Annotated in this window: 51 protein-coding genes, 2 pseudogenes and 1 other annotated feature (1 of these 54 running past the window's edge); of the genes and pseudogenes, 44 read left to right on the plus strand and 9 right to left on the minus strand. The window is 31.4% G+C overall.

From position 1 onward, the window contains the following. Positions 1-407, plus strand: a 407-nt coding sequence (locus tag B8965_RS06710) for an IS3 family transposase (RefSeq protein ID WP_143334241.1), incomplete at its 5' end; no start/stop codon positions are given. Between the two features lie 80 nt (positions 408-487). Here the strand turns inward: B8965_RS06710 and B8965_RS06715 are convergent. Beyond that, a complete protein-coding gene (locus B8965_RS06715) occupies positions 488-1,591 on the minus strand; it encodes an RtcB family protein (protein ID WP_084053078.1) in 1,104 nt (367 codons plus the stop codon). A 224-nt stretch (positions 1,592-1,815) separates the two neighbouring features. On the opposite strand from B8965_RS06715, the gene B8965_RS06720 reads away from it, so the two are divergent. Together B8965_RS06720 and B8965_RS06725 are read left to right on the plus strand one after the other, a co-directional pair. Next, positions 1,816-3,627, plus strand: a complete 1,812-nt coding sequence (locus B8965_RS06720; RefSeq protein WP_084053079.1) for a MutS family DNA mismatch repair protein — start codon at positions 1,816-1,818, stop codon at positions 3,625-3,627. 39 nt (positions 3,628-3,666) lie between these two features. Beyond that, complete coding sequence (locus tag B8965_RS06725) at positions 3,667-4,869, plus strand: YbfB/YjiJ family MFS transporter (RefSeq protein ID WP_143334242.1); 1,203 nt, start codon at positions 3,667-3,669, stop codon at positions 4,867-4,869. Positions 4,870-4,922: 53 nt separating this feature from the next. On the opposite strand, the gene B8965_RS06730 is transcribed toward B8965_RS06725, so the two are convergent. Beyond that, positions 4,923-5,927 carry a linear amide C-N hydrolase gene (locus tag B8965_RS06730; protein ID WP_084053080.1) on the minus strand — a complete coding sequence of 335 codons (1,005 nt, stop codon included), beginning with the start codon at positions 5,925-5,927 and terminating at the stop codon, positions 4,923-4,925. 147 nt (positions 5,928-6,074) lie between these two features. Here B8965_RS06730 and B8965_RS06735 point away from each other — a divergent pair, with 147 nt between their 5' ends. From B8965_RS06735 to B8965_RS06780, 10 genes are all read left to right on the plus strand, one after another. Beyond that, positions 6,075-7,553 (plus strand): DUF445 family protein, encoded by a 1,479-nt coding sequence (locus B8965_RS06735; protein ID WP_084053081.1) that lies wholly within the window; start codon positions 6,075-6,077, stop codon positions 7,551-7,553. 8 nt (positions 7,554-7,561) lie between these two features. After that, the gene (locus tag B8965_RS06740; RefSeq protein WP_242941951.1) at positions 7,562-10,201 is read left to right on the plus strand and encodes a DUF445 family protein; all 2,640 of its coding nucleotides are present in this window, start codon (positions 7,562-7,564) and stop codon (positions 10,199-10,201) included. Between the two features lie 374 nt (positions 10,202-10,575). Beyond that, positions 10,576-11,757 (plus strand): CynX/NimT family MFS transporter, encoded by a 1,182-nt coding sequence (locus tag B8965_RS06745; RefSeq protein WP_084053083.1) that lies wholly within the window; start codon positions 10,576-10,578, stop codon positions 11,755-11,757. Between the two features lie 127 nt (positions 11,758-11,884). Continuing rightward, positions 11,885-14,479: a PEP/pyruvate-binding domain-containing protein gene (locus B8965_RS06750; RefSeq protein WP_084053084.1), complete on the plus strand. Its 2,595-nt coding sequence runs from the start codon at positions 11,885-11,887 to the stop codon at positions 14,477-14,479. A gap of 224 nt (positions 14,480-14,703) precedes the next feature. After that, positions 14,704-15,183: a DUF6530 family protein gene (locus tag B8965_RS06755; protein ID WP_084053085.1), complete on the plus strand. Its 480-nt coding sequence runs from the start codon at positions 14,704-14,706 to the stop codon at positions 15,181-15,183. A gap of 49 nt (positions 15,184-15,232) precedes the next feature. Further along, entirely contained in the window at positions 15,233-16,396 is a 1,164-nt protein-coding gene (gene hisS / locus B8965_RS06760; RefSeq protein ID WP_143334243.1) for a histidine--tRNA ligase, read from the plus strand. Between the two features lie 123 nt (positions 16,397-16,519). After that, on the plus strand, positions 16,520-17,647 hold the full coding sequence (locus B8965_RS06765) for a metallophosphoesterase family protein (protein WP_084053087.1): 1,128 nt from the start codon (positions 16,520-16,522) through the stop codon (positions 17,645-17,647). Beyond that, positions 17,647-20,430, plus strand: coding sequence for an AAA family ATPase (locus B8965_RS06770; protein WP_159446296.1), 2,784 nt, complete (start codon positions 17,647-17,649; stop codon positions 20,428-20,430). Before B8965_RS06765 ends, B8965_RS06770 begins: the two co-directional genes overlap by 1 nt. Positions 20,431-20,492: 62 nt before the next feature. Then, a complete protein-coding gene (locus tag B8965_RS06775) occupies positions 20,493-21,347 on the plus strand; it encodes a ComEC/Rec2 family competence protein (RefSeq protein ID WP_242941949.1) in 855 nt (284 codons plus the stop codon). Between the two features lie 16 nt (positions 21,348-21,363). Continuing rightward, positions 21,364-21,576: a DUF3006 domain-containing protein gene (locus B8965_RS06780; RefSeq protein ID WP_084053089.1), complete on the plus strand. Its 213-nt coding sequence runs from the start codon at positions 21,364-21,366 to the stop codon at positions 21,574-21,576. A gap of 233 nt (positions 21,577-21,809) precedes the next feature. Here B8965_RS06780 and B8965_RS06785 read toward each other — a convergent pair whose 3' ends face one another. The 3 genes from B8965_RS06785 to B8965_RS06795 all read right to left on the minus strand — a co-directional run bounded on the left by B8965_RS06785 (position 21,810) and on the right by B8965_RS06795 (position 25,146). After that, positions 21,810-21,992 carry a hypothetical protein gene (locus B8965_RS06785; RefSeq protein WP_084053090.1) on the minus strand — a complete coding sequence of 61 codons (183 nt, stop codon included), beginning with the start codon at positions 21,990-21,992 and terminating at the stop codon, positions 21,810-21,812. Positions 21,993-22,009: 17 nt separating this feature from the next. Next, complete coding sequence (locus tag B8965_RS06790) at positions 22,010-23,440, minus strand: sodium:solute symporter family protein (protein ID WP_084053091.1); 1,431 nt, start codon at positions 23,438-23,440, stop codon at positions 22,010-22,012. Between the two features lie 92 nt (positions 23,441-23,532). Then, positions 23,533-25,146: an amidohydrolase gene (locus B8965_RS06795; protein WP_084053092.1), complete on the minus strand. Its 1,614-nt coding sequence runs from the start codon at positions 25,144-25,146 to the stop codon at positions 23,533-23,535. A gap of 327 nt (positions 25,147-25,473) precedes the next feature. Here B8965_RS06795 and B8965_RS06800 point away from each other — a divergent pair, with 327 nt between their 5' ends. The 16 genes and pseudogenes from B8965_RS06800 to trpA all read left to right on the plus strand — a co-directional run bounded on the left by B8965_RS06800 (position 25,474) and on the right by trpA (position 41,004). Continuing rightward, a complete protein-coding gene (locus tag B8965_RS06800; RefSeq protein WP_084053093.1) occupies positions 25,474-26,019 on the plus strand; it encodes a SiaB family protein kinase in 546 nt (181 codons plus the stop codon). A gap of 11 nt (positions 26,020-26,030) precedes the next feature. Continuing rightward, complete coding sequence (locus B8965_RS06805) at positions 26,031-26,417, plus strand: DUF1987 domain-containing protein (protein ID WP_084053094.1); 387 nt, start codon at positions 26,031-26,033, stop codon at positions 26,415-26,417. Between the two features lie 38 nt (positions 26,418-26,455). Further along, positions 26,456-28,315, plus strand: coding sequence for a SpoIIE family protein phosphatase (locus B8965_RS06810; protein WP_084053095.1), 1,860 nt, complete (start codon positions 26,456-26,458; stop codon positions 28,313-28,315). Between the two features lie 4 nt (positions 28,316-28,319). After that, positions 28,320-29,939, plus strand: coding sequence for a bifunctional diguanylate cyclase/phosphohydrolase (locus B8965_RS06815; protein WP_084053096.1), 1,620 nt, complete (start codon positions 28,320-28,322; stop codon positions 29,937-29,939). Between the two features lie 22 nt (positions 29,940-29,961). After that, the gene (locus tag B8965_RS06820) at positions 29,962-30,654 is read left to right on the plus strand and encodes a Crp/Fnr family transcriptional regulator (RefSeq protein ID WP_200805888.1); all 693 of its coding nucleotides are present in this window, start codon (positions 29,962-29,964) and stop codon (positions 30,652-30,654) included. A 68-nt stretch (positions 30,655-30,722) separates the two neighbouring features. Beyond that, the gene (gene asrA, locus B8965_RS06825) at positions 30,723-31,742 is read left to right on the plus strand and encodes an anaerobic sulfite reductase subunit AsrA (RefSeq protein ID WP_084053097.1); all 1,020 of its coding nucleotides are present in this window, start codon (positions 30,723-30,725) and stop codon (positions 31,740-31,742) included. Next, positions 31,732-32,526, plus strand: a complete 795-nt coding sequence (gene asrB, locus B8965_RS06830; RefSeq protein ID WP_084053098.1) for an anaerobic sulfite reductase subunit AsrB — start codon at positions 31,732-31,734, stop codon at positions 32,524-32,526. Before asrA ends, asrB begins: the two co-directional genes overlap by 11 nt. Positions 32,527-32,538: 12 nt before the next feature. Next, the gene (asrC, locus tag B8965_RS06835) at positions 32,539-33,480 is read left to right on the plus strand and encodes a sulfite reductase subunit C (RefSeq protein ID WP_084053099.1); all 942 of its coding nucleotides are present in this window, start codon (positions 32,539-32,541) and stop codon (positions 33,478-33,480) included. A 131-nt stretch (positions 33,481-33,611) separates the two neighbouring features. Continuing rightward, a complete protein-coding gene (locus tag B8965_RS06840) occupies positions 33,612-34,121 on the plus strand; it encodes a shikimate kinase (protein ID WP_084053100.1) in 510 nt (169 codons plus the stop codon). A 43-nt stretch (positions 34,122-34,164) separates the two neighbouring features. Beyond that, positions 34,165-34,521 (plus strand) — a binding site (T-box leader). A gap of 52 nt (positions 34,522-34,573) precedes the next feature. Further along, the gene (trpE, locus tag B8965_RS06845) at positions 34,574-36,052 is read left to right on the plus strand and encodes an anthranilate synthase component I (protein ID WP_084053101.1); all 1,479 of its coding nucleotides are present in this window, start codon (positions 34,574-34,576) and stop codon (positions 36,050-36,052) included. Next, a complete protein-coding gene (locus tag B8965_RS06850; protein WP_084053102.1) occupies positions 36,049-36,612 on the plus strand; it encodes an anthranilate synthase component II in 564 nt (187 codons plus the stop codon). The genes trpE and B8965_RS06850 overlap by 4 nt, the downstream gene beginning before the upstream one ends. Positions 36,613-36,643: 31 nt before the next feature. Continuing rightward, positions 36,644-37,669 (plus strand): anthranilate phosphoribosyltransferase, encoded by a 1,026-nt coding sequence (gene trpD / locus B8965_RS06855; RefSeq protein ID WP_084053103.1) that lies wholly within the window; start codon positions 36,644-36,646, stop codon positions 37,667-37,669. Beyond that, a complete protein-coding gene (gene trpC / locus B8965_RS06860; protein ID WP_084053104.1) occupies positions 37,666-38,391 on the plus strand; it encodes an indole-3-glycerol phosphate synthase TrpC in 726 nt (241 codons plus the stop codon). Before trpD ends, trpC begins: the two co-directional genes overlap by 4 nt. Continuing rightward, positions 38,388-39,026 (plus strand): phosphoribosylanthranilate isomerase, encoded by a 639-nt coding sequence (locus tag B8965_RS06865; protein ID WP_084053105.1) that lies wholly within the window; start codon positions 38,388-38,390, stop codon positions 39,024-39,026. The genes trpC and B8965_RS06865 overlap by 4 nt, the downstream gene beginning before the upstream one ends. After that, a pseudogene (gene trpB, locus B8965_RS06870) lies at positions 39,019-40,202 on the plus strand (tryptophan synthase subunit beta). Before B8965_RS06865 ends, trpB begins: the two are co-directional and overlap by 8 nt. Beyond that, positions 40,195-41,004 carry a tryptophan synthase subunit alpha gene (gene trpA / locus B8965_RS06875; RefSeq protein WP_084053106.1) on the plus strand — a complete coding sequence of 270 codons (810 nt, stop codon included), beginning with the start codon at positions 40,195-40,197 and terminating at the stop codon, positions 41,002-41,004. The pseudogene trpB and the gene trpA overlap by 8 nt, the downstream one beginning before the upstream one ends. 114 nt (positions 41,005-41,118) lie before the next feature. Here the strand turns inward: trpA and B8965_RS06880 are convergent, their stop codons facing one another. Next, a complete protein-coding gene (locus tag B8965_RS06880; RefSeq protein WP_084053107.1) occupies positions 41,119-41,709 on the minus strand; it encodes an HD domain-containing protein in 591 nt (196 codons plus the stop codon). A gap of 179 nt (positions 41,710-41,888) precedes the next feature. Between B8965_RS06880 and B8965_RS06885 the strand changes: the two genes are divergently transcribed. The 10 genes and pseudogenes from B8965_RS06885 to B8965_RS06930 all read left to right on the plus strand — a co-directional run bounded on the left by B8965_RS06885 (position 41,889) and on the right by B8965_RS06930 (position 51,155). Continuing rightward, entirely contained in the window at positions 41,889-43,163 is a 1,275-nt protein-coding gene (locus B8965_RS06885; RefSeq protein ID WP_084053108.1) for a glycoside hydrolase family 18 protein, read from the plus strand. A 255-nt stretch (positions 43,164-43,418) separates the two neighbouring features. Continuing rightward, on the plus strand, positions 43,419-43,982 hold the full coding sequence (locus tag B8965_RS06890; RefSeq protein ID WP_084053109.1) for a YqaA family protein: 564 nt from the start codon (positions 43,419-43,421) through the stop codon (positions 43,980-43,982). 179 nt (positions 43,983-44,161) lie between these two features. Continuing rightward, positions 44,162-45,209 (plus strand): annotated as a pseudogene (gene potA / locus B8965_RS06895) (spermidine/putrescine ABC transporter ATP-binding protein). Next, on the plus strand, positions 45,206-46,030 hold the full coding sequence (locus B8965_RS06900; protein WP_084053110.1) for an ABC transporter permease: 825 nt from the start codon (positions 45,206-45,208) through the stop codon (positions 46,028-46,030). The pseudogene potA and the gene B8965_RS06900 overlap by 4 nt, the downstream one beginning before the upstream one ends. After that, entirely contained in the window at positions 46,024-46,809 is a 786-nt protein-coding gene (locus tag B8965_RS06905) for an ABC transporter permease (protein ID WP_200805889.1), read from the plus strand. Before B8965_RS06900 ends, B8965_RS06905 begins: the two co-directional genes overlap by 7 nt. Before the next feature lie 21 nt (positions 46,810-46,830). Continuing rightward, positions 46,831-47,871, plus strand: coding sequence for an ABC transporter substrate-binding protein (locus B8965_RS06910; RefSeq protein ID WP_084053111.1), 1,041 nt, complete (start codon positions 46,831-46,833; stop codon positions 47,869-47,871). Positions 47,872-48,013: 142 nt separating this feature from the next. Beyond that, on the plus strand, positions 48,014-48,442 hold the full coding sequence (locus B8965_RS06915; RefSeq protein ID WP_200805890.1) for a cytochrome b5 domain-containing protein: 429 nt from the start codon (positions 48,014-48,016) through the stop codon (positions 48,440-48,442). Further along, entirely contained in the window at positions 48,442-49,308 is an 867-nt protein-coding gene (locus B8965_RS06920) for a hydrogenase small subunit (protein ID WP_084053112.1), read from the plus strand. The genes B8965_RS06915 and B8965_RS06920 overlap by 1 nt, the downstream gene beginning before the upstream one ends. 14 nt (positions 49,309-49,322) lie before the next feature. Then, positions 49,323-50,720 carry a nickel-dependent hydrogenase large subunit gene (locus tag B8965_RS06925; RefSeq protein WP_084053113.1) on the plus strand — a complete coding sequence of 466 codons (1,398 nt, stop codon included), beginning with the start codon at positions 49,323-49,325 and terminating at the stop codon, positions 50,718-50,720. After that, complete coding sequence (locus tag B8965_RS06930; RefSeq protein ID WP_084053114.1) at positions 50,721-51,155, plus strand: hydrogenase maturation protease; 435 nt, start codon at positions 50,721-50,723, stop codon at positions 51,153-51,155. Positions 51,156-51,341: 186 nt separating this feature from the next. Here B8965_RS06930 and B8965_RS06935 read toward each other — a convergent pair whose 3' ends face one another. Then, positions 51,342-52,169: a LysR family transcriptional regulator gene (locus tag B8965_RS06935; RefSeq protein ID WP_084053115.1), complete on the minus strand. Its 828-nt coding sequence runs from the start codon at positions 52,167-52,169 to the stop codon at positions 51,342-51,344. 572 nt (positions 52,170-52,741) lie between these two features. Between B8965_RS06935 and B8965_RS06940 the strand changes: the two genes are divergently transcribed. From B8965_RS06940 to B8965_RS06950, 3 genes are read left to right on the plus strand one after another with little or no spacing between them, the layout of a single operon-like run. Next, entirely contained in the window at positions 52,742-53,473 is a 732-nt protein-coding gene (locus tag B8965_RS06940; protein WP_084053116.1) for a DUF5058 family protein, read from the plus strand. 16 nt (positions 53,474-53,489) lie between these two features. Beyond that, complete coding sequence (locus B8965_RS06945) at positions 53,490-54,161, plus strand: hypothetical protein (protein WP_084053117.1); 672 nt, start codon at positions 53,490-53,492, stop codon at positions 54,159-54,161. Between the two features lie 3 nt (positions 54,162-54,164). Next, positions 54,165-55,277 carry a M42 family metallopeptidase gene (locus tag B8965_RS06950; protein WP_084053118.1) on the plus strand — a complete coding sequence of 371 codons (1,113 nt, stop codon included), beginning with the start codon at positions 54,165-54,167 and terminating at the stop codon, positions 55,275-55,277. A 659-nt stretch (positions 55,278-55,936) separates the two neighbouring features. Here B8965_RS06950 and B8965_RS06955 read toward each other — a convergent pair. Further along, the gene (locus tag B8965_RS06955; protein WP_084053119.1) at positions 55,937-56,215 is read right to left on the minus strand and encodes a hypothetical protein; all 279 of its coding nucleotides are present in this window, start codon (positions 56,213-56,215) and stop codon (positions 55,937-55,939) included. A 317-nt stretch (positions 56,216-56,532) separates the two neighbouring features. Beyond that, complete coding sequence (locus B8965_RS06960; RefSeq protein ID WP_084053120.1) at positions 56,533-57,207, minus strand: manganese catalase family protein; 675 nt, start codon at positions 57,205-57,207, stop codon at positions 56,533-56,535. Between the two features lie 129 nt (positions 57,208-57,336). Between B8965_RS06960 and B8965_RS12455 the strand changes: the two genes are divergently transcribed. After that, entirely contained in the window at positions 57,337-57,486 is a 150-nt protein-coding gene (locus B8965_RS12455) for a hypothetical protein (protein WP_159446299.1), read from the plus strand. A 78-nt stretch (positions 57,487-57,564) separates the two neighbouring features. Then, positions 57,565-57,671, plus strand: partial view of a 3-deoxy-7-phosphoheptulonate synthase gene (gene aroF / locus B8965_RS06965; RefSeq protein ID WP_084053121.1) — the start only. 907 nt of this gene lie beyond the right edge of the window; the window shows 107 of its 1,014 coding nt (coding positions 1-107); it begins with the start codon at positions 57,565-57,567; its stop codon lies beyond the right edge, outside the window.

A 57,671-nucleotide genomic window follows, 5' to 3' on the forward strand; every position in this document is an offset into this window, starting at 1 on the left:
GTAATGGTGAAATTATTAGTTATGGTATTGCTAAGCGTCCTACGGCCAAGAGCGTAATGGATGCACTAGATAAGGCCATTAAAATAACCTCAGATTGTCCTTATCGCCGAACATTCCATTCAGATCAAGGATGGGCTTACCAGATGAGAGCATACTCTAACCGGCTTAAGGAAGAACGTATTTTTCAAAGTATGTCTAGAAAAGGTAACTGCTATGATAATTCCGTTATGGAGAACTTCTTTGGACTGCTTAAACAAGAGATTTACTATGGTGTCGTCTATTACAGCTATGAGGAATTGAAGTCGGAAATTGAACGATACATAAATTACTATAACGAAAAGAGAATTAAAGAGAAACTTGGATGGCTAAGTCCAGTGCAATACAGACTTAGTCTTCAGGCTGCATAAAAATAGCGAGGCAGCCGAAACTGTCTCGCTAATAAAGTCTAACTTTTAGGGGTCACCTCAAACTTTGTAGATGCCTTTTTTTAAGCTTTAAAATTATATATAGGCTTGATTATGTCTATTATATCTACAGTTTCAGTGATAGCATTAATTATATCTTTGATAGGCTTATAAGCAGCTGGGCTTTCATCTAAGGTTTTTTTATTAACCGAAGTAGAATATATACCCTTCATGGATTCCTTGAAATCATCAAGATTTAATCTTTGTTTTGCCTCAGTCCTACTTAAAAGTCTTCCAGCACCATGAGGAGCAGAATAGTTCCAGTCACGGTTTCCCTTACCTATTCCGAGTATAGAACCATCTTTCATATTTAAGGGTATCAAGACCTTTTCCCCTTCGTAAGCTGAGATAGCCCCTTTTCTAATGATATTATCTTTAAAGTTTATATAATTATGGATTGTTTGAAAATAGGAAAATTCATTTAAGTTTTTCTTAAATAAGTTTGACAGGATAATATTTGCCATTATTTCTCTATTAAAAACTGCATATTCTTGACATATTTTCATATCGTGAAGGTATTTTTCTCTGTATTGCCCAGTTAAATAACATAGGTTTTTGGGATAATGTGGTTTTAGACTACTACATAAATCAATAGCAAGGTTTTGATATAATCTAGCTACTTGTGTTCCTAAATTTCTACTTCCAGAATGAACTATTAAATATTTATGATTTTTGCTATCCACCCCAATCTCAATAAAATGGTTACCGCCACCAAGGCTACCTATACTTCTTTCCATTCTTCTGGTATCGTTTAATTCTCGAAATACATGTAATTCTTGTAGTTTGTCAAATTTATACTTTCTACTTTCATGAACATTTCTTCCAGACGGGATTTTATGAGATATTATCAAATCTAATTTTTGAAAGTCTATATCTACATCACCAAGTTCTACCGTAAGCATCCCGCAGCCAATATCAACTCCAACAATGTTTGGAATTACTTTATCCCCCATATCAGCAGTAAAACCAATCACACAACCCATGCCTTCGTGAACATCTGGCATTATTCTTACAGTTGAATCCTTGATAAAATCTTGATTTAAGAGGTCTAATATTTGAGATTTTGCTCCGTCTTCTAGATTATCAGAAAAAACTATAGCAGAACCGTATTCCCCTTTTAATTCCATACAAGCCACCTCAACTTATGTGTAAATTTTAATAGTTTAGATAATATTACCAAAAAGTATTAATATCTATTATAATTGATTAAGAGGAGTACTATAAAGGCTCATGAACATAAAATTACTTCATATTTTAAAGAAACATAAAAACCCTATCATAAAGCTGGTTTACCGAACTATAAACTATAAACTATGATCTATGAACTAAAAATTAAAATGGAGGGTCAAAAATGAAAAACCCAGAAGATATCTATAAAAAAAAGAAAGCCAAATATCTGGATTTATTAAAAGGGCAAAGTGCAAAAATTAATAAACTTAGTAGTTTAAGATTAATTATTGCTTTAGCTGGGATTGTAAATATCATGTTTTTATACATGACGAAAAACTACATCCCTATTAACTATATATTACCCATATATCTAGTATTATTTACATACTTGGTGGTTAGGCATAATAAGGTAAAGCGTGAGTATGAATATTCCTGTGCATTACATTCAATTAATGAGGATGCTCTCATCCGTTTAAAGGGAGATTGGAAGAGCTTTAAAGATACTGGTATAGAATTTAAGGATGATAGTCATAGTTTTTCCAGTGATCTTGATATTTTTGGGCAAGGTTCATTATTTCAATATATTAATACTACTACAACAGCTATGGGGCGGCAGACATTAAGTAAATATCTTACTCATCCCTGTGAAAGCAAGGATCAGATCATTACAAGGCAAGAAGCTATTAAGGAAGTAAGTACTAAATTAGATTGGCGCCAAAGCTTTATGACTGAAGGTATGATGATCTCAGAGAAATCTTATAAAAGAAAAAACAATTTGATTGAGGGTTTATACAAATTTGTGGAAACAAAAAATGAAAACTATACAAAACCATGGTTAATCTTTGGAGTTAGTCTACTCCCTGTAATCAGCATAATTTTCATTTTACTTTATTTAGTAAATATAGTTCCCTATCAAATTCCGTTATTAGCCTTAAGTATGCAAGCTTTTATATCTGTATTTAAGAATAAAGAAAGATCAAAAAATTTAAATTTAGTTTATACCTATAAAGAAAGAATTAAGGCATATAGTAAAATGTTATCGCAAATAGAAGGAGAAAACTTCAAGTCCGGTTACCTGTTAGAACTAAAAAATAAGTTAATAAATTCTGATAAGTCTACAGCATCCAAGCAGATAAAAAAACTGGAAAAGATTACAGATAATATTTCTAATCGAAGTAATTTAGCTTTTATAATAATCAATATCCTTATCCTTTGGGATTACCAATGTATGATTTCTTTAGAATTATGGAAGAAAAATTCAGGAGGTAAAATTAGGAATTGGCTAGAAACTATAGGAGAATTTGAGGCATTATCAAGCCTTTCTAATATTAGATATGACAACCCTAGCTGGTCCACTCCTATAATAGAAGATAAACCATACCATTTTACAGCAAAGGATCTAGGGCACCCTTTATTAGGGGAGTCCCGAGTATGCAATGACTTAAAAATTGACGATTTAACCAAGGTCTTATTAATCACAGGTTCGAATATGTCGGGCAAGAGCACATATTTAAGAACAGCAGGGATTAATCTAGTTTTGGCCTACGCTGGGGCGCCTGTCTGTGCTAAAGAATTCAACTGCAGCCTATTTAATATTTACACTTGTATGAGGGTAAGCGATAATCTTGAAAAGAATACATCCTCATTTTATGCTGAACTTCTTAGAATAAAAGAAATTGTAGATGCTTCTAAAAACCAGAACGTGTTTTTTCTATTAGATGAAGTCTTTAAAGGGACAAATTCACATGATAGACACGAAGGAGCCAAGATTTTAATCAAGAACTTACTAGAAAATAATGCAATAGGATTAGTATCAACTCATGACTTAGAATTAGAAGTACTAGAAAAAGAAAGTAATAAAAGGGTTAGAAATTACCATTTCGAAGAGTATTATAAAAATAATCAAATATATTTCGACTATAAATTAAAGCAGGGAATCTCCACAACTAGAAATGCTATGTATTTAATTAAAATGGTAGGGATTGATGGGTAATTTAAGGAAATGTAAATTGTTACTGATAAGGAGGTTTAAATGACGGTAAAGATCGAGAAGGTTTTGCATAATCATTCTTTGCGTTTTTTAATTGGGGGAGTTTTTTCATTAATGATTGCAATGGGTATAGGAAGATTTGCATATACTCCCATTCTCCCACTAATGCAAAATGATCTTTCGTTTTCGGATATAGTGGCGGGCTATCTCGCTTCTACTAATTACGCAGGATATTTCATTGGTGCAATTTTAGCAGGAAAGCTTCCTTTAAAAAAGCATAAAACATTTTATTTAAGGGCAAGTCTGTTAACCAGTATTTTAACGACGTTTGGAATGGGGATTTCTCACTCTTATCTTGTAATGCTTGTACTTCGTTTTATTTCAGGAATGGCAAGTGCGTTCATTTTTGTGTTAGCTTCTAGTATTGTATTAGATAAACTAGCTATTACAAGCAAAACTAATTGGTCAGGTTTTTTTTATGCAGGGGTTGGGCTTGGAATCTTTTGCTCGACACTTTTTATTCCAAGATTAAATCATTTATTTGGGTGGGAAGGTGTATGGATAGGACTAGCAATTTTAAGCGTAATTCTTACTATTTTTGTTTGGCTATGGCTTAAAGATTCTCCAAATACTATTATAAGTAAGAATAAGCAAATAGTTGTTGCACAAGTACCGCCCCTTAAATGGCTTCCTTGGTTAGTTGTTGCCTATGGATTAGAAGGGTTAGGTTATATCGTAACAGGTACATTTATTGTATCTATTGCTGAAAAGACCTCTACCTTTAGCAGTGACTCCACATTTGTGTGGATGGTTGTTGGATTAGGAGCAATTCCATCGTGTATTATCTGGTCAACACTTGCGAAGAAATGGGGATTTATTAAATCTTTAGTGCTTTCAATGACGTTGCAATCCATTGGAATTATCCTACCTGTCTTTTGGTTATCACAAACTAGTTTAATTATAAGTGCATTATTATTTGGTGCTACATTCATGGGAATTACAACACTCGCTACAACCTTAGCACGGCAAATGAATCCAACCAATAGCAGCCTGATCATTGGTTATCTTACAGCTATTTATGCAGTTGGTCAAATGATAGGACCCACAATTGCAGGAATCCTTTCATCTTATACTCAAAGCTTTAATTCTGCTTTGATATCTGCTGCTAGTGTAGTATTCCTGGGAGCGGTGTTACTTTTAAAAGGAATTAAATATGATCAAGTATCAAACGCCTGTAAGAACTAAATCTTACAGGCAATTTTTATTTAAATGATCCTATTTATTAAATGTTAAAAGTACTATCCTTTTATTATTTCCTCAAAAAGAATCGGTCGATTTAGTTTACCTAAGCTAGTAAGCTCTTTTGCTGGATTTTGATTATTAAAAAGACTAGCTGTTTTAATCTGCATGTTATCATAGGTTGTAAAAAAATATTCACAGGTATTAGTATTGAGAAAAGCAGTATATTTAGTATAATCATAAGTACCGCGACTGGATAATACAGCCCCCCTCGGGATAGAGACGCTTTCCATAACATGAAAACATGACATGATTGCTTCGGCTCTGTTTTTTGGTGTTGGTAAATGAGTTTTCAAATAGGCAGTTCTTACAAAACGTTCTGGAGATGTATATCCTCCTGGAAGAGCAGCACTTCCACCTCCCTGACCAAATGGTGTTAAGCGTATATTTTCCCAGATTGCTTCTTCAGTCTGCTCAGGGGATGTTTCCATGTAATTTCTGAGATTAGTCATATGCCACTTAAAATCTGGACTATTGGTCATAACACCAAGGGGATTATCAAAAAGTTCCAAACCCCTGTCTGTTAGTTCGATGACTACACATTTTCCACTTTTATCTGTGACAATCCAGTGCAGGGGTGCTACTGTATTTGTCACAGGATCAGTCATGCCTACAATAGATATATTATTTAGTACCTTTTTTAAATCATTTATTGAAGAACATCTCCCTAAAATATAATGGAGAAAATCAAATGAGGCTACAGGCACAGAGGTTGGATAAGACAAATTGACATCATATTGCACATAACCTGGAAAATATAAAGCTGCTGCTGCAAATCCTTTTTCATTGACGCCATCAAAAAAAGCAAGAATCCCATCAAGCTCTTGCCCTATTCCTATAAAACTGTAATAATCGCGAAACTGCTGTCTCATATTTAAACTGTTATTCCAGATATAATCATTGGGAATAATGTAGATTTCAGGTTGAATATCATAGGAAAAATCCATGGTTCTGCCAAAAAATGTTTCCCTTTGCTGAGTTTGTAGTGTTATTGATGTACACATGTGATATACCTCCTTTTATAAAATATATGTAAGAGTATTAGTTTTGTGTATTTATTGCCCAGTAAAAATGTATATTAATCAAAAAATATTAGTTATACTAGTTATAGAGCTATTAACAACTAGCATAGAATCATAAGGAGGAGCATTATGTCATTAACTATGTTACTAGGTAAAATTTTAACAGGGGCATGGACTGGATATATAACCAATTCCCTAGCCATTAATATGTTATTTAAAGAGTATGGCGTAGGTAAATTTAAATTAGGTGGTGTAGTTGTTAAGACGAGAAAAGAATTTACAGAGAATGTGAGTTCCTTAGTCGAAAACAACATAATTAACGAAAAAACCTTACAAGATCAATTATTAAAAGAAGATTTTACAAAAGGCTTAGAGGGCTTTGTTGTAGATTTTTTACATAAATCACTTTACCAAAATACTAATAATCTTGATTTTGGTGATATACCTGCTTTTGAAAAAAGCACTCAAAATATAATCAATTATTTAGATGAAAATTTAGCCCTAAAATTAATTCCTTTAGTAGAAATAATTATTAAAAATGTAGAAATGAAAGATTTAATCACAAGTGAGCAAATTGAATATGTAAGTAATAGTTTATATACTTCTATTTTAACTACTTTGGAGAGCGGAGATTTTCTAGAAAAGACGATAGAAGAACTTTATGTAGAAAAAAATAAAGAAAAATTAAGCGATTTGATTGATCAGAATGTTTTCCAGACTATTATAACTAACTTTAAAACAAATACTAGAGATTTACACCTGGAAATAGAGAATAATTTTGACTTGGAAATTGATAATGTTATTAACTCTCTTTTTCAGGAATTAAAACTCACGCAGATAGTAGAAAAATTAGAAAATGAGCTTAAAAATAAAGATTTAATTTATTTTTTTGGCTCAGAAAACGGACAAAAGCTATCCAAAACCTTATTAGAAGAAATTAAAAATCTTATTAACTCTACGGAAGGTAGAATAATAATAAATAGCTTTAGCGAGCAGATTTTTTCTTTTTTAAGAAATACGAATAGTCCGATCTTAAATCTTCTTTCAGCAGATTTAAAGAATAATTTAGAAGGTTTTTTAATTGATAAATTACCGATAATAGTGCAGGAAATAATGAGCTGGGTACAAAAGAACAAAACTGAATTAGAAAACTTAATTGAAGATGCCATTGATGAAACTATTGAAGAAGCAGGAGAAATTAAAGGAGCTATTCTTAAAACTATTAGAGGTTCCTTTTTGCAAAATGTCGCAGAAAAGTATGATTTGGTGGCGAATATTATTAGTCATTTAGAGTCAAATACTGACCTAATTAGCTTAAGTAATAAAGTATCGCGGGAGGTCATAAATTATTTACAAAAAACTAATGTATCTAGCATGATCAAAAATCTAGAAGCAAAAGGAATTTTAAATCCGGATAAACTATCTAGTTTGATTGAAATGAATATCAATAAGCAGCTGGATAATGTACCTGATAATATCTTTGAACAGCTACTTTATACTAATTTAGGTGACATAGTAGATCTTAATTTCAGTAAAAACCTCGAAGAAGCATTGCGAAAAAAAGTAAAAAAGAAGTTACTACAAAATTTTTCTATACTTCTAAATTAACAAATAGTATCCAGGACAAGGTTAGTGAAAAGGCAACAGATTTAATTAGTCAGTCTTTAAATGAGGTTTATGAAAAAGATCAATTAGCTGAAAACATGCCTAGAATTAAAGCAAATATTTTAAGTAAAGCAAGAAAAAACCACCAGGTAATAGAACTTAAATTAGGTGAAAGTATTAACGGGTATTTACACGAAAAAAGTTTAGGAGAACTTTTAGAATCAGCTAACAAAGATAAAATGATGCACTTAATAAATGATAAGTTATCTTTAAAAATTCAGGATAACTTTACTAGGTTAAAGGGTACACCGGTTTCTACTAGTTTAGATAAATTAAATGCTATTTCACAAATAGAAGAAAAAACAACATTTTTAGTAAGTAATGTATTACGGGACAATTTAAATCTCCTTTTACAAAATAATATTAAAACAGCAGTAGCCACCAATTTATCAACTTTAAAAGATGAAGAAATACAAAAAATTATAGAAGAATTTATGGGTAAAGAATTAAAGCCTATTACATATTTAGGTGCAGGCCTTGGGGGAATAGTAGGAGCCTCTTTATATAATTTTAACCTCGGGACAAACTTTGCAGGTTATAGTACTAGCTTTCTTATATTTGCCTTATTAGGTTATCTAACTAATGTTATCGCTATTCAAATGTTATTTAAACCCTATAAATCGCATAAAATCTTCGGTTATAATGTTCAAGGAGTTATAAGTAAACAAAAACCTAAATTTGCTAAATCCCTAGGAAAGTTCGTAGATAAGGAATTACTGGCTAAAAACAGTGTAAGTTCATTATTTACAGAAAAAAGAGAAATAATTTTAGCTAATTTACAGGAAAAGTTTTCAAGAGATAATTATCAAGTGTTAGAAGAAATAATTTTAAAATCTTCCGATAAAATTTTTAATGAGGTAGTTGAATCAACTCGAATATATTTAGACAAAAATGGAAAAGTACTTTCTAATAAATTTCTTGCAGAACTAGAAGACTTTGATCTTACTGATTTCGATCTAGCTAAAATAGAGCAGGAATTAGGTGAAAATACTTTAGAAAAAGTTAAAAATAGTACAGATTTATTAGCTAAAGAGATATATGAATTTTTACAATCAGAAACATCCATTAATGAAATACTACCTGATTTTTTAAAGCTAAAACTAGAAAACACGCTACAAAAAGAAACAGCTTTAAAGGTTACGGAGCTACTAGAATTTATAAAAGATGAACAAAGTGTAAATAAAATAGTAAAGGATTATTCTTATAAATTCACGGAAGTTCAAGAAAGATCCTTAAATGAATTAGTTTCTAGAGAGCAAAAATTAAAAATAAATAAAACACTAAATACCTATATTAAAGAACGCATCACCTCTGCTAAAGGAAACGAAAAGATTTATACGTTAATCGAAGAAAAATTATTAAAAGAAATAGATTCTCACAAAAAAATTGGGGAGCTCTTTGATGGTAGTTTAATTAAAGTACTTAATGATAATGGAAGCTATATTATTAAAGGTTTAATCGAAGAAATAGAAGGTTCATTAAAAGATAGTAAAGATGAGATAGCACAAATGGCTATTGATGTAACACTAAATAATCTAGGATTTCTCGAAAAAGCAGGTTATAAAATGCTAGGTGGAGATGATCTTATCCACCAAATTATTAGCAATTTAGCAGATAAAAAATTACCGAAGTTTTTAGAGACAAAAAATTATGAGTTAGGAACAATTTTTGAAGGTTTTATAAATAATGTTGTGGCAAAAAGTGAAATAGGGGATTTAAAACTTGATCTTAAGCAGCAAGAAGTACGAAGTATGGTTGATAATCTTTTAGATAACCCAGAAGTAGGAAAGCAAATTGAAATAATTAGCACAGGCATACTTGATTATTTGCTAGAGGTAAAATTATCTAAGTATACCCATGTATTAGGGATAGAAGATTTAAGTGATTTAGTTAAGGCCTTTGAGGTAGAAATTGCGTTACTTAGAAAAGAATTAGCTAATAGTATCTATCATAAACAAGAAAAGATCACCAATATTACAAGTAATTTAGTTTTAAAAATAATTACTGATCTAATATTGGACAAACCTTTAAATAAAATGACAGCTGGTATACTTTATGAAGATATAGCTTCTGCTACTCAAAAACTCACCTTATCCCTTTATGAGAGTGAGGCTACCAGGAAAAATGTAAATAAGTTTATTATGGCTCTACTAAAAGATGAAATTAAAGCTAAAAATCTAAATAAACTTATGGATTTTACAGAATTAAATCAAGGTTTAAACATGGTGATACAAAATCTTCTTAAAAATGAGGAAATGGCAGAGCAAATCCTAGCAGAGCAAAAGATAATACCAGATTTACTGCTAGATTTGAATTATGCGTGCGAAAGTGAAAGCAAGGATTTTGTAATAGAAGTTGTCTTAAAATCTATCCTAAAATCAGCAGAATATAATATTAATAATATTTTGCAGGCTATCGACTTTGAAAAAGTAACAGAAAAAGAAGTAAATAATATGCAAACAGAAGAAATTGAGGACTTATTTAATTCCTTTGCGGGTGGATATTTCCGTAAATTAGAGAGTTATGGATTATTTGGTGGAGTATTTGGTCTCCACTACGGTATAAGCATAGTTTCTTTTTATTTAATTTAAAAGCTCACTTTAAGAATAAAATAAATAATAAAAGAAAAGAAGAAAAAATAGTTTCGGATAATTAAATATAAGCAATTATTAGAGGGCACCTAACTAAAAAAGTTAGGTGTTTTTTTTGCGTTAATACCCCCGCTCAACCTATGTAAAATCAAAGAATTGTCCATTTTATTTCAACTCTTATCGAAAGTAATTTTGGTTGTGTTTAATGATAGAATTGTTTGGGGATGCTTATTTGGTGATACACCTACCCCTGCTGGTTGGTTTTAGCTAGATTCATAAAAAATCCTTCAATTAGGCTATTTATTGACTTCTTTAGTAAGAAGTCATAGAGTTATATTAAATGATTAACACATTTTAGGAAAGAAGGAGAAACTATGAATAAAAAAGACAAAATATTAATTATCTTAGGAATAGTATTTATTTCATTTAATTTACGTGCACCTCTTACAGGGGTAGGATCTGTTATAGAAATGATAAAATCAGAATACCTGCTCTCAAGTAGTATGGCAGGGTTTATAACCACCTTGCCTTTACTTGCATTTGCAGTAGTTTCACCATTTGTGGCGAGATTATCACAAAAGCTTAAATACGGAAGGACTATGATTATAGGGCTTGTACTTATTTTTATTGGAATATTAATACGGTCTTATACAAATGTATGGGGGCTGTTCATTGGAACATTATTTCTTGGGATAGGAATAGCAATTGGAAACGTTTTAATTCCTAGTATTATTAAACTTAGATTTTCAAAACAGGTAGGTATGCTAACGAGTATCTATACTACCAGTATGTGCCTATTTGCAGCAGTTGGAGCAGGGGTAAGCATACCACTTGCAAAAGGCTTAAATTTAGGGTGGCATAATTCCCTTGCGATATGGGGTATTTTAACAATTGCGACTATAATTATTTGGTCACCACAGCTCAGTATTAAGTCACCTGCTAATGTAAATGCAAAAATTGGGAATGAAAACAAATCTAGTTCAATTTGGAAGTCGCCACTTGCATGGTGGGTTACTTTATTTATGGGAACACAATCTTTATTATTCTATTCTTTAGTTGCTTGGCTCCCTTCGATCGTTATGTCAAAAGGTATGTCTGATTCTTTTGCAGGAACAATGGCACTCATCTATCAAATTATCGCCATACCAGCTACAATAATAATTCCAATACTGTGTGATAAAATAAGTAATCAAAGACCTCTTGTAATGCTTGTATGCTCCCTTTATCTAAGTGGAATGACGATATTTTTATTTGGTCAGACTGAAGTTTTTATGCCATTAGCTATGATTTTAATGGCTCTAGGTCAGGGAGGAAGTATTAGTCTTTCTATTGCATTTATTTCCTTAAGGAGTCCAAACTCAGTGAGAGCATCAGAATTATCCGGTATGGCCCAATCGGCTGGTTATCTATTAGCTGCAATCGGACCCATTTTCATGGGCTTTATTTATGATATGTTTAAAAACTGGTCTTTACCTATTGTAATATTTATGGGATTAATTCTATTTCAAATATTTTGCGGATGGTTTGCAGGAAATGATAAGTTAACAAGTGAATAAAGGGTATACAAAAACTATTGGCTAAGAATTTATTATTAAGATGCTAATAGTTTTTTTAAAACTATAATTTAAGATTAATTTCTACTATCATGAAAAAAGGTAATTTAAAGAAAAAGGGGAGAAAAAAATGAATAAAAAAATTTATCCTTTTACAAATAAAGATATTCCCCCATTATCAGTAGTTGGTGGCAAGGCAAAAGCACTTATCGAAACTTCAAGGGCAGGTTTTCCTGTTCCAGAAGGGTTTGTTTTATCTGTAGAATTCTTTAGTCCTTGGCTTAAGGAAATTAAAAGTTCAAGTGAATGGTCTGAATTACTTTTAAATGTTACAAGACAGCAATGTGACATAGTAAAATCAAAAGCGAGAAAGTTAATATTTGATGAATGGCAAAAATTAGAACTAGATAAGGTTTTAAGTAATTTTAAAACAGGGATACCTTTTGCTGTACGTTCCTCTTCACCTGAAGAAGATTTAGAAGGCACTAGTTTTGCAGGTATGTATGAAACCTCTCTTGGCATAAAGGCAGAGGAACTTGAAAAAAATATAGCTTCAGCATTTTCTTCTTGCTTTGACTTTAGGGTTATAGAGTATAAAAGAAAAAATAAAGTAAACCTTGAAAATACACAGATAGCCGTTATCGTGCAGAGACAAATTGCTTCAGATGTAAGTGGTGTAGGTTTTTCCCTTAATCCTACTAATAATAGCTATGATGAAGTAATGATTAATGCATCTTTTGGTCTTGGGGAAAGTATAGTATCAGGCATAGTTACCCCTGATACCTATGTAGTAGATAGTGTTAAAAATGAAATTATTGAAAAAAGAATAGGTGATAAACAATCAGCACTATGGATTAAAAGTGAAGGTGGAATTATTAAAAAAGATACTAATAATTGCAATGAGCAGGCACTTACTGATGAGCAAATTTTCGAGCTAACCGATCTTATTAAAAAATGTGAAAGGTATTATGAAAAGCCGATGGATACAGAGTGGGCTTTTGAAGAAAATAAATTATACTTATTACAATCACGACCTATTACAACATATCTTTCCTTATTTCCAGAACTTTTAACGAAACCAGGAGAAATGAAGAAAATCTATATTGATGTAATGGGACTTACCCAAGGTTTTACGGAAAGTATGTCTGTATTAGGCATGGAAATATGGACAAGAGTTGTGGATGAATTAAAAGGTGATATTATGCCAAGTTCTATAGACGGAATTATGCCAGCTCTCCATGGCAGACAGTATATAAATGTTTCTAACTGTATTGCTGCTTGGGGGTTATTTGCAACCAAACAATTTTTAAAAAAATATGATGACAATGTAAAGAAAATATTTTCTGATATAGATTTAGCTAGAGAATACAAACCCGCAAAAACACCAGAAAATTTAAAGAATTTAAAATTTGGTATGCTAAAAATGGTTTTCCCCATGATACCTTCTACTATAAAAGCAAAGTTCTCAGATTATAAAGAGGTTGTGAACGAATATAATAGCACAGCAAGTAATATATTCTCTCATATTAAAATACTGAAATCAGATAAAGGTTTTAGTGAAATAGTTGACCTTGCAATAAAAGACCTTGAAACTATAATGAATAAAATGGGAATAACTATAGCTGGTATGTCCGCATTTGCTTCTATTAAGAGAATGTTTAAAAGCAAGGATGTAGAAAAACTGGTAATTGCACTAGGCATGGATTTAGAAGGGAATCCAACTAGTCAAATGGGTCATTTATTGTTTAAACTTGCTTCTTATGATGATTTTCAGAAAACCAAATCTGTAGAGGAATTTTTGGTAAAAGTTAAAGAAAAATCATATTCAATAGAATTTATGAAGGATTATGAAGAGTATTTAAATAAGTTTGGAGCAAGGGGCTTTATGGAGATAGATGTTGCTTCTAAAAGGGTATATGAAGATCCTAGATTGCTATATGAGAAACTTATAAATATTAATATTAAGGATAGTCAAATTTTAAATGTAAAAACAAAAAGAGAAGAAGCTTATAATAAATTACTTGCGGTAGCTAAAGAAGGGGGTTTTGATAAAAAGTTTGAAAAACAAGCCGAAATTTATCAAGCAACTTTTGGTTATAGAGAGCATCCTAAATATGTCATTGTAATGATATGTGCAAAACTTCATGATATTGCCCTTGAAATCGGAGAAAAATTTGTGCAAGAGGGTATACTTGATGATAAATGGCATATATTTGATCTTCATTCTAAAGACATCACTAACGCTCAAAAGGATGAAAAGATTGACCTTAAGGCTATAAGAGATAGAAATCTTGCTCCTTATAAAAAGGTTGCCCATATCAAGGATTGGCCACTTGTAATTGATAGTAGAGGTAAAATATTTAAACCAAAAATTAATGCTGAAGATGGTGATTTGCTTGGTACTGCCATAGCCCCTGGTATTGCAAGAGGTAGGGCTAAGTTACTTAGAATGCCATATGAGAAACCTTTAAATCCAGGTGAAATATTAGTAGCTAAAGCAACGGAGCCATCCTGGACACCAATTTTCATAAATGCAGCAGGAGTTATAATGGAAGTAGGAGGACCTCTTCAACATGGAGGCATAATAGCTAGAGAATATGGTATTCCTTGTGTAAGCGGAATGCTTGGTATCATGGATATTATCAAAGATGGAGATTTGCTTGAAGTGGATGGATCAAATGGAATAGTTAGAATAATTGAAGTTGGCAAAAAAACATATAGATAGGGTCGGAAAGGTTATTTATTAGTTTAAGGACAGCAGGGATTATTAAAAATCCCTGTTTTTTTGCCTAAATTTAAAGGCATTTAAAAATCTAAATTAGGCATTGACTGAGCGGATAAAGTTTATTACAATTCAATTATTGAATTAGTAATTTAGTAAACGAGTAAATTAGTCATCTAGTGAATAGCAAGTTCGTGAAATTGGCAAAAATAGATGGAGGTTATAAAATGAAAATACCAACTACTTTAAAACATAAACCAGTCATTGTATCAGAAAACTATGAAAATGTTGATGGCAGGGATGCCTATAATTCTGATACGAAAGGGCTTTCATTAGGGTTAGCACAGTGGAATGATCGAGGAAAGGTAGATATTTCAGCTAAAGTATGGAGACATACAGGAGGAAAATGGTCAAGACAGTCAGAGGAATTGCCCCTACACCGTGTATTAGATCTTGCAATTTTAGTTTGCAGAACAAAACTTCATTTTCAAGATGCGTATCGTTATGAAAACTTATATGACCCAAAAGACCCAATAATTGATAGAGTGGGTTTACAGGGCGATGCCATGACAGTAGAAATATGTACAGATAATTCAAAGATAAATGAGGATATTAAATTATTTAGTCAAGCACTTAGTGATGATGGCGAAATGATTGGAGAACGTCTGCGTACATTATCAAGAATATTAAAGGAAATGGGTTATTAATTATTTAAGCGTAATTATTCAATATTTAATATAAAGGATGGTAGCCAAAATGATAAAAGAAACAGCACGTGGAACTAGAGATTTTCTTCCGGAAGAAGTTGAGTTAAGAGAAAACATGAAAGAAACAATACTCAAAACTTACCAAAAATTAGGCTTTAAACAAATTGAAACTCCTTTAATTGAAAACATAGAAAACTTAGAAGGCAGCGAGGGTGGAGAAAACCTTAGTTTGATTTTCAAAATTCTAAAAAGAGGAGAAAAGTTAGATTTAGAAAGTAAAAACTTAGCAGATTTAGGTTTGCGATATGATTTAACCCTGCCTTTAGCAAGATACTATGCAAATAATCAAAATAATTTAGAAGTACCATTTAAAGTAGTACAAGTAGGTAATGTATTTAGAGCTGAAAAACCACAAAAAGGACGTTTTAGACAATTTATTCAATGTGATATTGATATAATTGGGGAGGATGAAGTAACAGCTGAAATAGAACTTATCTATGCTACCAGCAGAGCCTTAAAACAATTAGGATTTGCTGATTTCACCATAGAAATCAATGATAGAAGATATTTAAAAGAAAAATATTTAAATGCTGGATTTACAGAAGATAAGTTCATGAGCTTTTGCATTATCTTGGATAAAATAGACAAGATAGGACAAGAAAAGGTTACAGAAGAATTAGTGAAAGCAGGCTATGAAGCTGAGAAAATAGATAATCTCTTTAAAAGTTTTGAATCTGAATGTGAAAATGAAGATTTGCAGTTTGTAATGAAAAGTTTTGAAGATGCAAAAGACGTTAAGATAAAATACAATCCTTTTTTAATCCGTGGTATGGGTTATTATACAGGCATAATTTTTGAGATAAAAGATAATGAATTAGGCTTAGCTATCGCTGGTGGTGGTAGGTATGATGGCATGATTGGTCAATTTCAAAAGGATAAAGTTTCAGCTGTGGGATTTTCAATTGGTTTTGAGCGTGTATATGAAATTCTTAAAAAGCTTGACCATAAAAAGGCTGAGGTAAAAGAAAAAGTCGCGCTAGTTTATGATAAAGAAAATGTAGGTAAAGCTTTAGCTTATTTAGAGGAACATGGGGATAAAGAAAATCAGACTATCGGTATTTATAGAGTTAAAAATAAGAATAAAATAGGTAAACTCTTAAAGAAAATAGAGCAAAATGGTTATGGCGAAATTGTCAAAATCTTAAATGACTAATCAACAAAGAAGTTTATATAAATACCGTCCATAATTAATAAAATATTTTTCTACATAAAGCTAGATACGAATCAAAAGATTCATGTCTAGCTTTATATTTAGGAGTAAAAGGAGGGTAAGAAGGTGGAAAAGATAAAAGTAATTCATTGCGGTGATATGCACTTTGATACAGCTTTTTATGGTTTAACTAGGGATAAATCAGAACAACGGAAGGAAGATTTGAGGGAGAATTTTGGACGGATAATTGATATAGCAAAACAAGAAAAAGTAGATTTAATTTTAATTAGCGGGGATCTCTTTGATAACTTAAGCACAATGAAAACTACGATAGATTTTATCATCAAAAAGCTTCAGGAAATTCCTCATATTAAAGTATTTATTGCACCAGGTAATCATGATCCTTACTTTAATAAGTCCTATTATACAATGTTAAAATGGCCAGAAAATGTTCATATTTTTAAAGATGAAATAAATCATGTATTATTACCTGAATTAAATACATGTGTATATGGTATAGGTTTTGGTAATCAGCATGAGCCTGAATCTTTAATAGAGGGCTTTTCAATTGACCGCCCTGAATTGATTAATATAATGGTATTACATGGTGATGTAGTGAGTTCTAGTCAATTAACGGAATATAATCCAATCACTATCAAGCAAATTGAAAATAGTGGATTAGATTATCTAGCTTTAGGTCATAAACATGCTTTTACAAAGATTAATAAAAATGCAAATACTTCCTGGGCCTATTGTGGTACACCTGAGGGAAAAGGATTTGATGAGCTAGGGCCAAAAGGGATTATTATTGGTGAAATTGGAAAAGATTATATAAATTTAAAATTCCGAGAAATTTCAAAGCGAATTTATTATGAAATAGATGTGGATATTAGGGGTTGTCTTACTTATGAGGACATAAAACAAATTATTACGAAGATGACTGCCCTTGATAAACAAAGACAGAATAATTTATATAAAATTATCTTAATAGGTGAAATAGAGCAAGGATTTAATATTTCTACCCTCATTGTCGAAGAAAAGATTAAAGACGAGTTTTATTTTGTGAAAGTAATCGATAATACTGAATTAAAAATAAATTTCGAAGTATTAGCAAAGGAATATTCCTTATTGGGTATTTTTACTAATAATATGCGTAGTTTACTAGAAAATTGTAGCGATGATAATGAGAAAAAATTATACGAAGATGCTTTAAAAATGGGACTTCAAGTATTAAAAAATGAGGAGGTGAAATAGTGTTACTTAAAAAACTAAAGATTAATAGCTTTGGGAAATTAAAGGATCTGGAAATTGAATTTAGTAAAGGTTTAAATGTGATATATGGAAAAAATGAAGCAGGTAAAAGTACGATGCAAGCTTTTATTAAAGCTATGCTATATGGGATGAATTCAAGGAAGCAAGATATCCGTGAAAATGATCGAAAAAGATATGAACCCTTAAATGGGGATAAAGCATCAGGTGAATTATATTATTTAGATCGAGATAATAATGAATATTTAATTAGAAAAACCTTTGGATCTTCAAAATCTTATGATCGAAAAGAAGTAATAAATGCAATTACTGGAAAAAAGGTTGATCAGATAAATGCTGATGCACCTGGAGTTGAACTTCTAGGAATTGGGGAAGAAGCTTTTGAAAGATCACTTTTTATTAGACAATTAGGCTCAGAAGTTTCTAGAGATAAAAAAGACGAATTAATGAATAAATTAACTAATCTGCACCAAAGCGGGGATGAAAATGTTTCTTATTGGACGGCACTAAATATGCTAGAAGAATTCAAAAGGGAATATACCACACCTAGAGGAATGGGAAAATTAGATAATATTTCCGAGGAATATTCTCATTTAAAGCAAGAACGAATTTCTATTTTAAGACTTCATGAAGAAAATATAAGCGATCAATTAGAAGTTAAAAATAAAGAGCACCAAATAGCTGAAATTACGAGACAGATTAAAGAATTGGATCATAAAAAAACAAGATTAAGACAATTTAAAACTTATCAAGAATATGAAAATATTTTAAAATATTATAATCAGTTAGAAATACTGTTACAACAAGTGAAAGATGCAAAACTTGATTTAAAGTTTGCTGATTTAGTTGTTGATGAAACATATATAGAAAAATTAAAAGAATTAGATAATGAATATAGAAATCTCCAAGAAAGATTTAAAGAAGTAGAAGAGAAAAACAAAGAACTATTTTCCCAAAAACAAGAAAAGGAAGAAAAACTTAAAGATTTTCAAGGATTTGATACCTTTGAAGAACAAATAGAGTTAAAAACTCATAATGTGGCAAATGAAATTAAAAATATTACCAAAAATATAGAAGAAATAAACAATTTAAAGGTAGAATTAGATACTCAAAAAGAAAAATTGAGCAAGGAAAGAGAGAAGTTAGGATCATTAATTAAATTGGAGCAAGTTAATGAAAAATTAGAAAGTGAAATTGAAAATAATGAACAAAGGATAAATAACTTAAAACAACAGCTTGGCTCAGATGCTAAGCTGGATAATCTTGAACTTAGGAAAGATATTATCCTAGAAAAAGCAAATACCAATAAGTTGATAACATTTAGTGGGGTAGCCCTTGTTATTGGGGGATTAATCGGAGGTTTTTTTCAAAACTATATTTTTATACTTTCAATACTTGGATTATTATTAACTGGTTTTGGATTTAGTAGAAAGGGTAATATTGCGAAAGATTTACATAAAATAGAGGAAGAAATACAGAGGTCAAAAAATGATAATGAAATCCACCAAGAAATTAATATTCTAACAAAAAGTCTGCAAGAAGTTTATATGGAATTAGCTGTAACAGGATATCAAGATTTTCGTTTAAAAATGAGGCAATATAATGAACATAAAACTGAAATTGAATTGCTTAAAAATGGGATTAAAGCTAAAGAAAATATCTTAGTAAGAGAAGACTTAGAAAAATTAACTAAAGAATTAACTGCGCATACTGAGTATATACAGTCTATTTTGTTAACAAGTAAAACGGAAGATATACAAGAATTCACTAATAAAGTACAAAATTATAAAGATTATCTCTCTGAATTAGCTAATATTCAGGATGAACTAGCAAAAAGTAATGCGTGGGTTACTGAAATAAAGGAAAAGGTAAAAGAAAAGGAAACAGCATTAAATACAGAGTTAGCTAAAGTTAATGAAGATAGTAGTGATTTACTTAAAATTAATACTATAATTCAAAAATTACTAGAAAAATTACAGAGAAAGAATGAAAGTGAACGAAAGTTTACCTCAACAAAACAAACTTATGAAGAACTACTAAAAGTTAGAGAAATATCAGCTATAAAAGACTATGTATCAAGTAATACCTTTACCAGTGAGGACGAATTAAGTTTTAAGAATAGTAATGAAGAGGAAATTGATAAGAGCAAAACTGCCAAAAATGGAGAATTACTGGCTTGTGAAAAGGAATTACGAGATTTAGAGAATAAAATAAAGAATCGTTTTAGTAATACCAATACACTTGATGAAATTGATGAACAGCTAGGAGATCTAGAAGAAAAAATTAAATCATACCAACAAAAAATTAAGGTGATAGACATCGCAATCGCTAATATTAATAAATCTTTTGAGGAAATTCAAAGAAGCTTTGGACCTAAGTTAAATAAACAGGTAGGTAATATATTAAGTAAAATAACCTTAGGTAAATATTCGGAAATTAAAATCTCGGAAGACTATGATATTAAAGTAATTGATCCTTCATCATCTAGTGACCTAGAAGTGGGTTATTTTAGTAATGGTACTTGGGATCAGATATATTTTGCTTTAAGATTGGGGATTGTTAATTTAATCTTTGATCCTGAGGATTCATTCCCAATAATTTTAGATGACGCCTTTATCCAGTACGATGACTTAAGATTAAAAGCTGTCCTGGAATACCTATATGATTATTCTAAGGAAAAACAGTGCTTTTTATTTACGTGTAGAAGCAGAGAAGTTGAGTGTGTCAAAGCCTATTCAGATGTGAATTTTATTACGTTAAAAAATTAAAGAGAAATTTAGGTCATAATTTACAAAGTTTATTATAACTATAAAGATAGGAGGGCAAGTTAATGGGAATAAATATAAATATGAAGAGACTTTTCTTAATAATCTTATTCCTGGTTTCAACCCTTTTTATAGGATGCGTGCAATTAGGTGGAAATAATGAATCTTCAAAATTTAAAGTTCATTTCATTGATGTAGGTCAAGCTGATTGTATTTTAGTGCAAGATGGAAATAGCTCAATGCTGATAGATGCAGGAAATAATGGGGATGCTGATTTAGTAGTAGATTATATTAAAAGACAAAAGATAGATAAACTTAATTATGTTATTGGAACTCATCCTCATGAAGATCATATTGGAGGATTAGATGCTGTAATTTATAATTTCCCGATAGATAACTTATATATGCCAAAGGTTTCGCACACTACTAAAACCTTTAAAGATGTAATAAAGGCTGTAAAAGATAAAGGATTAAAGGTTAAAACTCCACTCCCAGGGACAAACCTTAATTTAAATACGGCAAAGGTTACGATACTAGCACCAAATAGTAGCTCATATGAAGAACTTAATAATTATTCGATAGTGGTTAAAGTAGAATATGGAGATTCCTCTTTCTTATTTACAGGTGATGCTGAAGAAATAAGTGAAAATGAAATGGTTTTAAACGAATATAATTTATCTGCAGATGTTTTAAAGGTAGGACATCATGGAAGTCATTCTTCAACAACACCAGAATTCTTAAATAAGGTTAATCCTAAACATGCTGTAATCATGGTAGGAAAAGACAATAAATATGGTCATCCGCATCAAGAAAGTTTAGATAAATTAATGGATAAGAACATAAAAGTTTATCGTACAGATGTGAATGGAACTATCGTTGCAACCTCAGATGGCAAAGATATATCTTTTGGTTCAAATTAAGGAGGTCTGGACTTTAATGAAAGTCATAATTGATAGATTTGCAGGAAATTATGCAATTTGTGAAAACGAAAACAGAGAAATGATAGATATTGAAAAAAACAAATTGCCAGTAGAGGCAAAAGAAGGAGATGTACTAATAATAGAGCGCAATAATATCTCTATTGATTACGAAGAAACAGCAAAAAGAAAATTAGCAGCAGAGAAATTATTAGATGATCTTTGGGAATAAATTCAGATGATAAATTTATCATAGAAAGCTAATTTACAGAAATTATTTCACAGGCTCTTTCACACTCTCCTAGATGTCTTCAAAGTAAGTAAATCTAAGAGCACAGCTTTTAATAAAACTGTGCTCTTAGAAATGAACTTTAAAGATATATTTTTAGAATAGATTACACAGTTTACCTGACATACCTAACTTTAAAGTGGAATTTAGATTCCCTAATTTGCTTTAGGTATCCATCAGGCATTCATATTTTGAATTTCTTCATCAATTTGTTTCATTTTTTTCTCAAAATGAGGTTTCCACCACACTTTATTAATAATAAAACCTAGGAGCATTGGACCTAATATAATAATAGACCAAAGTATCGCAAAATAACCCCAAGCTGCACCAGTACTATGAACTTCTACAAGTGGCCACATAAATTATACCTCCTTTATTAACTTAAAATATTATTGTTGTCTTCAATATTACGCTTTTTAATATAAAACCAAATACTTTGAATTTTAGGGCTACTATTTCTAGTTAAAAGACTTCCAAGGATCATACCAACAATAACTCCACCTGCTGCCCAGTACATTCCTGCTAAAGAAGAATGGAAGACAAACTGAGAAAGAACTGGTGCGATAGCTCCAACGCTGATACCAATTAAACCGCCTGCAATAGTAATGAATCTTAATGAAGCAAACATTAAAGGAAGAACTACTCCAAATAAAACTATTAAGCGGAAAGTAAAGGCAAATACGGTAGCAGATACAATTGATTTAACTAATAAAGCTAACCCCATTCCAATAAATAAAGTAGCAGCTGAACTTAATCTTGTTACTAATAGGATTTCTTTTTCAGTAGTATTTTTACGTAATTGTTTATAGATATCGTTTACAAATACTGTTGGTGAAGAAAATAGCATCGGTGCTAAAGTTGAAAGAATTGCAGCCATAACACCTGCTAGTAAGATACCTGCAAACCATGGACTAATTTCCATAGCAATCATCGGAAGCGCCATTAAGTTTGTTGCTTCAGGAAGATATGTTTTAGCCATAATTCCTAAGATTGCAAAAGGAATAGAAAATAAAGCGATAATACTTGCAGAAATTAAGAAACTGTTTTTTGCATCTTTTGTATTTTTAGCACTAGCTGCAACATTAAAGGTAATTTGATGAATGATAGGTCCAGAAGAAATAGCTAAAAACCAACCTAATAAAGTAGTGAACCCCATACCTGATACATTGAAATAACTTTGAGGAAGTGTAGCTACAGCTCCGTCAAAGCCACCAGCATAGTTTAAAGCTAAAGGTACAGCAAGTGCCGCTGACAATAACATTATTCCAGTATGCATAATATTAGTCCAGGCAGCGGCGACCATTCCACCCATAATCATATAGCCAGCAACACTAACCAAGGTAATTAAAATACCATAGTGGACAGGAATATTAAATAAGGCAGCAAATATACCTGCAGCACCTAGAAATTGCATCGAAAGAACGATTAAATCTTGACAAAGCCATAAAATAGCAGTTGCAAAACGTCCCTTTTCCCCATATAAAGTACCAATAAACTCTGGTAGAGTTAAGATTTTTAATCTACGAAGAATTGGTACAATGAAAAAAGAAGCTAAAACTAATCCTACTGCAAAGAAACCAGTATAAAAGCCAGGATACATTCCTTTATCAAAAGCTTGTTGGGTAATACCTATAGAAGCACCAGAACCTTCCCAACAACCACAAAGAATTGCGACTAAAAATAACCAACCAAAGTTACTACCACCAACTAAGAAATCAGGCGTCGATTTTACCTTTCGTCCAACAGCAAGACCAAGGATATTGGTTAAAATCAGATATCCGACAATGCAACCAAATACAATCTTCATTTTTCTCACTCCTTAAATTTTGTAGGACTTGAGATGATTTTTATTGGTATAAGAAATAATTAAAGTTTAATGAAAAATTATAAATTTATGTCTTAAACAAGTGAAGTATAAACTGTTTCTCCTCCGACAATTGTCTCTAAGACATTAATATCCTTGATTTTTTCAGGATTACATTCTAAAGGATTTTCATCAAGAATAACTAAATCGGCAAATTTACCAACCTCAAGAGAACCTTTGGTTTTTTCTTCAAAGTTTTGGTAAGCTGAGTTTATTGTTACAGCCTTTAGGGCATCTAAAGGACTGATTCTCTGCTCTTTTCCAATAACATTTCCATTACTAGAAATGCGGTTAACTGCAGCATACATGGAAAGTAGTGGATTTTGCGGAACAACTGGAGTATCACAATGAATATTAAAAGGAATATCTCGATCAAGAGCTGATTTGCATGGATCTATTCTAAAGGCACGATCTGGTCCTAAAAAAATGTCACGATGTCTATCTCCCCAATAATACGTATGAAGGGCAAAGAATGAAGGAATTATATTTAATGATTTAATTTCATCTAATTGTTCTTCGCTAGCTGTTTGACAGTGAACTATTACGTGACGACAATCATCCCTGGGATTTTCCTCTTGGGCTGTACGATAAGCTCGGATAATATCTCCGATAGCAGCGTCGCCATTACCATGAATTACACATTGCTGATTAGCATTATGGATATTTTTGACCTTTTCTAATAACTCATCATAACTCATCCATGGATACCCATTATAATTATCAGCATTATTTCCTGGTTTATAATAAGGCTTGCTCAAATATGCAGTATAACCTTGAATAGAGCCATCAGCAAATGATTTAACCCCACCTAAAGTTAATTTGTCACTTTCAAAAGATAATTCAGGATTTGTTTCTATAAGTTCATAACTTGGATTCATTACTACTCTTATTTTTAAATCTTTATTTAAAACAGATTTTTTATAGTTTTCAATCAATTCAAACGATTCCACCAAGCCATCTGATGCAGAGGTTACACCTACTTGTGCATATAGGTCTGATGCTTTAGCTAATAATTCAAGTCTTTCTTCTTCTGGCAAGTCAATACTTAAACTACCAATTAAAAACATAGCAGTTTCTTCCAAAAATCCATTTAACTCTCCCTCAGAATCTTTACCTATAACTCCACCTTCAGGAGTAGGGGTATCTTGTGTTATCCCACAAATTTCTAAAGCTTTACTGTTGGCAACACCCATATGTGAAGAAACATGAGTTATCCAAATTGGATGCTCTGTGGATACTTGATCTAATTCAGCTCTGGTAGGATGACGCATTTCTTGAATAGAGGTATTATCATAGCCATATCCATAAATCCATTGTCCAACTGGAACTGTCCTAGCTTTTTCTTTTAAGGCATTAATATAATCGCTGATGCATGTGTTTTTTCCAACTGGTGGATTAGCAAGATTAGCCTTAATTAAAGATTCAGCTGCCATACTAAAATGTCCGTGCGCATCACAAAAGCCAGGAATCATAGTTTTACCCATCAAATCTATTACTTTAGTATTTTCATCTTGATATACTAACACTTCTTCGTTGCTTCCCACTGCTAAGATAAGGTTATTTTTAACAGCTAAAGCGCTGACAACTCTATTATCATTATCAACCGTGAGAACTTTACCATTCACATAAATTAAATTTGCAATTTCCATGTGTAAAATTACACCTCCAAGAATAATAGATATTTAGAAAATAAGTGTAGAAATAAAAGTATGAGAAGTAATTTGTGCTTCTAGTTCACTCCTTTCGTGGTGGATGAGATTTAAATTAAATTTATGCGAGGTATTTTAAATTTATAATAGTTAATTTAAAACTTATTTATAGGTTGTACATTTAAGATGAAAGAAATATTTATACATTAGGAGTAATTTTATTAGCCTTTTGGCACATTCTGTATTTGATACTACTGTTTACTGTGATAAAATAATGAAAAATGCGAAAATTTGCTAATTAGGAAATTTTGTGTAGGAGGCAAGAGGATGAAAAGAAATGTTATGGAAATTAAAAACATGCTTGAAGATAATGGGGTATTAATCATTTTTTCAGGTAGGTTTTCTCAAGGTATAATTGAAGAGTTAGGGGAAGCATTAAGAAAACATTTAGATTCTGATGAAACCCCAAAAAATGAAAAGTTTAATGTTTTTTCTGTATTTATTGAACAAACCCAAAATATAAAAAATTACTCTAGCACGCAAGAAGGTAAGAGTAATTATGATAAGATTGTAAATTCAGGTATAGTTTCTATTGGAAGATCTGATTCAGGTTATTATGTTTGGTCGGGTAATTTAGTACACAATAGTGATTTAGAAAAATTAACCGGCTATATAGATTCCTTGGCTAATTTAAGTAAAGAGGAGTTAAAAAAACGGTATAAAGAGCAAATTAAAAAGGATATTTCTCCAGATAGTATAGGGGCAGGATTAGGTATCATCGATATGGCCAGAAAATCTAAAAGTCCAATGTCCTATTCGGTAAATAAAACAGATGGTGATATGTCATTTTTTGAACTTAAGGTTAGTGTATAGGAGATGATATTATGAATAATTTACATATTGAAAAGACAAGTAGCACTCCAAAAATAGATTTTAATACTGAGACTAAGGTTATGAAAATTGACGGTCAATCTTATCCAGAAAATGCTTTTAAATTTTATGAACCAATTCTAAGTTGGATTGATGAATTTTTAGAAAACGAACAAGAAGAGATATCTATAGAAATAAATTTTCATCTACCCTACATAAATTCAAGTAGTACTAAATGTATAATGATGATGCTTGATAAATTTGAAAATCATTTTAATAAAGGTAAAAAAATCTCTGTAAAATGGTATTATGACGTGGAAAATGAAAGTAGTTTTGAATGTGCAGAGGAATTTAAAGAAGATCTTACCTTACCTTTTCAAACAGTAATAGAAAATACTTGATCTATAAGAAAACAATTTAATATCTAGGAGTGCTAAAGATGCCTAAAATTAAAGAAGGGTCAAAGGATGTTAATTATAAATTGTTTGATAATAACTCCTTAAGGATAATAATTTTAGCAAGTATAATTATAATTTCAGCTGTAATTGTAACAGGTGGAATTAGCTATGTTATTACAAAAAATGCAGTAATAGAAAAGCTACAAAATAGGGATCTTTTTTATATTGCTCAATCAATCACAGCAAAGGTTGATGCTCGTATTGAAAAGGCACAGGAAACTTCACAAGTACTTGCTAAAGATTCAATTATCAAAGAATGGATACAAGGAAAAGAAAAAGATGAAGAAAAGGGTATTTTAGCTAAAAAAAGAATTGCTGAGGTAGTCAAAGATCATGATTATGATAGCTCTTTTATTGTCAGCAATTTAACTTATAATTATTGGACAGAAGATGGAAAACTTATTGATGTTATGTCTAAGGATGATGAAGATGATTCCTGGTTTTTTGATGTGCTTGAAAATAATGAGCCAATTTCTATATCCTTAGACTATAATAATGAACGAAAAAATACCTTTGCATTTATGAATGCTCTCATGATGGATAAAGAAGAAATATTGGCTGTTGTAGGCATAGGTATTGATTTTAAAGATATTTCAGAACAATTTAAAAGTTATAAATTTGGTGAAAAAAGTAATATGTGGCTTATTGATAAGATTGGGAATATATATATATCAGAAGACACTCATCATTTAGACAAAAACATTAGTAACTTTTTACCACATAAAATAATAAATTCTGACAATTTTTCTTTTGATCAAGGAGATAACTCTGCGAAGGTTATCGACTATAAAAATGCTGACGGTATAACTTATGATTTGATTTTCCAAAAACTTGAGTCAACTGATTGGGGATTAATATTACAGATTCCAAGGGAAGAAAGTATAGCTTTTATTGATTCGATTAAAATTAATACTTTAATTGCTTGTCTAATCACAATATTTCTTTTAGTTATTATGTTTTATTTAATTTCAAATAAAATTGCCAATCCATATAAAAGAGCAATTGAGCTTAACAGAGAAATGGAGCAAATAGTAAAAGAGAGAACATTAGAGCTAAAAGAAAAAAATCAAAATATTATAGATAGTATTGAATATGCCAGAATGATCCAAGAATCAATTCTCCCTAGCCCAAAGGAAATGGACACTATATTTAAAGAAAATTTTATATTTTGGAAACCTAGAGATATAGTTGGGGGAGATTTTTACTATACGAAGATTTTTGAGAGTGGATCCATTGTTATTATAGGTGATTGCACGGGTCATGGGGTTCCAGGAGCTCTAATGACGATGACTGTAAATTCCATTTTGAATTATATTATTGATGAAGAAAGTATTAAAAACCCAGGAAATATTCTAAGTAAGTTAAATATTCACTTAAAACAAACCCTTTATGGACGAAGTACAAATTCAGATATTGATGATGGCTTAGATGCGGGAATTGTCTATATCGGGGGTGCTGGTGAATGTATTTTTGCAGGTGCTAGAATTTCTTTATTAATTAATAACAAGGATAAATTTGAAGTCTTAGAGGCAGATAAAAAAGGAATAGGGTATAAAAACACTCCAGATAATTATGATTTTAAAAACCAAAATTTTAACCCACAAAAAGGTGATATAATTTATATGACAACAGATGGATATATCCATCAAAACGGTGGGGAAAAGGACTTTTCTCTGGGTAAGACAAAATTCATGGAAATTTTACAAGAAGTATATGAATATGAGCTATCTGAGCAAAAACTTACACTTGAAGAAAAGCTCTTATCCTATATGGGTGAAAACCCTCAAAGGGATGATATTGCCGTGATTGGATTTAAACCGCCCATAGTTAAAAGGGGGTGAATTTATGAAAGATACTGATATTAATAATATATTTCAAAAAGAAATGATGATTATCGAAAATGCCTTGCTTGAAATTGAAGAAAACGAAGACTTAGGAAATATTTCGATAGATAAGTTTGCAAAATTAGCTAAGGACTATCACAACTTGTTAAAGTTATCAAAAAAGGTATTTAAAATAAGCGACTCACAAGGCAAAGAACTTAAAATTAAAACTACTGATATCTCTAATATTCTTAATAATTCTCATCAAGGTTTTTTGACCTTTACTAACAATTTAAAGGTAAATAAAGAATATAGTTCAGAATGTTTAAGGATTTTTGAAAAAAGGATTGCAGGAGAAGATATTACACAATTATTATCAAATGGCAATTCTCAAAAAGAAAAAGAATTTAAAGAAACCTTTACGAAAATATTTGAAGAATCAGTATGTGAAAATAGAAAAGCTCTATTAAAAAAATTGCCAAATATTATACATTTAAGGGAAAGCATTATTAATTTAAATTATCAACTTATTACTCAAGTAATTGAAGGTAGTAAGGATCTAATAATGCTAGTTCTCACCGATATAACTGAAAGGCAAAAAATAGAAGATCAAGTAGTATATTTAAGCTATCATGACAAACTAACCTCTTTATATAACAGAGTATATATGGAAAGTATTATCCCACAGCTCGAATCAGAAGAGGCGATGCCTTTAAGTTTAATCATGGCGGATATGAATGGATTAAAATTAACTAATGATGTTTTTGGTCATGAAAGTGGCGATAAGATTTTAGTAAACGCAGCCAAGGTACTATTAAGTTCCATTAGAAAAACTGATTATGTAGCTAGGTGGGGGGGAGATGAGTTTCTTATTATACTTCCTAACACTGATAAAGAAAAATGTGAACAAGTATGTGAGCAAATTAACCTAAAAGCTAAGCAGGTAGAAGCAGATCCAATCGAAATTAGCTTAGCTTTAGGGTCTGCCACTATTTGTAATCCGGATACTAAAATATTCGAGTTATTAAATATCGCCGAAAATAGAATGTATAGTAATAAAATCACAGAAAGTAAACATATCAGAAGAAAAATAATTTTAAATATGAAAAGCACCCTGTATACTAAATGTTTTGAAGATCCAGAACATTTTACAAGGATGCAAAAAATGGCTTTAAATTTTCTTTCATTTTTAAAGTTTAGATCTGACGTAATAGATGAACAAATCGTACTTGATTTTATCGAGCTACATGATATTGGTAAAATTGCTATTCCTAAAGAATTATTAGCTAAAAATGAAACCTTAAAAGAACAAGAATGGGAAATTATGAAAAACTATACTGAAGTAGGTTTCCGCATGGCAAAATCTATTGATGAAAACTTTCTAGCGGGTAATATTTTAGCCTTACGGGAAAGATGGGATGGCTTAGGTTATCCTTACGGTCTAGAAAAAAATGAAATACCATTTTTAGCAAGATTCTTATCAATAATCGAAGCTTATGATGTTATGACCCATTGGCGTCCTTATAAAAAGGCTATAAGTAAAGAAAAGGCTATGGAAGAACTAAAGATTAATAAAGGCAAACAATTTGATCCAGAATTAGTGGATTTATTCTTAAATAATATTGAAGATATTGTTTCTTAATAAGGGATAAAAGGATGATTGTGTGGATAAAATAACGACCATTGCACTACAAAGGTTAGTTATATTTAAAGATCTAAATATAGAAACCATTAACCTTTTAACAGAAAAGGCAAATTTAGTCGATATGGAAAAAGGGAAAACTATATTTATAGATAAAGACGAAGTAAAGCAAATATATATAGTAGTTACAGGCAAAGTATCTTTATATAAAATATCGGAATCAGGGCAAAAGAAAGTAATTTTCATTTTAGATCAAGGTAGCTTAATTAATGAAGTTATTTTAGATGATTTATCAGCCTCAATTAATTGTGAAGCCTTTGAAAAAGGTAAACTTTTAGTTTTTGCAAAGAATGATTTTTTAGATATAATGAAACAAGATTTTGAACTTACTAAAAATGTGCTCAATTCTTTTGCCATAAAAGTGCGCAGACTATATAGACAAATGAAAAATACGACTACCCTAAATATGGAGAAAAAACTTGCAGCTAAGCTTTGGAAATTATCGAAAGACTATGGGCAAGAGGTGGAAGAAGGGGTGGTTATTAATTTAAAGATTACGATTACCTATTTAGCAGATATGTTTGGATGTGCTAGAGAAACTACCTCAAGAGCCTTAAAGAAACTTGAAGATTCAGGATTAATAATAACTAAAGGCAGGAAAATAATTATCCCAGATAGAAGTGAATTAGCAAAGTATTTTAAGAGCTGTGATTAATATCACAGTTTTTTTTGTATACAAAACCTATAATGTAATCAAGCCAACAACAACAAGGAGGAATGAACATGGGATTCAAATTAAGCGTAAATACTTTTAATGAAGCGTTAAAAGAGATCACTAAAGATTATAAGATTTATGCACCTAAAACATTTGAAGGCATGGGAGCATTTTCTGATACGGATGTAATTAGATACGGAGAAATTACAGATATTAATGAAGTAGTATTTGAGCAAAAATCAAGTTTTTCCTTTAAAGAAGTTATTATGCCAATCACTCAAACTTTATTTTACTTTACAGAAGATAAATGGCAAGAGCCAAAAATTGATGCCAAAGATATTTTAGTATTATTAAGAAGTTGTGATTTACACGCTGTAAAAAGAATGGATGAAATTTATTTAAACAATGGTGCGATAGATCCGTATTATAAAGCTCTCCGTGATAAAACTAAGTTTATCTTAATGGGATGTGAGCATAGTTTTGATAATTGTTTTTGTGTAAGTATGGGAACTAATACAACTGATGAACACGATGCCTATATTAAAAAAGATGAAGATTATGTTTACTTTGATGCAAAAAATAGTGGATTAGTAAGTTACTTTACTCACAAAGAAAAAGAAGTAGTAGAACTAGAGCCTGAATTTGTAACGCAAAATGAAGTAAAAGTAAAAATTCCAGATAATTTAAATCAAGATATTATGAACTCTAAAATGTGGGAAGAGTATTCTGGAAGATGTATAGCATGTGGAAGATGTAATTTTGTCTGTCCAACCTGTACCTGTTTTTCAATGCAAGATATATTCTATAAAGATAATCCTAATGCTGGGGAAAGAAGAAGGGTTTGGGCTTCTTGTCAAGTAGATGGATATACTGATATAGCTGGCGGTATGCAGTTTAGAAAAACTAAAGGTGAAAGAATGAGATTTAAAGTACTTCATAAAGTATATGACTATAAAAAAAGATTTGGCTATCATATGTGTGTTGGTTGTGGTAGATGTGATGATATTTGTCCAGAATATATTTCTTTTTCGAATTGTATCAATAAATTAGAAAACGGAATGAAAGAGGTGGCTTCTAATGAAAGATAATGTATATATGCCTTTTCAATCAGAAATCCTTGAAATTAAACAACACACCGATATCGAATATACCTTTAAAATGTCCTATAAGGGAAATGTAAAACCAGGTCAATTCTTTGAAGTTTCTCTTCCTAAGTATGGCGAGGCTCCTATCTCAGTTTGTGGACTGGGTGATGATTATATTGAACTTACTATTAGGAGAGTAGGAACTGTTACTACCGAAATTTTTAATTATAAAGTTGGTCAAAAACTCTTTTTAAGAGGGCCTTATGGTAATGGTTTTGATATCGAAAAATATAAAGGTAAAGAAGTAGTTGTTGTAGCAGGAGGAACAGGATTATCACCAGTTAGAGGAATTGTCCAGTATTTTGCAGATCACATGGAGGAAGTAAAAAGCTTTACCTTGATTGCAGGGTTTAAAAGTAAAGATGACCTTTTATTTAAAGATGATTTAGCCAAGTGGGAAAAGAAAATTAACCTTATTGTGACTGTAGATAAAGCCGATGAAGATTATCAGGGTAATGTAGGCTTAGTTACAAAATATATAGCTGATTTACCTATAAAAGATATTAATAATACAGAAGTAATTATTGTTGGACCTCCTGTAATGATGAAATTTGTAGTGAAGGAATTTAGTGCTCTGGGATTAGCTGAAAATAAAATATGGATTTCATTTGAACGTAAAATGTGCTGTGGCTTAGGTAAATGTGGACACTGCAAGATCGATTCAACCTATGTATGTTTAGATGGACCAGTATTTAATTATACAGATGGTAAATTCCTACAAGACTAAGGAGGGTTAATTATGGATATAAATACAAAAAAACTAATGAAAAACGCATTTCGTGTTACTAAAAATAGAGGCATTACAGCTATTAGAATAAGAGTTCCGGGTGGATATTTAGAGGCAAAGTATTTAAATATATTACAAGAAGTAGCAGATAAATATGGGAATGGAAGTCTACATTTAACCACTAGACAAGGCTTTGAAATACCCGGAATAGACATGAAATATATTCCCGAAGTAAATAAACTAATTCAACCCATAATTGAAGGTTTAGAGATAAATCAAGAAGCTATAGATGGTGGGTATCCAGCTGCAGGTACAAGAAATGTGACTGCTTGTATAGGTAACAAGGTCTGTCCTTTTGGTAATTATGATACGACTGCATTTGCCAAGAAAATTGAAAAAGCCATTTTCCCTAATGACCTACATGTTAAAGTGGCCTTAACAGGTTGTCCAAACGATTGTATGAAAGTAAGAATGCACGATTTTGGTATTATCGGTATGACTGAACCCCAATATGATCCAAATCGCTGTGTGGGCTGTCAAGCTTGCGTGACTAATTGTGAAAAAAGATCAGTAGGGGCACTTAAGTTTGAAAACTTTAAAGTTGTACGTGACCATGATAAATGTATTGGTTGTGGTGAATGTATTACAAAATGTCCGAACGGTGCTTGGACAAGAAGTAAAGAGAAATATTATAAATTAGTAATCATGGGTAGAACAGGTAAAAAGGATCCAAGATTAGCAATGGATTTCATTAAATGGGTAGATGAAGATAGTATAATTAAAATAATTGTTAACACCTATGATTATGTACGTGAATATATTGATAAAGATGCTCCTGGTGGAAAGGAACATGTGGGCTACATCGTTGATCGGACAGGACTAAAAGTATTTAAAGATTATGTTTTAAAAGATGTAAAATTAGGTGAAAAAGCTGTACTAAGTGATAAGAATTAACACTACGTTTAAGGCGTAGTGTTTTTTTGTGTAATAATTTCTTGACAAGACCAGTAAAGATGTTATAATTGCAAGAAAATTACAATTTACTATTATTCAATTTAAAAGTAACTTTATGGAGGATGGTTAGGATGGAGAAAGAAAGCAAAAATATTGTGTTAATTGGTATGCCAGGATGTGGAAAAACAAGTATAGGAAAAAACTTAGCAGAACAGTTAAAGATGAATTTCATAGATGTAGATGAATATATTGAACAAAAAATGCAAATAAGTATTCCAGAAATATTTAAACAAGGTGAAGAACATTTTAGAAAAATTGAAACTAGGTGTATAGAAGAACTAAGCAAATTATCATCTACTATTATTTCTACAGGTGGCGGAGTAGTTAAATCACCTTTAAATATCGAGTTTTTAAAGGAAAATGGAATAATTATTTTTATTAATAGACCGTTAGAAAATATTGTAAATGATATTGATATTGGTGTTCGTCCTCTTTTAGCAGATGGTAAAGAAAAAATATTTAAGCTCTATCAAGATAGAATCGGGCTTTATAATAAATATAAGGATTATGAAATAATTAATGATAGTTCTCTAGAAAATGTGATGGAAAAAATGAGTGAAATTTCTCAAAAAATTTCTTGACAAAAGGATATTAAGAATAATATAATGATAAAAATTAATAATAATAAAAGCAATGCGTAGGGAGAGTAGCTATTTTCGAAACATTTCAGAGAGCCGGTGGTGGTGGGAGTCCGGTATGATTAGAGATAGTGAATGGGCCTACAAGCTGTAGACTGAAATTACTTTTAGTAAGAGTAGGAAACTACCGGAGCACTTCACCGTTAAAAGAAGTCGGGTATCGGATTGAATTAAAATAATCTCGTACTTTGTCTTATAGGCTTTTTGCTTATAAAGGTGGTATAGCGAAATTAACCTTTCGTCCTTTATGGATGGAAGGTTTTTATTTTATTCATTTCCCGTACTTAAAGAGAGGGGCTTTTGCCCAATTAAGGTGGTACCGCGAAAACTTTTCGTCCTTTTGGATGGAAAGTTTTTTTTTATTTTTAAGGAGATTAATATAAGGAGGTAAACTTATGTTTCCAGAGACTAAGGAAGATTTTTTAACGCTTACTAAGAAAGCTAATTTAATTCCTATTTATAAGGAATATTCATCTGCACTTGAAACGCCCTTAGCTGTTTTTTTAAAGCTAAAAAGTAATAAACATGCGTTTTTATTAGAAAGCGTAGAAAGAGGAGTCCAAATGGGGAGGTTTTCTTTTGTTGGATTTGAGCCTAGGGCAATATTTAAGGCTAAAGATAAAGAAATAAGTATAGAGGAACAAGGAGAAATCACCAATTACACTTGCCTTGACCCTTTAAAAGAAATAGAGGGAATTTTCCAAAAGTATATTGCTTTATCTGTACCAGAACTACCTATGTTTTCAGGGGGAGCGGTAGGTTACTTTGGTTATGACATGATTAGAAACTGGGAGGATATACCTAAGGGTAATATTAAGGATACTGATTATCCTGATTGTTTATTAATGTTTACCGATCAGCTAATTATCTTTGATCATGTAAAACAAACGATGAAAATTGTAATCAATGTCCATGTGGGGAATAATCCTGAGGAGCAATATCTAGAGGCTCTACAAAAGATAGAAATAATTAAGGCAAAATTAGATAGACCTATTCCTAAAGATAAATTACAGAAAAATAAACAAAAGGAAGAGTTAGATTTTCAGGAAAATACTACCCCAGAGGAATTTAAGGAAAAGGTAAAAAAGGCCAAGAAATATATTGAAAGCGGTGATATTTTTCAAGTTGTAATATCTCGCAAGATAGATTTTGAATTAAAGACAGATCCATTATTAATCTATCAAAGTTTAAGATCCTTAAATCCTTCTCCTTATATGTTTTACTTAGACTTTGCTGATATTAAGCTAGTTGGTTCATCCCCAGAAATAATGGTCAAAGTAGAAAATAATAGGGCTGAACTAAGACCGATTGCGGGAACTAGACCAAGAGGAAAAACTGCAGAAGAAGATAGTGTTCTTATAGAAGATTTATTAGCTGATGAAAAGGAAAAGGCAGAACATTTAATGCTTGTTGATTTAGGTCGAAATGATTTAGGAAGAGTTAGCCAGTATGGAACTGTAAAGGTAGAAGAATTTATGAAGGTAGAAAAATATTCGCATGTTTCTCATTTAGTATCTAAAGTTACAGGAAAGTTAAAAGAGGGTTCAAATTGTTTTGATGTACTAAGAGCAAGCTTTCCTGCTGGGACGGTTTCAGGTGCACCTAAAATAAGAGCTATGCAAATTATTGATGAATTAGAAGGGGAGGCAAGAGGACCATACGCAGGAGCGGTAGGTTCTCTAGGTTATAACGGTAATCTGGATACTTGTATTACTATTCGGACTTTAATGATTAATAAAAATAGAGCAACTATTCAGGCAGGAGCAGGAATTGTTGCTGATTCTAACCCAGTAAATGAATATCTAGAAACGTGTAACAAAAAGGGGGCAATTTTAAAAGCAATAGAAATTGCTACGAAGGGGGAAGAAGATTGATTTTAGTAATCGACAATTATGATTCGTTTGTATATAACTTAGTTCAATATTTAGGATCCTTAGGAGAAGAAATTAAGGTAGTGCGTAATAATAAAATTACACTTAGCGAGATAGAGAAACTTAATCCTCTGAAAATCGTGATTTCACCAGGACCTGGTAAACCAGAAAATGCAGGAATTAGTAAAGATGTAGTTAGTTATTTTTCGGGAAAGATTCCTATTTTAGGGGTATGTTTAGGTCATCAATGTATTGGCGAAGTATTTGGAGCAAATATTTCTCAAGCAAAAAGTATTGTTCATGGAAAAACATCTATTATTACACATAGTGAAGGGGGAATCTTTAGGGGTATCCCACCAGGGATATTAGTAACGCGGTATCATTCTTTAGTTATTTTAAAAGAAAGCATACCGAAAAGTTTAAGCATAACTGCTGTTAGTGAGGATGGAGAAATAATGGCAATCAAGCACAAGGATTACCCTACGTATGGAGTACAGTTTCACCCTGAATCCATTGCAAGTCAGTATGGAAAAGAAATATTAGAAAACTTTCTCAAAATATAAAGAGAAAAATTGAGAGGAGATGAGCTTAGTTATGAAAGAGGCAATTAGTAGAGTAGTTAGAGGAGAAAATTTATCTATAGAAACGGCAACGAGTGTTATGAAAACAATTATGGAGGGTAATGCTACCCCTGCACAAATTGGAAGCTTTTTAACAGCATTAAGAATAAAAGGAGAAACACCAGAAGAAATAATTGGCTTTGCAAGAGTAATGAGAGAAAAAGCAATTTCTATTAAATCAACTCATCCTTTTTTAATCGATAGTGTGGGTACTGGAGGAGATGGAAGTGGAACTTTTAATATATCCACTACGGTATCTTTTGTAGTAGCAGGAGCAGGTCTAGCTGTAGCAAAACACGGAAATAGGTCAGTCTCTAGTAGATGTGGGAGTGCAGATGTATTAGAAGCTTTAGGAGTAAAGATTGATTTAAATAAAGAAGAAGTGGAAAGGGTTTTAAATAGCACAGGCTTAGGATTTATTTATGCTCCTAATTTTCATAAAGCTATGAAACATGCAATAAATCCCCGTAAAGAAATAGGGATAAGAAGCATTTTTAACCTTTTAGGACCTTTAACTAACCCTGCCCAGATTAAATATATGCTTTTAGGTGTATATGATCCTAATTTAACGGAAATTATTGCAGAGGTTTTAAGGGAACTAGGAATAGAAGGTGCGTACGTAGTTCATGGAGATAGTGGATTAGATGAAATATCAATAACAGGTCCTAGTAAAATTACACAGTTAAGTGAAGGAAAAATTATAAACTATGAAATTACACCTGAACAATTTGGTTTTGCACGGAGAAGTCTTGAAGAAATAAAAGGAGGTAATGCCGCTCTAAATGCGAGAATTACCCAAAAGGTTCTAAGAGGAGACAAGGGAGCTTTTAGAGATATTGTAGTCTTAAATAGTGCGGCTCTTTTTTGTACATCAAAATTAACCAAGGATTTATCAGAAGGGGTTCAGTTAGCTAAGGAAATTATTGATTCTGGTCTAGCCCAAAAAAAACTTAATGAATTAATAGAGGTTAGCAACAAAGTGGGAGGCGAGAGGTTATGATCTTAGAAAAAATTGTGGATTTTAAAAAAGAAGAAATAAAGCAAAAAAAGAAAGTAAAAGGTACTTTTAAAGATGCCTTAAATAAACCTGGAATTAGTTTAATTGCAGAAGTTAAAAAGGCCTCTCCTTCTAAAGGTGTTTTAAGGGAAAACTTTAATCCGGTCCAAATCGCTAAAGATTATGAAAATGGGGGAGCAAGGGCAATTTCAGTTCTGACTGATGCTAAGTTTTTTGGGGGATGTAGTGAAGATTTAACACTAGTTAAAGCAAATGTAAATTTACCAGTCTTACGCAAGGATTTCATTATTGATCCTATACAAATTTACGAAGCCCTATCTTTAGGTGCAGATGCTATTCTTTTAATTGTGGCAATCTTAACTGAAAAGAAGTTAAAAGAGTATATGCAAATAGCAGCGGACTTAGGTTTAGATGTTTTAGTAGAAGTACACAGTAGAGAAGAATTAGCAAAAGCTCTTGCTGTAGGAGCAAAAATTATAGGCGTTAATAATCGAGACTTAAGGAGCTTTCAGACAGATATCAAAGTCACCTTAAATTTAGCCGAGTTTGTACCTAGTGATTGTATCTTAGTAAGTGAAAGTGGAATTTCTAGTAAAGATGATTTAAAAAGATTACAAGAAGTAGGTGTAGATGCAGTTTTAGTGGGAGAATCTCTAGTAAAGGAAAAGGATATACAGGCAAAGATTAAGGATCTCTTGTCATGACTTGGATAAAAATTTGCGGAATTACAAATATCCCTGATGCTAAACTAGCCTGTTCCTTAGGAGCAGATGCTTTAGGTTTTATTTTTGCCCCTAGTACAAGAAAAGTAAATCCCAAAATTGCGCAGGAAATAATAAAAGATCTTCCTTTTGATGTAGAAAAAATTGGCGTATTTATGGATGAAGATATAAAGGTTGTTCAGGAAATTGCAGAATATTGTGGTTTAACGGGTCTCCAATTTCATGGTAAGGAATCACCGAAATATTGTAAGAATTTTGCTAAGTACAAAGTAATTAAATCTTTTCGGATTAAAGAAGAGCAAGATTTAGAAAAGACTAATGATTATTTAGAAAATGTTGACCTGATTTTACTTGATACCTATGTTCCAGCAGTTCCAGGAGGTACAGGAAAAACCTTTCCTTGGGAGATTGCTAGAAAGCAGGTCGGGGGAGGAGTTCCCGTAATTATTGCTGGGGGGATCAATGCTAGCAATGTAAATAAAGCCATTCGGGTAGCAAGTCCTTTTGGAATTGATATTGGAAGCGGAGTAGAAAGTGAGCCTGGAAAAAAGGATAAAGAAAAGTTAAGTAAGTTATTTAAGACTTTAAATTCTAAGGAGGAAATGAGATATGAATAGATTGGGATATTTTGGGGAGTTTGGAGGACAGTTTGTACCCGAGACCTTAATGCCTGCTTTAGAAGAACTAGAATCAGCTTATAATAAATATAAAAATGATGATGAATTTACAAAAGAGTACAACTATTATTTAAAAGATTATGTAGGCAGAGCTAATCCTTTATATTATGCACAGCAGTTAACTAAATATTTAAAGGGAGCAAAAGTTTATTTAAAAAGAGAAGATTTAAATCATACCGGATCTCATAAAATTAATAATGCCTTAGGTCAAGCCCTTTTAGCTAAAAGAATGGGGAAAAAAGAGTTATAGCTGAAACTGGTGCAGGTCAACATGGTGTTGCTACTGCTACAGCTGCAGCATTACTAGGACTTGAATGTGAAATATTTATGGGAAGGGAAGATGTACGTCGTCAAAGTCTTAATGTATTTCGGATGGAGCTTTTAGGAGCAAAGGTTAGAAGCGTAGAATCAGGAACAAAAACACTTAAAGATGCAACTAATGAAGCTTTACGTAACTGGGTAGCAACTGTAGAAAATACTCATTATATAATTGGCTCAGTCGTAGGACCACACCCTTATCCTTTGATGGTTAGAGATTTTCAAAGTATTATTGGAAAGGAAGTAAAAGAACAAATTCTAAAGCTAGAAGGAAAATTACCAGATTTATTAATTGCCCCTGTAGGTGGGGGAAGTAACTCCATGGGTCTATTTCACCCTTTTATAGATTCAAAGGTAGAGATGATTGGGGTTGAAGCGTACGGAAAAGGTATTGATACAGATCAGCATTCTGCATCTTTAACCCTAGGAACTAAAGGAGTATTACATGGAGCTTTAAGTTATTTACTACAAAATGAAGATGGTCAAATCTTACCAGCTCATTCTATTTCAGCAGGTTTAGATTATCCAGGAGTAGGACCTGAGCATAGTTATTTAAAAGATAGTAAAAGGGTAAAGTATGTAGGAATTACAGATAAAGAGGCATTAGAAGCCTTTAAATTATTATCGAGAGTAGAAGGAATAATTCCCGCGCTTGAAAGTGCTCATGCCATTGCCCATGCGTGTAAAATAGTTCCACAGTTAAGTAAGGATAAAACTATTGTAATTTGTCTTTCTGGTCGGGGCGATAAAGATGTAGCAGAAGTTTGTGATTTATTAAGGGGTGAAGTAAATGAATAGAATTGATCAAACTTTTAAAAAGCTAGCTAGTCAGAATAAGAAAGCATTAATTCCATATGTTAGCGTAGGAGACCCTAATTTAGAATTTACAGAAAGGTTAGTTTTAAAGCTAGCAGAAGAGGGAGCAGATTTAATTGAATTAGGTATTCCTTATTCAGATCCTGTAGCAGATGGACCAACTATTCAAAAGGCATCAGCCAGGGCACTATCTGGAGGGGTAACACTTGAAAAAATATTTTCTTTAATTTTACGCTTAAGAGAAAAAACGCAAATACCATTAATAATCATGAGTTACTTTAATCCCATCTATGTAAAAGGTATGGAAAACTTTACTAAAAAAGCATCTGCTAGCGGAATAGATGGAATTATTATTCCAGATTTACCAGTTGAAGAAGCGGGTATTTTTAATGAATTGGCCAAAGAACAGGGAATATATTTAATAAATTTAATAGCTCCGACTAGCAATAAAAGAATTAAGAAAATTGTCCAAAATTCTAAAGGATTTATTTATTGTGTAAGTAGCTTAGGTGTAACAGGAGCAAGGGCAGGAAACTTTAATAATTTAGAAACGTTTTTACAAAATATCCGAGCGGAAACTGATTTACCCTTAGCAGTAGGTTTTGGAGTATCTACTAGCGAGCAGGCTAAAAATATAGCTCAGTATGCAGAGGGTGTTATTATAGGAAGTGCTTTGATTAATCAGATTGAAAAAAATATAGATCAAAACTATTTTAATCAAGAAAAAGCATTAAGTGATGCTTCTAGTTTTATTAGGGATTTAAAAGGAGCCATGAGTATTTAATATTTCTAAAAATAGAAATATATAATTTATTTTAATGGGTTAGTAGCTTAAACATTTAAACACTAACCCATTAGTTTTAACGAACCAAACTTTTACATTTTTGTAGGAATATTTTTACGTTTTTTCTTCTTCAGCTATTTTTTCGGGACTCATTTTACCTCTACCCAATCTATCGCACAAGGAAAGAAGAGCAATATCTTCTAATTTAACTTCAGAAAGCATACTTTTAATCTTAGCAAATGGCAGATTTTTAACTACATAAAGAATTTGCATATGCCACCTAACCATTTTTGAAACCTCATGAATAAGGTTTTTTTCGGCACCTAAACTAGTTAAAAAATCCTGAGCTAATTTTTCGCCTAGTTTATCGTGATTATAGGCTGTTATTTTCCCCTTTTTAATTTTAGTAGCCGGTACCTTCCCTAAATCATGTAAAAGTGCTGACCACATGAAAACTCTAGGATTGCTGCTTTGATTTTTTCTACTTGCTGCGTGATCAACTACTTGCATGGTATGGTTCCAAACATTTCCTTCCGGATGATGCTGGGGTGATTGCTCAGTCTTTTTTAAATCTCTAAGCATGGTAAAAGGATAATTATCTAGAATATTATGCTCATTTAATAGCTTAGTAAAATAATTTGAGGGTTTTTCGTCATTTAATAAATGCTTTTCAAAATCTGTAAAGATAAATTGATTAGTTTTCATCTGATTACCTTTCGTTAAAAACATAATAATAATTTTATTTTGCGTAAGGCAAGTAGCGATTATGTGAGGAAAAATTTTGCTGTGAAATATAAGATCATTGTCTTTATTTGCTTAATAGAATGTAACCACTTTTAACCTTTTACATAAATTAAAGTAGAAGGGAAAAGGGAGGTTTTTTTATGCTTATTCATGTCGTGAAAAAAGGAGATACTCTTTGGAAGATAGCAAAAAAATATCGCGTTTCTATAGAAAGAATAATTGAAATTAATGAGCTTAAAAAACCAGATCAATTGGTCGTTGGTCTTGCATTATTAATTCCAGAAGAAAAAATCATTCATACTGTTAGAAAAGGAGAAACATTATGGCTTATTGTAAACAAATATGGGATTTCATTACAGACGTTAATTGATGCAAATAAGATTGCAAATCCTGATCTTATTTATCCTGGTACTAAATTAATTATTCCAAGAAAAGAAAAACCTACTATTGAAGTAAATGCCTATACTTACAAATTGGGTCAAGAAGCTGTGCCAATAGTAAAAAATGTTGGTGAATATTTAACTTATTTAAGTCCTTTTGCTTATTTAATTAAAGAAGATGGTAACCTTCAAAGTATATGGGATATGCCTGCAATTGAAGCGGCTTATGCTGAAAATGTAGTTCCCATGATGTCGATTACAAATTTTACTGTAACTCAACTTGGAGAAAATTTAGCCCATGTGATTTTGGCAAGTCCTGAAATTATCGAAAATTTACTTACAAATATTATTAATATAATGAAAGAAAAAGGTTATAAAGGATTAAATATTGATTTTGAAAATGTGCTTCCGAGGGACCGAGAACCTTATAATAACTTTTTAAGACGTGCAGTAAAACGATTACATGCAGAAAATTATTTTGTTTCCACTGCTCTTGCTCCAAAAGTTAGTTCAGATCAACCTGGTTTGTTATACGAAGCTCATGACTATGAAGCACATGGCAAGATTGTAGATTTTATAATCTTAATGACCTATGAATGGGGATATCGTTTAGGACCACCTCAAGCTATTTCCCCTTTAAATCAAATAAAGCGAGTGTTAGATTATGCAGTTTCTGTCATACCAAGAGAAAAAATATTCTTTGGTTTTCAAATATACGCAAGGGATTGGCTCTTACCACATGTAAAAGGTCAAGAGGCAGAAACATTTAGTGTAGCTGAAGCTATTGATAGAGCAATAAGATATGGTGCTGATATCCAGTATGATCAATTAACTCAATCACCATTTTATCGATATAAAGATGAACAAGGAAGAATGCACGAAGTTTGGTTTGAAGATGCTCGTAGTGCCAAGGCAAAATTTGATACAGTAAAAGAATATAATTTACGTGGCATAAGTTATTGGGCCTTAGGTTATCCATTCCCACAAAACTGGGTTTTGTTAGAAGATACATTTAACATTAAAAAATATTTGTAATATTGTTAAAAGGCATTTAGGTAGATGCCTTTTTTTATTTGTTTAAATTGATATAATGGACATAATATATTAAGAATTTAGGTGAGAATAATACAGGAGGTAATTATTCATTTTCTAGTAAATAAGGAGAAGAATTATTCGTCTGTAATAGAATTTCAGAAATAAATATTAGCTAAAAAATATTGTAACAAGTTATTTTAAAGGATATATTTTATAATAAGGTTAAAACTAGTAAAAGGCAGGTGACATTAATAATTGATTGAACTACTTCAAGGCTATGGTTTATGGGGCATTTTTATATTATCTTTTTTGGAAGCAATTTTTTTCCCAGTCCCAGTGGAAGCAATTTTAATACCTTTTTTAGTATTACATCCAGATAATATGATTTTAGCAATCTTTTTAGCTACAATGGGTTGCTTATTAGGTGGGATAATTGGTTATAAGATCGGGCAAACAGGAGGAGTCAAGGTTGCTCATAGATTTATCAGTCCAGAAAAAATGGATTCTGGAATACTTTTTTATCATAAATATGGAGGCTGGGCGCTTGCACTTGCTATTTTGACTCCTTTACCTTATAAAGTTTTTACAATAGTTTCGGGCATTTTACAAATGAACTTTGCAAAGTTTGTCTATACTACTGTTTGGAGTAGGCTAGTAAGAATCACTATTATTAGTTTACTTACCGTGTATTATGGAGCTTATATTTTTGAAAATGCGTTAACCCTTTTTATGAATAATAAAACAATATTTTTAATTCTCGTGTTAATTATAGCTATAGCATATGGATATTATAGACATCGGATGAAAACCAAAGTGTAAAGCGATGAATATTAAAAATATTGATCGCTTTTGATTATTTAAGAACAATTTTATGTACAAATTTTGACTTTTTATAATTTTTATTGACTTTAAATTTACTATATGTTAAAAATACATTGTTTGTATTGATTATATGGTACAATGATACTTACATTTAATTTTTATAAGGGGGGTAGAAATTGTCAGAAGAAGTAATTAGATTAGTTAATATCTCTAAAAGCTATGATGGTGAAGAAGTCTTAAAAGGCATTAATCTTTATATTCTGAAAAATGAATTTCTTACTTTATTAGGACCTAGTGGTTGTGGCAAAACTACTACTTTAAGGATAATAGGTGGCTTTGAAGAGCCTAATAAGGGAGAAATTTTTTTTTAATGGATTAAATGTAGAGAAAATTCCACCTTTTAAAAGAAAGGTTAACACAGTATTTCAAAAGTATGCACTTTTTCCTCATATGAATGTTTTTGAAAATGTAGCTTTTGGATTAAAAATAAAAAAACTCGATAAAAATGTTATAGAAAAGAAAGTTAGTGAAATGCTAAAGATAGTGAATTTACCAGGTTATGAAAAACGATCTGTTGATTCATTAAGTGGGGGACAGCAGCAACGGGTTGCTATTGCAAGAGCACTAGTAAATGAACCAGAGGTTTTGTTATTAGATGAACCACTAGGTGCATTAGATTTAAAACTTAGAAAAGATATGCAAACAGAGCTTAAAAATATTCAACAAAGCTTAGGCATTACTTTTGTATATGTTACCCATGACCAAGAAGAGGCATTAACCATGTCTGATACGATTGTGGTCATGAATAATGGGGTAATTCAGCAAATAGGAACACCTATAGATATTTATAATGAACCTAAAAATGCTTTTGTTGCCGAATTTATCGGAGAAAGTAATATTATTGACGGTATTATGCTTAAAGACTTTTTAGTTAATTTTGCAGGTCGAGAATTTGAGTGTTTAGATAAAGGTTTTGGTACTAATGAAGAGGTAGATGTTGTAATAAGACCAGAAGATATTGAATTAGTTGGGGTAGAACAAGGTATGTTACAAGGCATGGTTGAGTCAGTAGTTTTTAAAGGTGTACACTATGAAATGATGATTTCTAATCAAGGTTTTAATTGGATGGTTCACAGTACGATTATGAAACCAGAAGGAACAAAGGTAGGTTTTTCCTTTAACACCGAAGATATTCATATTATGAAGAAGGTTAGAGAAGAATGAAAAAAACTTTACTAGCTTATCCTTATGTACTGTGGGCAATTATATTTATAATTTTTCCTCTTTTATTAGTTTTGTTTTATAGTGTAATTATTGCAACAGATTCTGGGTTTACCTTTACCCTGGTGCATTTTAAACGAGTTTTTGAACCTTTGTATCTGACTTTGTTTTGGCGTTCAATAAAACTTGCTGTAATATGTACATTAGTTTGTTTAGCTATTGGTTACCCGATGGCGTATCTATTATCAGGTTTAAATGTAAAGCTAAGGAATATTCTCATTCTATTATTTGTTGTTCCCATGTGGATGAATTTTTTAGCTAGAACATATGCGTGGATGACTTTACTTGAAAAAAACGGACTTATTAATGAGATTTTAATGTTTTTACATTTACCTACTATTAATATTTTATACACGGATTATGCTGTAGTTTTAGGTATGGTTTATAACTTTTTGCCTTTTATGGTGTTGCCGATTTATTCAGTTTTAATTAAAGCGGACAAGTCCCTCATTGAAGCGGCGGGAGATTTAGGGGCAACTCCGGTTACTGTTTTTCGCAGAATAACTTTTCCGTTAAGTTTACCTGGTGTGATGAGCGGAATAACAATGGTATTTATGCCAGCCGTGACCACTTTTGTTATCTCTAGACTTTTAGGTGGAGCTCATTATTATCTTATTGGTAATTTAATTGAGCAACAATTTACTACCTCTTATGACTGGGGGTTTGGTTCTGCCCTTTCAACTGTACTTATGATTATGATTCTATTAAGTATAGGATTTATGTCTAGGTACGAGAAGGAGAATGAAGGGGGTAGACTATGGTGAAAAATTTTATTAAGAAAAGCTATATATTTTTAATATTTTTCTTTTTATATGCACCGATTTTTGTACTAATAGTCTATTCGTTTAATGAATCAAGATCGAGAGCTAATTGGACAGGCTTTAGTACAAAATGGTACAAGATGTTATTTGAAGATCAATATATTATGGATTCCTTGTATAATACTCTTAGTATAGGTTTAATATCAGCACTTATTGCTACAATTATTGGAACAGCTGCAGCAATAGGAATACATAGTATGAGAAAACATCAAAAAATGATAGTAATGAATGTAACTTATTTACCCGTTTTAAATCCAGATATAGTAACAGGAATTGCAATGATGCTATTATTTATTGTTATTAGTATACCTAGAGGATTTACTTCTCTTTTAATAGCACATATAACTTTTAATATTCCTTTTGTAATTATCTCGGTATTACCAAAGCTGAAGCAATTAAGTAAGCATACATTAGAAGCAGCTCTGGACTTAGGGGCAACTCCTTTATATGCTTATAATAAAGTAATACTTCCCCAAATATCATCGGGGATATTTACAGGGTTTTTATTAGCCTTTACCATGTCAATAGATGACTTTATAGTGAGCTTTTTTACAACAGGATCAGGAGTGTCTAATTTAGCAATAACTATTTATTCAATGGCACGAAAAGGGATAAATCCTAAAATCAATGCTATCTTAACAATTATGTTTATCAGCGTCTTGATTTTATTAGTTATAATTAATAATAGAATGGAAAAGGATGCTAAAAAAAATAAAGTATAAATTATACGAGGGGGAAAACTATTGAAAAAAAATCTTAAATTATTATTACTACTTTTGCTTACGACTTGCTTTATTTTAAGTGGATGTGGAAATGATAAAAAACCAACAATTACAGTATATAACTGGGGAGACTATATTGATAAATCTGTACTTAAGGATTTTGAAAAAGAACATGATATTAGGGTTATTTATGAAGAATATGCTACAAACGAAGATATGTATGTAAAGCTAAAAGCAGGCGGTGGGGACTATGATGTTATTTTCCCATCAGATTATATGATTAAAAGATTAATTGATGAGGATATGTTACACAAAATTGATTTAAACAAAGTACCTAATTATAAAAATATTGAAGATAGATTCAAAAATTTAGGATATGATCCTAATAATGAATATTCAGTACCATATATGTGGGGTACAGTTGGTATTATGTATAATAAAACGATGGTCAATGAACCCGTAGATAGCTGGAGAATTTTATGGGATGATAAATATAAAAAGCAAATTTTAATGCAATATAGTCAGCGTGATGCAATTGGAATTACTTTAAAAATGTTAGGCTATTCATTAAATACGAAGAATACAGCTGAATTAGAAGAAGCAAAAGATATGTTAATTAAACAAAAACCTTTAGTTCTTGCTTATGTTGTAGATGAAGTAAAAGATAAAATGATCGGTAATGAAGCAGCTTTAGCAGTTATTTGGTCAGGAGAAGCTCCTAATATGATTGAACAAAACCCGGATTTAGAATATGTAATTCCTAAAGAAGGTACTAATTTATGGTTTGATGCTATGGCAATTCCAAAGTCTAGTCAACATAAAGAAGAAGCCGAACTGTTTATTAACTATTTATGTGAAGCAGAAGCAGCTTTTAAAAATTCAGATTATATAGGGTATGCAACTCCAAATTCAGAAGCTAGAAAGATGCTTCCAAAGGAAATAACTTCAAATAAACTTTTCTATCCTGAACCTGATGATTTAGATAATAGTGAGGTATTTGTTGACCTTGCAGATTCATTAGCTGAATATGATAGGATTTGGACAGAAGTACAGGCAAAATAATACAGAGAAAAGGAAATATTAATTATCAAAACTCAAATGATCGAACAATTTAAGTCCACTGGGAAATTTACCGGTGGATTTTTTTGTGCCTTTTTTTATTTTGAGCATATACATATTGTACCTGGATTATGGGGGGATATATATGGATGGCTTAAATATAATTGCTAAAGAGATTAAAGAAATGCAAGGTAGATTAAGTTTTTATGGTTATAAAGTGGGAGTTTCGCAAAATGGTTGGGAAAGGATGTATTATGAAAACCTTATTTATCAAGAGACTTTTAAATTTGAGAAGTTACTGAAAAAGGCTTATAAGACTGTGAAGGACGATTCTAATAATAATCCAGTACAAGAATTTACTTTAGAAGAATTAGCTTATTTTGATGGTTCTAATGGCAAGCCTGCTTATGTAGCCATTAAGGGTTTTGTCTATGATGTAAGTTTAAATGCTACTTGGGGAGGAGGCAGTCATTTTGGGCTAATTGCAGGAAAAGATCTAACAGCTCAATTTTTAGGATGTCATCCTAGGGAAGAAGTTTTAAGGGTATTACCTAAGGTAGGGGTGGTTAAATAATGAACAAATGCCCAATAGTTTCATCTAAGGATAAAACTTCAGAAACATTAATTAAAGAAGCTATTAAAAAGATTGAAAAAACTTCAAAAGAGAAAATAAATTTAGTTTGGATTGAGGCTACAGGTTGTTCAGGTAATATTATTTCTTTATTAAATGCTGCTGATCCTGATGTGAATTATTTTCTGAAGAAAATGGTTAATTTTAAGTACAATAATAGTTTAATGGCTCCTGAAGGTGAAAGAGCCTATGAAGTATTTTTAGAAACTTTAAAAACCGAGTTTATTCTTGTCGTTGAAGGAGCAGTATCTACAGCGGATAACGGTTTATATACTGTACTAGCAAAATATCAAGGTGAATATATTACAGCTATGGAGGCAATTAAAAAGGCAGGTGAAAAGGCAAAATATATTTTAGCCGTAGGGACTTGTGCAAGTTTTGGAGGTATTTCTGCAGCAGATCCTAATCCTTCTAAGAGTATTAGCGTTGGAGAATTTCTAAAGAAAGAGATAATAAATATCCCTGGCTGTCCAGGTCATCCAGAGTGGATAATAGGTACCATCGCTCATTTAATTAGTTTTGGATTACTAGAATTAGATCGTAAACAAAGACCTATTGTTTTTTATGGAATTACTATTCATGACCATTGTCCACGAAGGTCTTATTTTGATAAAGGTATCTTTGCCCAAAAACTTGGAGATAAAGAATGCATGTTTAAACTTGGTTGCAGAGGACCAGTTACAAGAACAGATTGTCCTTATAGAAGATGGAATGATACCGATAATTGGCCAATAGGTAATAATACCCCTTGTATTGGTTGTGCAACAGAAGGTTTTCCAGATGGAATGCAGCCTTTTATTAGATATTAAAAAGTGAGGTAATTATGGCGAAAATAACAATTAACCCATTAACGAGAATCAGTGGTTTTTTAGAAATAGAAGTAGAGGTTGAAAAGAACAAAATTATTAATGCTAAAAGTAGTGGCATGCTTTTTAGAGGTTTTGAAAAAATGTTAAAGGGTAGATCCCCTTTAGATTCAGTATATTTTACTCAGCGCATTTGTGGAATTTGTTCAACTGCTCACAGTATGGCATCTAGTCTAGCCCTGGAAAATTTACTAAATATTGAAGCGAGTAATAATGATAAGATGATTAGGGATTTTATGCATGGCTGTGAATTTATCCAAAATCATTTACGACATTTTTATCAATATTCGCTACCAGATTTTGTCTATATTCCAAGTATTTCTCCATTAGGAAAGGAAAAAATGACAAGGTTACCTGAAAATATTAATAATAAATTAGCTAATAATTATTTCACATCCTTGGAATATAGTAAAATGGCACATGAAATGTTAGCTGCCTTAGGAGGAAAGGCTCCTCATAATCATGGTATCTTTGTGGGAGGAGTAACAGTAAATTTAGATATTGATATTTATAATCAGATAAAATTTATGCTGGAAAAGATTAAAACTTTTGTAGAACAGGAAATGATTACAGATGTTTCTATCCTTGCGAAATATTATCCAGAGTACTTTGAAAATGGAATTGGTTATAAAAATCTAATGACTTTTGGTTCTTATAACAATTATCAAGAACCTGAACTTAACTTTGTTAATCCTAAGGTTTTAGTTGGTGGCAAAATTTATCCTTTTGATGCTAATAAAATAACAGAGAATATCCATTATTCTTGGTATAGAGGAGAAGACAAAGAATATATTCCTTATGATGAGATGGTAGAAGTAAATCGCGAAAAAGAAAATGCCTATTCTTTTATTAAAGCTCCACGCTATGGCGGGCTTCCCATGGAGGTGGGACCCCTTGCTAGAATGTATTTAAGTGGTGAGTATAATAGAGGAATATCAACCATGGATAGAATAATTGCAAGAGTTTTAGAAGTAAGGAAAATAGTAAATATTCTTGAAGGATTATTACAAAGGTTTAAGCTAAGGCCGGCAGAACAAAAGGTATATGTTGTAAATGATGGACAGGGAAAATGTTTAATCGATACTACAAGAGGGGGATTAGGTCACTGGATAGAGGTAAAAGACAATAAAATTGAACATTATGAAATTATCACACCTACAGTTTGGAATTTATCACCGAGGGATTCTAAAGGGCAGCTCGGTGTAATTGAAAAAGCTTTAATTGGCACAGAAATAGAAGATATAGGTAATCCAGTAGAAATTGGAAGGATAGTGCGTTCCTATGATCCTTGTGTCTCTTGTGCTACGCATATAGTGAGTGATGCTTTTTCTCCTTTTAAGATCAGGATAATTTAAATGAAAAAGGTATTTGCAATTGGAAATATAATGATGAAAGATGATGGGATAGCAATACACATTGTCCGGAATTTAACTACTTATTTAGAAGAACAAGGCTATCAAGTTTTTTTAGGAGAAACGGACTTTAATTATTGTTTGCGTAATATTGAAAATAATGATTTTTTGCTTATTATTGATGCAGTGTATCAGGGAAGTAATCCAGGGACAGTTAGCAGTTGGGAACTTAGTAAGATTATAACTACTCGTCAAAAGAGTATCTCTGCTCATCATCAGGGATTACTTAATAACCTGCATTGTAAACAAGTAAAAGGACATTTTATTGGTATCGAAATAGGCGAAGTTGATTTTGGCCTGGAATTAAGTAGTGTTATACAAGGTAGGTATGAGGATATTTTGAAAGAGGTAGTGGAAATAATTTCTTGTGTTAAATAATATTTGCGTATAAATACAGAACACCCAAACGTTAGGGATTTATCTAATGTTTAGGGTGTTTTCATTTTAGTTTAATATAAGTTTATTTTTAAAAGTTAGCTGAGTTTTCGACTTCACCTCGATTTAAATCTTTAATCATTTCAATAAACTCAGTAGTAACTTCAGAAAGGCTAGTGGAAGAGTTTTTTATGAAGCCAATTTTAAAAAAATTTCTTTAAAATTTAGAGGAATGGATTTGATGGAACAAGAGGGTACATTATCATGAAATTTTAAACCTAGATGAATTATATTAGTTGAAGAGATAATATTTAAAATATTATCCATATTATCAACTCTAATAACACTTAAAGGCTCAAATCCTATATCTTTAAAGAGAGGTAAAAACTTATCATAGTAACCATAAGAAGACACAACTAAAGGAAATTCTGCACAATCTTTAAGGTTAAAACTCTCTTTATGATATAAAGGGTTAGTAGGACCAAGATTAATGTGGATAGTTTCCGTAAAGATCTCCGTATACTCAAGGCGTTTTTTCTTAAATAATTCTAAATAGAAATTTTCTTGTTTATTACTAAAAGAGATAATACCAATATCAGATTTTCCGAGATTGAGATCATTAATTATATCTAAAGCTTTATTAGTTTTTAAATTAAAGTTAGTTGTATTATTATTATACTTCAAACAAAGTTTTACAAAAATATCTTGCACAAAAAGTAAGGATGGAGCAGATATATTTAAATTAAGTACATTGTTTTTAAATGTATTAGTAGTTAGTGTTTTAATGTAGTCTATATTTTCCATAATCGTTTCTGCATATTTTAGAAATTGCTCACCAATCTTTGTTAGTGATACGCCTTTATGGCTACGTGTAAAAATTGAAATATTTAGTTCGTTTTCTAACTCTTTAATACTTGCACTTAAATTAGGTTGGGAGATAAAGAGATTTTGGGCAGCTTTATTCATAGAGCCAGTTTTAGCAATTTCAACTACTTGAATAATATGAATTAATTTCACAAGATCACCTACCCTTTTTTACCTATTTATATTCTATTTTATCTTTTCGTAATACTAAATACAAATGATAAATTATTATTATATATATTATTGATAAGGGGTATATTGCTTAAATATTACCATTTTTTCAAATATCTCAATATAATGAACTTAAGAAAAGGGTAATCTTTAGCTGGCAAATATTATCTATTCTGTTTCCTGTACTTTCTTTAATTTAGTGTAAGAACTTAGCTAATAAATACAAAGAAAGGAGGGTAGTAATGTTATTTGATTAATAAATGGGTAATTAAGATAGTTAAAATTTATTGTTATTATTATTTAAAAGTCTAGAGGTTATTACCTTTATGAGAAACCTTTTATTTAGAGTATTTAGTAAAGAATCTTAGAGTTATCTAGACAATGGAATATGCTGATTTGAATTTACAGCTAATCGTTTAGCTGTAGTAGGCTAATTTATGTATTTAGAATTCAAGTACTAAGAAATCACCATTAAAAAATTAACCAAAAAATCTTTTGACTTATGAGCATTAAGAAAAATAGTATAGCAAAATGTATGAAAGGGAGTGGATTAGATGGAATTACAGAGCATTATCAATAGTCCTGGCTTATGGATTGCTAGTAGTTTTATGGTAATAATTATATTTGGAATTGCCTTAATATATTTCCGATTAGCTTTAAAGCAAGCCGAGAAACTGGGAATATCTAAAGAATTGAACAGGTCAGCTATAAGATCTGCAGCGATTACAAGTATAGGACCTTCATTTTCCTCAGTAATAGTACTCCTATCGTTAATAGCTGTAATTGGTGCACCAACAGCTTGGATGAGATTAAATGATGTAGGGGCAGCAAGGACGGAATTATCTATGGTTTCGATTGCATCAGGACTATTAGGTATAGATCCTTCATCAGCAGATTTTGGAGTTCAAGCATTTTCATATTCTATATGGGCAATGGCATTAAACAATTTAGGATGGTTTGTAGTAGCTTTAGTTTTAACGAGTAGAATGGGAAGAGCGGTAAACAAATTAAATCAAACGTATGATCCCAAATGGATTAGTCTGTTAATGTTAGGAGCCACTTTTGGAGTAACAGGGTTTTTACTATCTAATCAAATAATTTCAAAGTTACTTTTAGTTGATGTTCCATTTTTACAACGTATGGGAGGTTTATTACCAGCTATAGTATCAGCTTGCGTAATGCTGATAATTTCAAGGGTGTTTAAGAAACAAAAAAGGTTGCAAGAATTATCATTAGGGATAGCAATGTTAGTAGGAATCCTTGTTGCTCAAGGAGTTATTGGATAAATAGGGGGGGATTATAATGATAAAGGGTGAAAATGCAGATTTTAATAATCAAATTATTAAAATTGGTGTAATTGGGTTGAGTATGGCGATTGTAGCTAATTTTATACCAGCTCTATATTTATGGTTTGTTCATGGGGTTTGTCCTCCAATTGCAGATATATTTACTCTGTGGGGGTTAGCAGCTGCTGCCTTTGGAGTATCATGGGTAGTTCAACCAATAGCATACTATACTATTTTAGGGACAGCTGGAACTTATATGTCTTGGCTGTGTGGTAGTGTTATTGATATTCGTTTACCAGCAGTAACTATGGCACAAAAGGTTACCAATTTTGATGCAAATACAAAAGAGGGAGAAGTAATTTCAATTATAGGTGTCACGGTATCCATTTTTGTATCAGTATCAATGATAACAATATTTACACTGATTGGATATAAATTCTTGCCAATGTTACCAGAATTTATTAAAGAATCTTTTAAGTATATTCTTCCAGCATTATTTGGTGCTGTTTATGTAGAAATAATGAAAAAGAACTTTAAGGCAGGTTTGGGTACAATAGTAGTTGCCTTATTATTATATTTAGCCAGTTTCTTTAAAATAAATGCCGCTATAATGACCCTAACAATAGTAGCTTGCGGCATGATTGTTGCAAGAATAGTTTATAAATTAGAAAAAAGAGAGGATGAGTAAATTATGTTAAGTAGATTTCTAACAAGATTAAAGACTTTAACCAGTTTAGTTGGAGTAACTGGGTATGAGCAAGAGGTAATTAAATACTTGAGGGATGAGTTTAAAATGGTCTCAGATGAAGTAATCATTGATCCTCTTGGAAACCTTATTGCAGTAAAAAAAGGAACAGAAGATGGACCATCATTAATGCTTACTGCTCATGCAGATGAAATAGGATTTTGTGTTAAAAATATATTATCAAGTGGATTTATTCAATTTGAAAAGGTAGGTAATTTTTCAGACAAAATTTTAGCGGGCAGAGCAGTATGGATTATTTCTAATAACCAGAAGATTCCTGGGATAATTGGAATTAAGTCGAGTCATTTATCAACAGCAGAAGAAAAAAATAAAATACAATCTGTATCAGAACTATATATAGATTTGGGAACAAGCTCAAAAGAAGAAGTTGAAAAGCTTGGCATTAACATTGGAGATAGGATTATTCCACAAAGTGAATTATTTGAGATGAGTAGCGCTAATATGGTATGTTCTCGTGCATTGGATAATAGGATTAATTGTGCAGTAATACTGGAATTATTTCATGAGTTACAGGGAAAAGAATTTAAAGGTACTTTATATGGTGTAATAACAATTCAAGAAGAGTTAGCATATACCGGTGGCTCAGTTGTTGCCAATACTGTTGATCCTGATTATGCAATAATTCTGGATACTATTCCATCCATGGATACACCAGGAGTTAATTTAGAGTTAACGAATTGTATCCAACTTGGAAAAGGTCCAGCTTGCCCGTTGTCTTATGGTTTGGTTGGATTAGGAAATACTTATATTCACATCCATCCAGCAGTAAGAAAAATAATAGAAGAAAGTTCAAGGGAAGCAAATATAGATGTTCAGTATATTACTCTTTTACAAACTAATTATACTACAGATGCACCAATGATAGCTAAAAGTAACAAGGGGGTTCCTATTGGTACCTTAACTGTGCCTAGACGATATTCTCATAGTCCGCATGAGGTTGCAAATATAAGAGATGCGGTTGATTTAATAAAATTATTAAAGGTTATTGTTAAACGGAATGGGGAACAAAAAATATCATTTTTATTTAATGAAATATAAGTGATCATAAGTATTTTTTTGTTGGATTTTATTTAGGAAAAATTATTTATAATCCTAGATGCTAGTTATCATAGAACTGGTTAGATATAAGGGATAGAAGAATCTAGTTTTTCCTACCTTGTAGAAAATCCTTACCTAATAGTAATGTGATGGTAAGGATTTTCTGAGATTATAATAATTTGTGCTGATCTTATGTCTTTATGTTTATGATCAGTTTTTATTACCTAAATGCAATAGAAAATTGAAATACTAAAATGCTGTGATATTATGGAATATTAATTATTTATAAGTTATTTTAATTTGTCTTCAAATGCTTCGTCTGGAGTTAAATATTTTAAAATCTTTAGTGGGAGTGCATTGCATCAACTTTGCATACTAGCAATAGCTTCATTATAATATTGGTTAGTAAAAGGTGCCATTGGGGATGAAAAGTCGTATAAGAGCGTTATGGAGTACGTTTGTGCCTACCCCACTAGACCTATAAGTGTGTGCAAAATATACGTTGGTATCTGTTCCTATCTCTAATGATGAGAGTTCTGAAAACTCAAATCTATTGTCAGCTTAATAGTTTTAAAGACTTTTGAGAAACATTTTTTAGTTTCATTGATCAAGTTTATAAGAGCCCTTTAAACAGCTTCAGTTGTTGTGCCAGGGATTTTTCAGATTATTTCTTTTCGGGTATTGCGTTCAGTAATGGTGAATAGGACAGCATCAGACCTGTTTTTCTTTCCAATGAATTTATCAATCTCCAAGTGACCAAACTCAATACGATTATTAATGTGTTCGGGACGTTCGTCTATGCTAGTGCCAAGATGCCTTTTGTGTTTTCTGATTTTTCGTGGTTTAGTGGAACGTTTTACTTTTAAAGGTAAGTCAATATTTGCGATTTTAAGTAAACCAGTATCTACATAATTATAAAGTGTTTTAGTGCACACCATTTATTCTTTGTGAAATCTATTATACCTTCTGGCAGCTCCGCAAATAGCATCTAGTGAATGATTTTGTTAAAGAACAATTCTGCCACATGTATTATAAAAGTTTCACATTTAAGACGATAATGATGTATCATTTAAGTAGTCCATAGTGTGAACCACTACCTATAATTAATTGTTTGTGGTGAATTAATTATAGTACAGTTCGATCCACTATGAATTTCTTATTAGTTTAATTTGATTTTACAATGAAGCATTCTAATAATCTAAAGGTTTTTTTATATATTATTTAACAATGTAAAAGCATTTTTTTAGATAACCGATTAGTGTGAGCGTGGATTATCAAAACTTGGTGGTGTTGGTTCAGGCGCTCTAAAATGTTGTCCTGGCGTAGACAAATCAAAATAAAGTTTAGAATCTTCGGTAACTCCAAAGTCTTTGTTTGATCCTGTTTGTTGAATTTTATTTAAAGCTTCACGGAATAAAGCATTATGTGCTTCCTCACGATTAAGCAAGAAATCAATTGTTTCTCGTACATATTTATCATTTATTTGTCTATGCAAATGTTCGTAAACTACTTTTGCTCTTTGCTCTGCTGCAATATTTGATAAAATATCAGCTACTAAATCACCAGTTACATTGACATAGTTAGCTGTCCATGGAGACCCAGATGAATTCATTAGGGCTGGTGATAAACCTGTTAGAGTATGTGTTTCGATTTCTCCTGCTTGTACTTGTGTATAATCCACATCATGTCCATTTAATAGATTAATGGTTTGTGCAACCATTTCCATATGACTAAGTTCTTCAGCAGCAATATCTAAAAATAGATCTTTAATTGCAGGATCTTTAATTCTAAAACTCTGAGACATATATTGCATTGCAGCTTTTAATTCACCGTTTGGACCCCCTAGTTGCTCCTGCATTAATACGGCATATTGTGGATTAGGACGCTCAACCTTTACTTCCTGTAATAATTTTTTATCATGTTTAAACAAAATAAACACCTCCTGTGATTAGTATAATCAATTTTTATATTAATATTTATTTCTTTAAAAAAGTTTGACATTGTCTGTTGCTTTGCATATAATTAATAAAAATTAGTAACCTTTTGGGGGCATAGTATTATGGAAAAGATTATTAGAACTATTAATATAAATGCAGAAAACTTTAACTTTTTCTTTAGCCAAGGCTTTTTTAGCGTTGGTTTTTTCTGCTACAAAAAAATAGAAAATTATTATTCTAATGATCTTAAACCTGTATATATGTCTATTTAAAGGGACTTATATTTTTCTAGTATTTAAGAGAACTCATTAGATGGGTTCTCTTTTTTTATTAAAAAAGGAGGAATTATAATGGTAATTGTACTTAGACCTAACACATCAAAAGAGGATATTAATAAAATTAAAAACAAAATGGAGAGTTTAGGGTGTGCGGTATCTGAAACAATAGGTGAAAACAG

Origin of the sequence: Desulfonispora thiosulfatigenes DSM 11270 (genome assembly GCF_900176035.1) — a bacterium.
In the GTDB taxonomy this organism is placed as follows: domain Bacteria; phylum Bacillota; class Peptococcia; order Peptococcales; family Desulfonisporaceae; genus Desulfonispora; species Desulfonispora thiosulfatigenes.

Bases quoted from the DNA above. Each gene is read 5' to 3' on its own strand.
- B8965_RS06715 (WP_084053078.1), bottom strand. From the start codon at position 1,591: ATGGAATTAAAAGGGGAATACGGTTCTGCTATAGTTTTTTCTGATAAT.
- B8965_RS06720 (WP_084053079.1), top strand. From the start codon at position 1,816: ATGAAAAACCCAGAAGATATCTATAAAAAAAAGAAAGCCAAATATCTG.
- B8965_RS06725 (WP_143334242.1), top strand. From the start codon at position 3,667: ATGACGGTAAAGATCGAGAAGGTTTTGCATAATCATTCTTTGCGTTTT.
- B8965_RS06730 (WP_084053080.1), bottom strand. From the start codon at position 5,927: ATGTGTACATCAATAACACTACAAACTCAGCAAAGGGAAACATTTTTT.
- B8965_RS06735 (WP_084053081.1), top strand. From the start codon at position 6,075: ATGTCATTAACTATGTTACTAGGTAAAATTTTAACAGGGGCATGGACT.
- B8965_RS06745 (WP_084053083.1), top strand. From the start codon at position 10,576: ATGAATAAAAAAGACAAAATATTAATTATCTTAGGAATAGTATTTATT.
- B8965_RS06750 (WP_084053084.1), top strand. From the start codon at position 11,885: ATGAATAAAAAAATTTATCCTTTTACAAATAAAGATATTCCCCCATTA.
- B8965_RS06755 (WP_084053085.1), top strand. From the start codon at position 14,704: ATGAAAATACCAACTACTTTAAAACATAAACCAGTCATTGTATCAGAA.
- hisS (WP_143334243.1), top strand. From the start codon at position 15,233: ATGATAAAAGAAACAGCACGTGGAACTAGAGATTTTCTTCCGGAAGAA.
- B8965_RS06775 (WP_242941949.1), top strand. From the start codon at position 20,493: ATGGGAATAAATATAAATATGAAGAGACTTTTCTTAATAATCTTATTC.
- B8965_RS06780 (WP_084053089.1), top strand. From the start codon at position 21,364: ATGAAAGTCATAATTGATAGATTTGCAGGAAATTATGCAATTTGTGAA.
- B8965_RS06785 (WP_084053090.1), bottom strand. From the start codon at position 21,992: ATGTGGCCACTTGTAGAAGTTCATAGTACTGGTGCAGCTTGGGGTTAT.
- B8965_RS06790 (WP_084053091.1), bottom strand. From the start codon at position 23,440: ATGAAGATTGTATTTGGTTGCATTGTCGGATATCTGATTTTAACCAAT.
- B8965_RS06795 (WP_084053092.1), bottom strand. From the start codon at position 25,146: ATGGAAATTGCAAATTTAATTTATGTGAATGGTAAAGTTCTCACGGTT.
- B8965_RS06800 (WP_084053093.1), top strand. From the start codon at position 25,474: ATGAAAAGAAATGTTATGGAAATTAAAAACATGCTTGAAGATAATGGG.
- B8965_RS06805 (WP_084053094.1), top strand. From the start codon at position 26,031: ATGAATAATTTACATATTGAAAAGACAAGTAGCACTCCAAAAATAGAT.
- B8965_RS06810 (WP_084053095.1), top strand. From the start codon at position 26,456: ATGCCTAAAATTAAAGAAGGGTCAAAGGATGTTAATTATAAATTGTTT.
- B8965_RS06815 (WP_084053096.1), top strand. From the start codon at position 28,320: ATGAAAGATACTGATATTAATAATATATTTCAAAAAGAAATGATGATT.
- asrA (WP_084053097.1), top strand. From the start codon at position 30,723: ATGGGATTCAAATTAAGCGTAAATACTTTTAATGAAGCGTTAAAAGAG.
- asrB (WP_084053098.1), top strand. From the start codon at position 31,732: ATGAAAGATAATGTATATATGCCTTTTCAATCAGAAATCCTTGAAATT.
- asrC (WP_084053099.1), top strand. From the start codon at position 32,539: ATGGATATAAATACAAAAAAACTAATGAAAAACGCATTTCGTGTTACT.
- B8965_RS06840 (WP_084053100.1), top strand. From the start codon at position 33,612: ATGGAGAAAGAAAGCAAAAATATTGTGTTAATTGGTATGCCAGGATGT.
- trpE (WP_084053101.1), top strand. From the start codon at position 34,574: ATGTTTCCAGAGACTAAGGAAGATTTTTTAACGCTTACTAAGAAAGCT.
- trpD (WP_084053103.1), top strand. From the start codon at position 36,644: ATGAAAGAGGCAATTAGTAGAGTAGTTAGAGGAGAAAATTTATCTATA.
- trpC (WP_084053104.1), top strand. From the start codon at position 37,666: ATGATCTTAGAAAAAATTGTGGATTTTAAAAAAGAAGAAATAAAGCAA.
- B8965_RS06865 (WP_084053105.1), top strand. From the start codon at position 38,388: ATGACTTGGATAAAAATTTGCGGAATTACAAATATCCCTGATGCTAAA.
- trpA (WP_084053106.1), top strand. From the start codon at position 40,195: ATGAATAGAATTGATCAAACTTTTAAAAAGCTAGCTAGTCAGAATAAG.
- B8965_RS06880 (WP_084053107.1), bottom strand. From the start codon at position 41,709: ATGAAAACTAATCAATTTATCTTTACAGATTTTGAAAAGCATTTATTA.
- B8965_RS06885 (WP_084053108.1), top strand. From the start codon at position 41,889: ATGCTTATTCATGTCGTGAAAAAAGGAGATACTCTTTGGAAGATAGCA.
- B8965_RS06900 (WP_084053110.1), top strand. From the start codon at position 45,206: ATGAAAAAAACTTTACTAGCTTATCCTTATGTACTGTGGGCAATTATA.
- B8965_RS06905 (WP_200805889.1), top strand. From the start codon at position 46,024: ATGGTGAAAAATTTTATTAAGAAAAGCTATATATTTTTAATATTTTTC.
- B8965_RS06915 (WP_200805890.1), top strand. From the start codon at position 48,014: ATGGATGGCTTAAATATAATTGCTAAAGAGATTAAAGAAATGCAAGGT.
- B8965_RS06920 (WP_084053112.1), top strand. From the start codon at position 48,442: ATGAACAAATGCCCAATAGTTTCATCTAAGGATAAAACTTCAGAAACA.
- B8965_RS06925 (WP_084053113.1), top strand. From the start codon at position 49,323: ATGGCGAAAATAACAATTAACCCATTAACGAGAATCAGTGGTTTTTTA.
- B8965_RS06930 (WP_084053114.1), top strand. From the start codon at position 50,721: ATGAAAAAGGTATTTGCAATTGGAAATATAATGATGAAAGATGATGGG.
- B8965_RS06940 (WP_084053116.1), top strand. From the start codon at position 52,742: ATGGAATTACAGAGCATTATCAATAGTCCTGGCTTATGGATTGCTAGT.
- B8965_RS06945 (WP_084053117.1), top strand. From the start codon at position 53,490: ATGATAAAGGGTGAAAATGCAGATTTTAATAATCAAATTATTAAAATT.
- B8965_RS06950 (WP_084053118.1), top strand. From the start codon at position 54,165: ATGTTAAGTAGATTTCTAACAAGATTAAAGACTTTAACCAGTTTAGTT.
- B8965_RS06955 (WP_084053119.1), bottom strand. From the start codon at position 56,215: ATGGTGTGCACTAAAACACTTTATAATTATGTAGATACTGGTTTACTT.
- B8965_RS12455 (WP_159446299.1), top strand. From the start codon at position 57,337: ATGGAAAAGATTATTAGAACTATTAATATAAATGCAGAAAACTTTAAC.